Below are 56,872 nucleotides of genomic sequence, written 5' to 3'. Positions count from 1 at the left end.
GCGCCAGCCGTGACCCGGCAACCACACGCGGGTGTCGCGCGGCAGACTGAGGGTACGCACCGTGTTGGACACAGGATCGAGTTGGACCAGCAGCAGACTGTCTGTGTTGCCGCGAAAGTTCTCGGGCGCACGAACACCTGGTGCACGGTAGTCAGGAGCAACACCCGCAATGAGATAGTTGACCGACCTGGTGGGTGGGCGCGGCGCAAGTGCAAAGCGCTGGGTGTGAGGGGACGTGGTCTGACCCGCAACTGTGGCGGGCCGCGTCACTGCGCCCACGCTGGAGAGCAGCGGAGTGAAGGCGAGGAACACGGCGAGGGTAAACACCAGAGAGCGCTGGACGAGAAGGGCGGTGGGCATCTTCATCCTTTCAGCGAGCGTTGTTGTCGGACGCAGGGGGAGGAAACTGTGAATTCAACGGATCACACGTGACGACACGGCGGTGATCTCGCGAATTGCGAGTTTTATAAAGAACTGCTTAAAGCCTATCAGAAGTCAGGCTGCTGTCCTGACAAACAGAGCTAGCCTGACCCCCTTCACCTTCTTGGATCAGAGCCTCGAAGTTGAGGATGCGGGCGGCAAAGCGCAGTCGAAATGCGGCGAAGGCGCTATTCTGCTGGTGGAGGACGTGCCCGCACCCCTACAAGGCAGCCGGTTGAGCACATTCGGTGGTGACCCGCACATACGCGTCCGGCGCCAGGTGGCGCAACCCCTCTCAGCGGCGCAGCTGCATTCCCTGCTCGGTGACCTGGACCCGGATGTGCGCGTGATGGCGCTTCGCCGTCTCCTGGACGGCACACGCGCCCATGAAGTTCCCACGTTCCTGCTCAGGGCGCTGCTCGCTCCGCGGAGCTCCGCCGCCGAGGTATGGCGCTTGACGCTGCCCACCTGCATGTGGATGAGCAGCACCTGTCGGCCGCTGCGCGGCTGAGCGGCCGGCGTGCGAGAACTGAACCTGGTAGACGCACAGACCTGCCTGGAGAGGCTCCTGATCCCTCTGAAGGCCCGCCTCCGCCTGCAGGCGCTGCTCGCCCTGGCTCCGCACGTCACGTCGACCAATTGGAAAGCGCTTTGCTGGGGTCAGGCACTGAGGCCCGGGTGGGAGAAGCCGCCCTGCGAACCGTGAACCTGCTGACCCCCGATCGGCTGGACAGCCTCTGGCTTCAGGCAACGGAGCACCGGCAAAAGCGCCGCCTCGTCCGGATTGCCGCGGGTCGGCCGCGCTTTGAAGCGGCTGTTCTTCTGGCAGGCTGCAACGCCCCTGGACCTCCAGCCGGAACTCGACGAGGCCCTGGAACGGCTGCTGAGCGGGTTCGGCACACGGCACTACACCCGGCCGCCCCTGGATCCGCGGGCGGCCTTTGGGCGGACTCTGCAGGTGGCGGAGAACCCCAGTGGAAGCGCTGCTTCTGCGCAGGGGGCTGAACAGCCGCGACCAGATTGCTTCCTCGTCCTGATGATCCGGGTCGAGGAACAAAACCGAACACATCCAGAGAGGACAAGTATTCTGGTCGTTGAGAACCTGTACCGTTATTTACAGGAGCCGGATGTGCGACTGTCAGATAGGGGCTTGAGGTGATATTCCGCGGAGGATGATAGCGATGGCAGCGCGGAGTTCGTCCTCATCTGTTTGCACCGTCATGGCGTGTCCCAAATGTGGATGACCCGAAGCAATTGCTTCATTCAACCAGTCTGGCAAGGCTGTGGCGGTCATGGTGGAAAGCGCATTGCGAGTGTACGTGGTGACGACGGTATCGACGAGCAGGGCCAGTCGGAGACCATGGATCGTGGGCTCATCGGCGACAGCCGAAAGCAACGCGTCAATCCAGGCAATGGCGTGGGGAAGGCGCGGCATGCTTGTGGGATGGACATTTGCCAGCCAGGGGTGCAGGCGGATTTGAGCTGCGCGCGCCGCTGCCCAGGCACTTACACGCTCCTGCCAGGTTGCACCTGTGAGTTCGGGAGCAGGACCGGCAGCGGCGTCAGCAATGAGTTCAATCAACGTGTCTTTAGAGGACACATACCGGTACAACGCTGTGGTGGTCAAGCCAACGGCCTTGGCCACATTGGCGAGTGAGAGACCTTCGAGGCCCGAGGCGTCGGCGACGGCAACGCCAGCTTGAGCAATGTCATCGATGGTGTATTGGGGTTTTGGCCCTCGTGTTGGGACATGGGAAAGTCCCCACGCGAGGCGAAAAGCAACTTCGTCTTGACTGTGCATGGCGTTCACAGTAACATGGCCTTACTGTGAACGCCATGCACAGTCGGGAGGTTGGTATGAGAACAATTCTGCTCACAGGGGCCTCGTCCGGTATCGGCGCCCACACCGCCATGCTCCTCGCCAAACAGGGACACCGTGTCCTCGCAGCAGCCCGCCGGATCAACCAGATTCCGCACCACCCGCACATCACATCCCTCGCCCTGGATTTAACCGATGGAAGTAGCATCGAACGGCTCGTGCACAGCCTCCAGCCCACCATGAACATCGACGTCTTGATCAACTGCGCGGGATACGGCGAATTCGGGTCCATCGAAGACACGTGCAGTGAGCACGCCCGGCAACAAATGGAGGTGAACGTCGTGGGTCCCATGGCGCTCACTCGGGCCATCCTTCCCCGAATGCGCCGGGCTGGACGAGGCCGTGTCGTGAACGTCTCCTCCCTGGCGGGAGAGTTCGCCGCGCCTCTTGGCGGTTGGTATCACGCCTCAAAGTTTGCGCTCGAAGCCCTCTCCGACAGCCTCCGTGGAGAAGTCGCTCACCACGGAATAAAGGTCGTGATCGTGCAGCCGGGGTATGTGGATACGGACTGGCACGACGACGCCATGCGCCGTCTGGACGTTGCTTCCAGTGGTGGCGCTTACTCGGACATGGCGACCGCCATGCGGCGTTATTTTAAGAGTGCAGCGGTTGGCCGCCAGATGGCGAGCGCTGATCACGTGGCCCGCACCATCGTCAAAGCGGCAACCACCGCGCGTCCAAAGACCCGTTACCGGGTCGGACCGGGAGCAACGTTGGCGGTTGCGCTTCATACGGTGCTGCCTGACCGCACCTTCGATGCTTTAACGCGAGCACAGTTCCGGTATCCCCGAGTTCAGGCATAAGCACGGTGAACCCAGGTGAGCACTTGACGTGCCGCTCAGCAGGGGGCCTGGGCTTGGCGATGTGGGCTGCCACCGGGGCCAGAGGGCTATACCGAATCACGCCCATGCCCTCGGCACGACACCGGGCAGCAGCTCGCGTTCGGTTCATGATTTTGAGCTTGAAAGTCAGGCAGGCTTTCTCCCCCTCTGGAACGTCCACCCCTCAAGTGATGGTGATCTGCGTGTTCTGCACGTCCTGGCTGTCCATCAAGACGCCGCCGCAGGAATTTGAAGTGGTCTCCCTCTCTGTTCCCTACCATCGGTGCTCAGGACAACCTCACTGCGCAGCGGGCGAAAATCACGCTTATACAGCAATGCGCTGACGTCCAGCGTCAGGGAACGCCAGAGTAGTCGGTGCGGATAGAACAAGGTAGTGACTTTAGTGCTTCTGTGGCGAAGCTGGACTCCCCTGAGGTAAAGGGTGGAGTGCTTCAGCTCCGGATGACGCTCAACTTCGTGATTGAGCAGTCTGAACCGAAGTCCTCTCTTGGATGGGACCCTGACGCGAAGGAAATTTGCAAGGATGGCAAATGCATTCCTATTTCGTGAGCAAGTGGAAAAAGTGTGGAAGCAGTCCGGGCTCCCCTGCAGTCACGCCAGATGATCGCCATCGGCGCGGTTGTCAGGATGCGGTGTGGAGCAAGAGAGGTGGAGAAAGGAGCGGCAAGGGTGTGAAGGTGGCCTGGAGTGAACCCAATCGAGCGGACCGCAGGGCAAGTCACATCTGGGCGGTAGTGTAGCGGGCGGCGAACTCGGCGGGTGGAACGTACCCCAGGCTGGAGTGCAGTCGGCGACGGTTGTACAGGTCCGCAATAAAGAACTCGATGTGTCGTCGAGCGTCGTCCAGATCGACGTATTCTTGCAGATCGACCTCCTCAGTCTTCAGGGTCTTGTAGAAGCTCTCCATTTTGGCGTTGTCATAGGGATTGCCTGTCCTGGACATACTTGGCGTGATTCCTGCGGACCGCAAGCGGTCCACGTACACCCGACTGGCGTATTGCACGCCCTGGTCCGAATGGTGCAGCAGACCGGGGGCAGGACAACGCGCTGCAAGCGCGTTGTTGAGCGCTGCCAGCGGTAAATCTGCGTCCAGAAACTTTGACATGGACCAGCCCACCACCTCACGGGTAAAACCGTCCAGCACGCAGGCCAGGTACACAAAGCCTTGGCGGACTCGCACGTAGGTCAGATCGGCTTGCCAGACCTGATCTGGCCGTACTGGGACGACTTCGCGTAGCAGATTTGGGAAGCGCTTCTCGTTGTGGTTGGAATCGGTTGTCGCCCGATAGCGGCGCTTCGGGCGGCAGAGCAACCGGCGTTCCCGCATGACTCTCAACACGCGCTTGTGGTTCACTGGGCGGCCTCGTCGGGCCAACTCGCGGGTGACACGCCGATATCCGTATCCGTCGAACTCCACCACTACGGCCTCAATGTCCTGGGACAACGCCTGATCGGCGTCCATCTCCTCCCGGCCCTGCTGTTCGTAGAACCACGAGCGATTAACCCCGTGCAGCTCACACAGACGACGCACCGACACCTCTTTTGGGCGCGCTCCGCGCATCCTCGATCATTTGGTGCCTTGTTTCGAGCGGTACGTCGCCAACGACTTTTTTAGGATTGTGTTCTCCAACGACAACTGCCCGCAAAACCGTTCCAACTCGGCGATTCGCTGTTCCAACGACTGGTCGGGCTTGGCCTGGTCGGTGAAGGCCATTTCCCCACGCACCTCGACCTCCTTCCGCCAGCGGTGGATCAGACTGGGCGAGAGAGCGTGTTCTCGGCAGAGCTGAGCGGTCGTCTTTTGACCCCCGTCAACTTGATTCACGATGTCGAGCTTGAACTCACGGCTGTGGGTACGTCCGGGCATACGGGCTCCTTCGGTGCCGTCAGCCTACGGGCTGACGGGGACGAAGTGCTTGGTCTCTTGGTCCGCTCCTAAGGGTTCAGTCCAGCCCTTCTACCCGGCCGCCGCTTCAAGCCAGAGGGACTTGACCAGTCACCCCGTGCGGTTCAAAGGATGGAGGCATGAACTCCAGTCACAGTCAGGGTCCGTGATGCAGATGTGCCGCTCATCCACTGCTTGGGCTGAGGGGGAGATGCCGCCTGTTCCAAATGTTTTGAGGGCGAGGGGTGGAGAATGGCGGATGGCTCAGCCGCTGCCTGGTCGGGCGTCGTAATCTCCAAAAGCGTTATGAAGGCACGGGTCGGTAATTTCCAGAGTCCAACCCCAACCAGAGTGGACACTGGGCTAGGTGTTGGGCTGGTCGTCCCGTTCAGCAAAGACTTCCTTGGCCGCAAACATGCCGTTCAGGGCAGCGGGCATCCCCGCGTATACCGCCATCTGCATGATCGTCTCCACCACCTCTTCCCGCGTGCATCCAACATTGAGGGCACCGTGGATATGCACCTTGAGCTGAGGCCGGGCGTTGCCCAGCGCCGTCAGGGCCGCCACCGTAGCGATTTCACGCGACTTCAGGTCCAGGCCAGGCCGTGAGATGACGTCCCCAAAAGCAAACTCAACGACCATACGGCCCAGATCGGGCGAAACGTCGCGCAGGCTCTCGATCACGGCCTCGCCTCCCTCGCCGTCCACAGTCCGCAGCGTGTCCCAACCGCGTTGGAAGCGCGTCTGTTCAGGGAGGTTCAAGGCATCTCCGTGAGGAAAGCTTTCGTTGTTGCGGTCTCGAGTCATGTCCATCTCCTTCGGAAGCAGGCTAGAACTTCGAGTGCGCTCAAAGTCAACCCTTAAGCTGACCGGTATGGACGAGAGCTGGACAGTTCAGGAAGCGGCGGAGCGAACGGGCTTGAGTGCCCATACCCTGCGTTATTACGAACGCATCGGTCTGCTCGACCCACCTCGGCGGGAGCCGAGCGGCCACCGCCGGTATACGGAAGCCGACCTGTCGCGGGTGGTGTTCTTCCTTCGGCTGCGTGCGACGGGCATGTCCATCCAGGGGATGCAGCGTTTTGCAGATCTGGCGCGCCAGGGCGAGGCGACGGTCGGGCGTCGGCGGGCGCTGTTGGAGGACCATCGGCAGGAGGTGCAGCAGAAAATCGCAGCGTTGCAGCAGGAGCTGCGGGCCATTGAGACCAAGATTGACCACTACCGTAAATTGGAAGCCCATCCTCCACGTCATGAGGCGCATAACGGCCGTGACACCTCACACCCCCAGGGCAACGCAAACGGCGGAGTCTCGGCAACTCGGAACCTTTTGAAGCTGGGCAAAGCCTGAGCCTGGGTGGCTGCCGTCACTCGAGTCAGGCGCTTCGCGCTTCAGAATCCGCCTTTCATTCGGGACAAGAGCTATGATCGCTCGATGCCCCAAGTGATCATCTGGCACCCTGATGGGCGAAGGGTGCTGCGCGGAGCGCACGGATGGCCAGCAGTGACCTCCGAGAAACCCGGGCAGCTCAAGGAGACCGCCGAACGCCAATTCAACCTCCAGCTCTGGCCGCTCCATGAAGGGGGATTCACGCCGAACCGGGAGATACTTCCTCAATTCCGGGCCTTGACGGCAGATCCTCCACCAGGACTGACATGGGAGGAGGCCGACTCAACCTCTGTTCTCCATGGGCGTGAGTGGCAGCGCCCCAGCTGGCCGGAGTGGGCCACGCAGCTTCTGGACACAGCGCTTGACCGAGTGGGATGGAAGCGAATAGGGGACCTTTCCCCCATCCACAGCTGGGACCTCGCGACTGTGATCCGAGCAGAAACAAACGCCGGAAGGGTCTACTTCAAGATGGCCGAAACGGGACGGGAGGCAAGCGTTACGGCCCTGTTGTCGCAGACGCTCCCCGGCTTGGTCCCACCACTCCTGTGTACTGACGTCGAGAAAGGTGTCCTGGTAAGCGCCTCCGGGGGCGAGCTGCTGGACGGCGTCGGTCAGGTGGAAGCCTGGGAGGAAGTGGCGCAGAGGCTGGCTCAGTTTCAGCAGAAGGGCGACCCCGTCGCCCTCGCCGCACTTGGATGTCCGACTTACCCGTTGGCTGAGATGGCAGAGCGGATAGACGCCTTTCTCGGTGACCTACCCACGCTACGAGACTGGGGAGTAGAGGAAGAATCCCTTTCTACCCTCACCGAAGCCCGGCCAGCAGTGCGTGCCGCGTTTCGCAACCTCACTGCCTTGGGCCTGCCGGATCTTCCCGCCCACAGAGACGCTCATCCCCGGAATGCCCTGCATGGTGAGCGCGGTGGCGTCTGGTTCGATTGGAGCGAAGCCGCCTCCGCGGCACATCCCTTCATGGACGCCGGGTGGTTTCTCTGGTGGACGCTTGGCAAGCCTAACCTTCCTGTGTCGCAGCCGTATACCGACCTCAGTACCCGACTGGTGTCAACGTACCTGACCGCGCTGGGTTGCCCGGATGCCAGTAAACTTTTCTTGAAGGGAGTGTCCCTGGCCCTGCTCCACCGGGCAGTAATCTATGACTCGCGCTTTCGTCATTGGGAAGGCACAGTCCATGGCTGGCGGCCTTTGTATGTACCCTATTACCTAAGGCAGGCTGTGCGGGAACTCATTCGCCTTTGATCTTGCTCAGGTGGCAGATACAGTGAGCGACATTTCTTCCAAAGTTCATTGAAAGAGGTGCAGGTGCCGCTGAAGAGATAGTGCATTTCTCTGATGCATGGCCATGCATCAGCCTGTCAGGCCCACATGAATACCCTCTGTGCTGCCAAGTTGTGTTTAAGCAGAGATATGCAGCATTTGCACTGTGGCGCTAATGCTTGTGCACCGTACTGATATTTCAGGTTGTCGTTCTCAGCTGGCGCTTTCGGGAATGCCTCCACTTCGTCTACGTGAAAAGCCACTGCCCCCGTCTCCCGAGCCATCCAGTAGGAGTACCAAGACGGGCCCGTTCGCCTGAAAGGGAAGTACGAACGGGACGAGGCGGCTCAGGCCCAATGCCTTGAGGAACTGGCGTAACTCTTCCAGGAGGAAGGCGTCGACACCGCGTTCGTCTGCACCTCTGCATGTTTCTACCTGCCACACCGGGTAGACGGAGGCCCAGACCTGGATCTGGGAAGTTTTGGGATCGTGCGTGTGGCTGACCCATAAGCCATTCGGGCAGGCACTGAGCGCTGGACACCCAAAGCGGGTTACGACGTCTTTAGCCGTGCATACCGTCCAGTCAGGCATTGAGCATTACTGGTACTCCGTTGACTGGCGGGAACCTGATGGATGGCGCCCCTGTTTCTGGGGTCAGCGCGGTACACAAAGAGTGGGAATCCACCGTGTTTTTCGCCAGCAGTTCCAGACCCAACGGAGTACCATTACATATGCCGGCGCCGCGTCGAGCCGCACACCACGCAGGGCGGGGCGAGGGCGAGACGGCCAGTCAGCATGCCGCTTTTGGAGCATGGGTCAGGAGACCAGGCGCAGCGAGCTGCTCACTTCCACTCCCACAGCCCTCACCGCCTGTGACCGGCGATGGCCAGTGCGGATTGCTGCACCACGTGTTGCAGACGCCCACACTCCCCCTCAAGCGCGAGGCCTCGGGGGAGGCGTCAGGGCACAGACATCACCAGCACACGACTCTGTTTGAAGCTTCCTGACGTTCCAGAGCGGCAACCAGCTTGTGACCCGGGGAGTGGCAGGGCGTGAACACGCCTGATACGTCGCCTCAAACCTACACACTCAAGAGATGAGGCTCACGCTAAGCGTATCTTTAGCTTTATCTCTTCATACTCTCGTCATAGCTCAGGAAAGGCTAAAGAGTGCCAGACAAACCCAACTGAAGGGCTTCCTACGATGAGCGGTATTCCCGTTCCATCCTCAGGAGCCCTATGCAAGCCCATATCCTCGTGATCGAAGACAATTCAGATATCGCTCAAGTCATTCAGTACGAACTCCAGGAGGGTGGATGGAGCGTCGCTACTGCTCCCAATGGCATCACCGGTCTGCTCCGAGCCCGTGAGACACCTCCACACCTGGTCATTCTCGACCTGGGCCTTCCTGACTTTGACGGTGCGGAGGTGGCACGCCGCCTGCGCAAAACCACGCATGTTCCCATCATTGTCCTGACAGCAATCGATGCGGTGGACCGCAAGGTAGAGCTGCTAGAGGCTGGGGCCAACGATTACGTCACCAAGCCGTTCCACCCGGAAGAACTGCTCGCCCGGGTCAAAGTCCAGCTTCGGCAGAAGAGCGACGACCTTCTTTCATTCGGGGCCCTGCAGATCCGCCCCGAACGGCGTCAGGTCATCTTTGAGGGCAAGGAAGTCCATCTTTCGCCGAAGGAGTTTGAGTTGCTGCTGCTGCTCTCACGGCAGCCGGGGCGGGTATACTCCCGGGAAGAAATCACCAGTGAAATCTGGAGGGGAGAACTTTCCAGTACCTCCAACGTTGTGGATGTTCACTTCGGCAACTTGCGGCGCAAGCTGCGAAACGTTGCCGGTCGAAGCTCCATCCGTACTGTCCGTGGTAGGGGATACGCCTTGAGATCCCCTGCCTGACGTCCGCTCATAAGGATTCTGGTGAACCCGCTATGAAATGACGGATTCACCACAGCGGAGCGAGCAGGAAAAACGGTGACGAATCAGGAGTGGTATCACCGTAGCGAAGGGGATGTAGTGGATGAACCGGAACCATACCAGATGCGTTCCGGTTCACCGGTTATAGGGAGCACCAGAGGGTGAGGGAGCAAACGCGCTTCCCTCTGGTGCTCCAGACGGCGACACGGCACGGCGAGCAACTAAGGGCTTCGGGGGTTTGGAAGAGTTGATGCTTCAGAAGCGCACCGCTCAAGGACCAGAGGCGTTTGACAGGTTGCAGCGCTGCGAAACAGGGAGGCGGCCAGACGAATGCCCGGCGGGCACTGCAACTGCATGGCGTGCAGGACCAGGACGGTCTCCCGGCTCTTCCCCCTGGAACGCCGCGGTATTGACCGTGGGTCACAGCCCGTCCTGGCGTTTTCCCACCTGCGGGCAGACGCAGGCACAGACGTACAGCCACCCGTAACGGTGTTGGGCGCGCACAGTGGGCGCTTTGCCTCGCTTGGCCCGGCGCCTGCCCACCAGGGGCCTTAACCCCTCACGGTGCTCCTCGATGCCCGCTTCTCGGCGTCGTTCAGTTCCTTCAAGACCTGCCTGGGCTACTTGGATCACGGCGGGGAGGACTTTTTTTGAACGCATCCTGGGTGGCCTGATCGGCCCTGAGCTGTCGAGGCCGGGGCCGTTGAAGGCTACACGCTGAAGGCTGCATCCCGCGGGGTCCAGCCGGCAGCGCAGCGGCTGAGATGCAGCTCTGTGCCCAGTTCCTGCTGCACCCAGGACTGCACGCGTGCGCCATTCCAGACACCGCCAGCGGCGGTGTCTGCCCGAATGGTTTGGGGCAGCAGCAGGAGTTCGGGGTCGCTCAAGGGCATGCGGGCGCCCCTCTTCTGGTGCCGCTGAAGCTTGAGTCCACCCACCCCACGTTCGCGGTAGGCACCGAGAATCCGCTTCCTGCTCGGCATAGCCCGGAAGTCGCAGCGCTTCTGCGTAGCTTACCGCCAGGAAGGCGAGCAGCTGGCTGCGTCGTCGCTCGACCGCACACGTACTCCGGCGGTAGATCTCCCAGAACTCAGCGGATTCGTGGGGCAGGGTAAGCTTTTTGATCTTGTTACTGCTTTCCCGAAGTCCGTCTGTGGAGGTTCCGATGAAGACCTGACCCACCTCGTCTGGCTGGATGTTTGAGTTGGACGCGCACATCACTCTATGCCTCTTGCAGACGCCCGCGCATCCGAGCGCGGCCCGGTTCGACTCCGGGCGGAACCCCCATATGCCACTGCCATTCACCCCTGCCCTTGGTGACGCTCCCAGGCAGCAACCCTGAATCCCAAGGGAAGTCTCTGGAGGGTCAGGACTCGGCCCAGCACCTCCAGTGACCTCCTGGAGGTGCTGGGTTTCTCCAGATAGGGATCAACCCCGACCGCCGCTGCTTCCACCGCAGCCAGGGGGTTATGAGCTGCGCTCCACAGCACCACATTCACCTCCATCAACCGCCCACCCAGTGCCTGGATTACCTCCACTCCGTTCATCCGCGGCAGGTGCATGTCCATCAAGACGATGTCCGGCAGAGGGGGCAACTGCAAGCGTGCGGCGGCGTGAAAACCGTTCACGATGACTTCCAGCTGATACGCAACCGCCAACTCCTCAAGCGCCGCTGCCAAGAGCAGAGCGTGTGCAGCGTTGTCCTCCACCAGGAGCAGTGAAGTGAGAGGGGTTTGAGGGGGCATCGACGGGACTATAGAGGTGCTCTCCGACGCCCGCCCTACTTGGTTCCTTGAGTCAGTGACTTCAGCAGCGTCAGCAACTCGCTGTATAGTGCAGGTTTGCGGAGGTACGCCTCGGCGCCAGCGGCCATGACCGCTGGCTCATCCTGCGCTTTCCAGCCTGAACTCCACAGGACCACGCGCGCGCCCTGCAGAGTGTGTCTGAGCCTGAGCAGCACCTCGAGTCCTGTGAGTATCGGCATATTCATGTCCATCAACACCAGGTCAGGCTTGGGGTCACTCTGTAGGCGTGCCAAGGCCAACACCCCGTTATGCGAGACCTCCACCTTCACCGGCGCATTCAGTTCATCCAAGGCCATCTGCGCCAGAAGAACGTCCGCCGGATCATCGTCAACCAGGAGTAGGGAGAAGGCACTCGGATGGGGATCCACGGACCTGAGATTACAACAAGGCCATTTCAGTACCATCGCTCTCCCAGCCGTGCCTCTTTCCCCTGAAGTTCAAGAGGAAACAGTTGCGTGGCTCCGTTCAGCATCGTTCATTCCCGGCCCCTTCCTGAGGTGTTCAAGGAGCAGCCCCGGTTCCTGCCGTATCACCCGGGCGACCCAGAGCATTCTCCAGCTCAGGGCTTAGAGTTCCTGCGCCGTGGCGCCGGGTCTTCCCGGGTATGTCGTACGGCTGCTCCAGCGCTGGCCAAGAGCGGTGCTGAGCCGGGGACCGCATGACCAATGGCGTGAGGGGGCGCTCACCGCGGCCGTTACGGCTTACGCGACGGCTTTCGGGCGTTAAGGGTCAGGCACTCACCTGGTGGTGGTCGTCAGCCCCCTGGAACTGCCGCCCACCCTGCCGAAGACCCCCAGTCAGAGCCGTAACTCCGAGTCGAGGGCGCCCGCGCACCCGTCCGGAAGCGGAAGAAGGGGAAGTGGGCGAAATTCCACCGGTGACCATGTTCACAACCTTGCTTCCGCTCTTCAGGATGACCCCTGTGACCGTTTCTCAACCTCAAGGCATAACCCTCGGCAACCGGTATTGCGGCGTCCGCATGGGCATGGAGGGCGTTGCCACTGCCAAGCACCTCTACCTGTAGGGCTACGTGCGCATCAGCACCGAATTCCTCAAGGAAGGCTGTCTGGAGAGCGGTACGTTCGGTGAGCAGTGCCTCGCGCCTGTGGATACAGAGGAAGTCGTAGGGCCACAAGTGGCGAGCGGCAGGTCCAGGAATGACCCTGACTTGGCCGCTCATGGCCAGTGGCGCCGGCTTTCCCTCAAGGCACGAACGAGTTCTGGAAGTTAAAACGGTCACTCCTGACCCAGTAATTGACGTAACTGACTCGCCTCTCCCTACTGAACGCTGTTCGGCGGATCAACAGCGTTGCAGTGCCTGGTACGACCTGCAACAGCTCAGCCTCCTCCGGCCAGATGTTGACGGCCTGCAAGTACTGCTCGACCCGAGTGAGGGGAACCCTCGTCTGGCTGGCCAACAGATCGTGCACGCTGACCTTGCTCAAGTCCTGCGAGAGCAGATCTGGGAGGGCCTGCGCGTCCACATAACGCTTCTCGACCACAATGGGCGTTTCCCTATCCCAGCGTAACCGGTGCACGAATATGAACGGGTCTCCCGTGGAGACGTTCAGGACCGCCGCAATCTCCGGTGTGGCGGCGAGCAACTCCGCGCGCAACACCTGGGTGCGTTTGTCCGAATGCGAGGACCAATCGGCGAAAGGGGAGACGGAAAAGCCACCCTGCTGGAAACGTTTGCCTGTTGGGAAGGTCCCCGCCCCCTGAACCCGGTAGAGGTAGCCTTCGCGTTCGAGTTCGTCGATGGCGCGCCGGGCCGTCATTCGTGAGACGTCGAATTCTCGGGCGAGTTGCGGCTCGCTGGGGAGCGCATGACCGTCCGCATAGTCGTTTCCCAGGAGGCGTTCTTTAAGTGCCGCTTTGATGGCGGGATATTTGGGCATGGGGCAGTGTGGCAGAAGTGCCGGATCGAATTCGTTTTGCTCAGAGGTTTACCCGTCCTTCGTTGCCTTCTTCTTGCCCGCCCTCGCATAATTGACACCCAGAAAAAGCCCACCTGGAAACGGTACGGCACACCGGGTTGCCGTTCACCTTGGGTGACCGCGTTTTTCTCCAGGAGGCCTCATCGTCCTGACCAACGCAGATGAGAACGATGATGTCCTCAAACACGCCCACTACGCCCTGACCGGAAGCGCCATAGACCGCTTCCCAACGGCTTTGGTTGTTGCGCATTGCCGAGCGCAGAAGTGGCGAGAGGCATTTGGGGGTGCGCGTCTCTGAATCAACCGCCGGCTGCGTCCTGGCCGCTGGGGAATTCAGGCATCCGCCTCTCAGTCAATGCCTCGCCCTTCAGGCCGGAGAGGAGTTACTCAGCGCGCAGACGGCCGAAAGGTAGCGAGGTCCTGCGCCACAGCTTCCCGCACAGGCGTGTACTGCAGGCCGAGCTCCCGCTCCGCCTTCTCAGAACCAAAGCGAAATCCCGCCGCAAGGTGACGGGCACTGCTGGGGGTAAAGTCCATAACCGGCCGCACCCCCATCCACGCCTCCAGTCTCCCCAGCAACGCCGCATTTAGGTGTGCCAGGCGATCTGGCAGTACAAGGGGGGGCAGCGGACTCCCCGCCAGTTCCGCGACAAGTTCCACGAAAGCGCGGTTGGTCAGAAATTCCCGCCCAATCAGGTACCGCTCACCCACATTGTCCTCCCGCTCGGCGGCAAGCACGATGGCTTCCGCCACGTCGTCAACAGCAACGTACGTGAAGCCGCGGTCCTCAAACGCCCGCACAGGCTGACGTCGCTGAGCCAGCCGCCGAATCCACGCGCCCGTCGCGTTGGGATCGTTCGCCCCCACCACCCCTCCTGGATATACCGCGGTGACAGGCAAGCCCTGGCGGTGAAGGTGCCATACCTCCTCATCCCCCAAGTGCTTGGTACGCCAGTACGCATTCGGGAAGGGACCAACGCGGCTGTCTTCTCGAAGGGGCTGATCGGGTGAAATCCCGTAACTCACCCCTGAACTGACGTGCACCACCTTGCCAACCCCGGCCTCCAGGGCGGCCCGCATGACATTGCGGTTGCCCACCACGTTCACGCGGGTGTATATGCTCTCATCGCGCTCGTGCAGCGAGTAGTGGTTGGCAAGGTGGAGCAGCCAGTCCGCGCCCTGCATACCCTCTGTCAAGCTTTCAGGCTGTGTGACGTCCCCCCGTAGAAGCTGGACGCCCAGCGCGCGGAGATGCCCGGCCTGCTCAGGACGACGCGCAAGGGCGGTGACGTGATGACCGCGCTTAAGGAGACGAGGAACGAGGCGGGAGCCGATAAAGCCGGTCGCGCCGGTTACAAAAACTGATTTGGGTGCAGGCATAGAGGGCTCCTGAAGAACTGAGCGTGTGGGGCAGAGGCCATGTGGAGGTGTCCACCCGAGGGAAATGGGAGACCAGAAGTGATGATCGGAGCGCTTGAGCATAACGCTCCTGCTTGCTCGTCGCAGAGGACGTCTATGATGGGTGTCCCCAGAACAAAAAGGGTGGGAACGCGAATGCGGCAAATCAGGTCGTGGTACTCGGGGTGGGGGAGAGTCAGCACCTCGAAAGTGTCTACGTTGGTCTGCAGCCTCGCTTCGGCGAGAAGTCCGGTGTTTTCAGGCGAACGATGTGGGTGCCGGAGCCGCAGGTCGGCAAGCAGCCCGCCCCTGTCACGGTTGAGGAACTGCTGATGTTGCGCGGCCACGCCACGCAGATTCCTCGGTGGAACGGGTCAGTACGCGAGATGAGCGCCTTTGGCATGTTCGTCGGGATGCGGTGTGGAGCAAGGGAGGTGGAGAAAGGAGGGACAAGGGTAAGGTACGAGACTCATATTGACCCATGGACCTTGATCTCTTCCTTCAGCGTTGGTCCGACTCGGGTGGGGCGGAGCGGGCGAACGACGGGCAGTTTCTAAGCGAGCTGTGCCGCGTCCTGGACGTGCCTGCTGGGTACCATTTCACCCGGCTGCGCTACCTTGCCACAACCCTATCGAACCAGGGCGCGCCTCTTGAAGCGGGGGGAGACTTCGCCCCCACTCGTCTCAGGAAGCTGCAGCAGGGGCCAGCAGTTCGAGCGTGCGGTGCTGGTGCTCTTCGGCAACAGCCAAGTTGACCAAGATAAGCTCATCGGCCTGCACTTCCCTGACCAATGCTTCAAGGCCACTTACCACGTCTGACTGCGTGCCAACAATGGTGCGGTCAAGCATTCCCAGAATCTGCTGCGCCTGAGGGTGTCCCCGCACCGCCCTGAGGTCCTCCGGACTCAGCGACTGTCCACGGCCCAGAAACGCCTGGAGCCAGCCGTCTTCCGCCCGCCTCCGCTGGTCAAGAGCCGTAGTGGTGTCGTCCGCAGCAATGACGTTCGCAGCGGCGATGAAGTGCGGTTTCGCATCCGGCCCTGCGAGAGGCCCACTGGGGTCGAATGTCTCCCGGTAAATCCGGGCCGCATCATTGAGCGCTGTGGGAGCAAAATGTGAGGCGAAAGCGTAGGGCAGGCCGAACTGGGCGGCCAGTTGTGCGCCGAACAGCGACGACCCGAGGATGTACAGCGGCACGTGGGTTCCCGCACCGGGGTAGGCATTCACGCCAGAGATACGCGAGTTGGCACTGAGATAGCCGTGCAGCTCAAGGACGTCTTGGGGAAACCGTTCCGCTTCACGTCCGTCGCGCCGCAGGGCACGCATGGTCGCCCCATCTGTTCCGGGGGCGCGACCAAGGCCCAGATCAATGCGGCCTGGATAGAGCGTTTCCAGCATGCCGAATTGCTCGGCGATCACCAGCGGTGAGTGATTGGGCAGCATGATTCCGCCCGCACCCACCCGCAGATTCTCGGTTTGCGCGACTACATGCTGAATCATCAGGGAAGTGGCGGACGAGGCAATGGTCGGCGCGTTGTGGTGCTCGGCAAACCACAGGCGGTGATACCCGAGCCGGTCGGCTGTGCGGGCCAGCCGCACACTCCGGGCGATACCTTCAGCGGCAGGTTCTTCTGGATGGACCCGGGTGAGGTCAAGCAGCGAGAGTGGAACAGCAAGAGTCATAGGGCGTTCTCCTGAGGGGTGTGCTGGACTGTACAGCGAGCGAAGGTGGGGGTCCATGCCGGAATGGAGGCGGAACTCCGGGGTCCTTCCGCAATGGAGCTCGGGCGTAACCAGTGACCACACTGCGCGTCTGCAAGCTGTGAATGGCCAATTCAGTCGAGGTTATCCAACATCCTGTGCGTATTGGGTCTGGGTGTTGCGGATCCTCCGGATGGAAGGCATTCAGCCGGTTGTATTGCCTGAACTGGCGCCCCGGTCAACCGAGTACGGGGGTGGCCTGAAGTTCAGACCACCCCCGCGATGACCTCGGACCACGTTTGGAACGATTGTTGCCGATTGCGCCGGTTTATCATGGTGGAAACGCTACTGCGGGCGTAATGGAGGAGAGTGGTGCGCCCGGCGGACAAACTCAGAAACTCTTGCGTGTTTCCGTCGTTCGAACCGGTTGTGCTCCAAAACATTCTTCAAGCGGCGTTGCGAACATTCGCTGATGCCGATGTTCACGGTTGACTCTCGGTTGTGGCTGAGCGTTGATACCCATTCTGAATGAGGTGACGTAGACGCTTGAGTGCGCCGTCATCCGTTGACCCTTCTCCGCGGATCCAGGCCACGGCCGCTATGGCCAGGAACAGGTCACGCGACTGCACCTCAGCACGCACCTGACCTGCATGTTGAGCTCCCCTGAGGAACTCATCCGTCATGGCGATCAGCTGATCGCAGGGGTAAGTTAATGGACTGTCTGGTGCACTTGCCCGGGCTGCCGCCATCAGGGGTTCGGGCAGGCCGTTGAAGGCATTGAGGTAGTCTTCCAGGGCGCTTAACCACTGCTGTAGGGCCTCATCTGGGGCTGCGATCTGGATCAGGGTTGCGCGTCGGGCGACCAATTCCTGGGAGTGGAGCTGTAGGACTGAGGCCAGCAGGGCCTCACGGGTCGGGAAATGACGGTAGAGCGTCCCCGGTCCGATTCCTGCTTCCTTGGCGATGGCATCGAGTGAGGTGCCGATGCCGTACCTCTGGAAGTGACGCTGCGCCGTGTCCAGGATGACTGTGCGGTTGCGGATCACGTCTGTGCGGGGTTTGCGTGGGGGGGAAGCTTCCGTAGAGATCAGTCCTCCTTGCTCAGGTGGGGCGAGGTGCCTTGACAATAAGGAGACTATCTCCATATTGTTGAAAAAGCAAACGGAGACCAAATCCGTTTTACTTTGTTTCTGGAGATCCCGTATGACCCCACACCGGACCGACCGACAGTGCTGAATCGCCCTCCAAATTGCCAATGATTGCGGCACCGAGCTCGGGGCTCGTCGGCAACCCGGCGTCAATCCTGCCCGCTCCACAGAGGAGGTGTCTTGGAGTACGCCGGCTCCACCCTGCAGGACCGTTTCAGGGCGCCTGAGCAGTACAGCCCCGATCCCCACCCCGCTGCCGTCGCCGTCAACAGCTGATCCGTGAGCTCAGGCCTCTGCCAATCGTCGGGGGGCCGCTCTTCGACATCCTTTTCCCCTGCCCGCCACCTCCCTCCTTTCCCGAGGCTCCTTTCATGATTACTCAGCCCCTTTCTGCTCCTGCGACCGCAGGCCAAGGCACGCGCAACCGCGCCATCATCCTGGTGCTCCTCATCGCCTCGTTCGTCGTCGTGCTGAACGAAACCATCATGAACGTGGCCCTGCCGACCATGATCACCGAGTTTCGCGTCACCGCGGGCGTTGCGCAGTGGCTGGCCACCGCCTTTATGCTGACCATGGCCGTGGTTATTCCAACGACGGGCTTTCTGATGCAGCGCCTGTCCTCGCGCACTGTGTTCTTTCTGGCGATGGGTACCTTCACGGCAGGCACACTGCTGGCCGCTGCCGCGCCCACCTTTGAGGTGCTCCTGCTGGCTCGGGTCGTGCAGGCGATCGGTACGGCCATCATGCTTCCGCTCCTGTTCACCACGGTCATGACATTGATCCCTGCTGAGCGGCGCGGCGCCGTGATGGGGAGCATCAGTATCGTCATCGCCGTCGCTCCCGCCCTGGGGCCAACCGTCAGCGGACTGATTCTCCAATCCATGTCCTGGCGTTTCATGTTTGTGTTCGTTCTGCCCTTTTCACTGGCTGCCCTGATCTTCGGTGCACGGACGCTCATCAACTTCAGTGAGCCGCGGCGGCTCTCCCTGGACGTGGCCTCGCTGCCCCTGTCCGCGCTGGGCTTCGGCGGTCTGGTGTACGCGCTGAGTCGCCTGGGTGAATCATCAGCGGGCCTTCGTGACCCGCTGGTCAGCGTGCCACTCGTGCTTAGTGTGCTGAGCCTCGCGCTGTTCGTCTGGCGGCAGCAGGTCCTCCAGCGCCGGGACGCGCCACTCCTGGATTTTCGTGCGCTGGGGTATCCCGTGTTCACCTTGGGCGTCGTGCTCATCATGCTGCTGGCGGTGGTCTTTTTCGGCGGCGCCATCCTGCTCCCGCTCTACCTCCAGGAGGTTCGCGGTCTAAGCACCCTTCAAACTGGACTTCTGGTTCTGCCCGGTGGGGTGCTGATGGGCGCGCTTGCTCCCACCATCGGCCGCCTGTATGACCGCCACGGCCCCGCCCTGCTGGCCGTTCCCGGGGGGATCCTCCTGACGCTGTCGCTCTGGAGTTTGAGCCGGATCACCGCCGAAACGGGCGTTCCCGTTCTGGTGGCCCTACACCTCTTCATGAGCCTGGGGCTGGCCATGACCTTTACCCCACTGTTTACTGCGGCGACCAGTCCGCTGCCGGTCCGACTGTACTCGCACGGCAGCGCCATCATGAATACGCTTCAGCAGGTGGCGGGTGCCGCTGGGACCGCGCTGCTCATCACAGTGATGACTGGGCGAACCACACGCGCGGTGGCCGAAGGGGTGGCTTTGCCGCTCGCCCGCGCCGAAGGCGTCCGGGCCGCCTTCAGCGTCGTGACGGGGGTTGCTCTTGTCCTGGCGCTGCTGGCGGTACTCATGCGCCGCGCCTCCCCGCCTGCTGGCGCTGATGCTGACGCAACGCGCGTTCACGCCGGGCACTAAGCGACCGACTGCCTCTGACACCTGCAGGTTCTTTGATTCATGCGGAGTCAAGATGAGTTCCAAATTTGAGAGCTGCCGCCTTGATTCCGCACCATACAACTGAAGAGCTTGACGTGGCATACTGCTCTCCGTAGATGATAACTTCGCTTCTTACCGTCTAGAACGGTAAGAAGCTGTTTTTGTGTGTCCCTGTTCAAGGACGACGGCAGGCGGTGTGTTGAGGTATGCGACGCATATCCTCTCCTCACTCCACCTCTGAATTGACGCCTCACTTCAAAATCTGTATGCCCTTTCTGCGCAGCGACATCCCCCAGGGCGCTACGGATGTGCATGAAGGCCATGGGCACGGCGCAGAGCGTCAACCACCGCGCCCTTGGTCCTCATCTCTCAGGGACCAGTTCCACCGAAGCCAAGAAACGGTGCGTGGAACGCGCCGTCCATGACGAGCAACTCACCGCTCAGGTCTTCCTGGCACTGCTGTTGGCACACCTTCCCCCGGGGAAAATCCTCATGAGTCTGGACCGCACCACCTGCGAACAAGGGGAATCTCCCCTCAACCGCCTGGTGCGGGGAAAAGGGCGTCCATGGATTCACGGTCCCCCTATCCTGGGTGGCCTTGAATCACACCGGCAACAGTGCTACCCGGGGGAGGATGTGGGTGGCCTCCAAGCATGCTGCAGGCCCTTCCAGCGCAACGCTGGAAGGGCCTGGTGGCGGACCGGGAGTTCATCAGTGGGGAGTGGTTCCGCTTTCTGCGTCGCAAAGGCATTCGCCCGGCCGTTCGGCTTCGCAAGGCCACCGTTCTGGACGGGCGTTGCGCAAAGGAATGGCTCCAAAATCTCCAACCGGGTCAATTCCGGCTCATCGCGGAGAAAACGCAGGTTTTCGGGGAATACATGGGAGTCGTGGTCACCAGGGTCATCATTGCGACAGATTTCACCGTGTGGGAGACATGGAAGCCCTACAGGCTCCGCTGGACCACCGAATGTACCTTCAGTTCGCAAAAGGTGCGGGGATTCGATCTGGAGCGCACTGGAGTGACAGACAAGAAGCGGTTGGAACGCTTGTTCGGGCTCGTTACTCTGGCATGGTTGAACTGCCGGCGAGTGGGGGTTTGGCGCCATGAGATCAAACCCATCCCCATTCTGGCTCTTGGACGCCCCGCCATAAGTGTGGTCCGGTACGGCTCAGAGCTCCTGCGCAACGTGTTGCGCTGAGTCCCGCACCAACTCAACGAAATTCTCGAAGTCTTGATACGTCCTTTTCCCTCACTGGGACGATTAAAGGGTGAAGTTGTCAATCACTGAGGTGCGTTCGTTCCGCACCGATAGTTGACAAGACGAGCAGTCGTGGTGGCCGCGCTGCGGCAAGGGCGACGCGTAGGGCATCAACGATGCGGCGCGCCTTAGGGAAACTGGGGCTGGGGGGAAGTTGTCGTCATAACGAAAGCGCCCGCCACGTCAACGCAAGCCATTTCTGAAGCTTGAGGATCGTCCGACGCAGCTTTGACCACCTATGCGCCTTGCTGAATTCACGGCTGCGCTTTGAGGGGGGTCCCGCAGGACCGCGCGAATCGGCTGGTGCTGAGCGAGGAGAGGGCGGGCGGTTGCGCCGCCGGCTTGGCCGGGAATGTCGGTGACTGCATACATGAAAAACCTCCAGAGGTGCCATTGCGCCCCTGCAGGATGAACGGGTAAGCGTTGTACTTGGCGGATACGGCATCTTCCAAAAAGCGTAACTGCTTAACACGGCAGCAATCTCGTGCTAAGCAGTTACAAGAGGTATTGGCGCCGTTCGCTTTAATTCCGCGGCTTTACCTTTAGAGTAAACGGACCACTGATAGGTGTATATCGAACGTTGTTGTTCACACGGTTCTTGGCTCGAAGTTTGATGGTAAAGATATCACCGGTAGCAAAAGGGGTAAAAGCTCCCGAAGCGTCATCTAGTGTGGCGTAATCCAAGATCACGTTCATGGTCATGCTGTTACCCAGCGTGGGCAGCACCAGGGGTACACTGGTGGGAATGGTGACGTACCCTGTAGGAGCGGGCGAGACTGTCGTGCATTGACCGGGCGTGGTTGAGCCTGCTGGATACGCTTGCGGCTCGCAGACCACCTGGCGATATTCGACGAGGGACATTGTGTTGGTTCCTGTGTCGGCCCACTCATCCTCTTTGCGGTCGACGGCTGGAACTTCGCTACGCGGAATCATCTTATAAACCACGTACATGTACACGTTGGCCCCGTACACAGCAGTAGATCCAGCGCGCACTTCTCCCACCAGAGCGGCGAAGCACGGTGCCGTGGTGGAGCTCATCATGCATAGACCCCCATTAATTGTTAGGGAGGGGTCAGTTTGAATTGCCCTGGCACTGCGGATACGGTCAGACAGATAACCACTTGCTTCCTGCAATTCCCGCATCCGGTTGGCCTGCCCTACAAGCGTATTGGAGGCAGCCAGCGTTGTCCCCTGCATCTGGGTGATGGCGAGCAACATGATGCTCAGAATGGCCATGACGACCAGCAGCTCAATCAAGGTGAACCCCATCGAGTGGTGCTTCATTAGGGTCTCCCAATCTCAACGACAAAGACCTGTGCAGTACTGCCCTGAGGCGTGCAGCTTACAGTGAGGCGGCGACGAGCAATAGGTGTGGGTGGGTTCACGGTGGGTAGCGTGCTGGTGCTTAGGGGGTCGCAGGTAAGGCTAGACGGAACCGTAGGTAGATCGCTGGGAAAAGCACCGGATGTAAAATAGGGATATGCATCGGCGGTTCCTGGCGCAGGAGTCACTTTTGTTAACCAGTAATTGCGAGTTTGCTCAATCACTGTCCTGGCGTATAGGCTGGCATCCTGGCTTTTGGCAGTATGGGAGTTTACTTTAAATACAGTGGGTAGGATGCTAAGTACAGTAACCATAATAACTGAAAAGATGCTGATGGCGATCATCACTTCCAGCAAGGTAAGTCCTTGAGTCCGATAAGTGCCGTTCACTTTACGATCACCTTTCCCATAACTCCACTCACTCGAAGAACTTTTCCAATACTGCTGTTGCCCCCACTGGTAATAACGAAAGTGACAGCGGTGCCATCACCCGTTCCATAAGGAGGTCTGAATTTGACCTCAGTCAGCGTTCCGCTGGTGCTTAGAAGGGTACCGTCCAAAACAGAAATTATGCTTTTGGCTGCTTCAGCAGGCGTATCACTACAATTTGGAGTTGAGTAGCGTATCCGCTCATACTGAGTAGATGACTTATAGGCCAGGCCCCAGCAGGTGTTGCTGCGCTGGGCGTTCTCACGCACTTTGTTCACGTCGCGAGCCAGCTGTTCAGCACTTTGTGCCACCCTGAGGCCACTCAGGTAACGCTGATATGCTGGAAGGCCTATAGACATGAGAATTCCCAAAATTGCAATCACTACAATTAGTTCAATAAGGGTAAACCCTGACTGTGGACTCACCTTTCTCCTGAATACCTCTACTGCTGATTCCATGAGCCCGACTCCAGAGTAAAGTTCAAAGGGGAGAGGTTGCGTGCGGCACTGAGAACGGCAAGGGGGCTATAGTTAATCCTCATACCACCGTTAGTGGTGGTTGCTTGTACGTTTACATTCCCCTCTACGATCACAGCTCCCTTGATATTTGGATTACCCTGGCTCTTCAAGTTGCCCATGACATAGAGAATCCCGTTAAAACCGTCAGGTGAGCCGTCGGAAGAACTGCCGCAGGTGTTGCCATTGCGATTGCCCGTTCCACCTAAATCTAGATTGCCATTGACTACCAGGATTCCTTGTCCACACAAATCATTGCTATTCAAGCTATAAGTTGAGTTGCTGACTATAATACTTCCATTGCTCTTTGCTGTACTGCCCAGCCAGTAGATATTCTTGTCGAGGGGACGTGAAACACTTGTCAGAACATTTGACGGAGAGGGAGTGGTTGGCACGAGGCTTAGAAAGTCCGCTTTGGTACGGTTGAAGACTTGTTTGAAGAGGGCCTCATTGACACCGCAATTGACTGCTGTACTTCCGGCAATGGCTGCAGGCGACACACGACTCGCGCCACCAAAGTCGCTTCCAATGGCCAGTCTGTTCGTACCCGAGACGCTGTTGATGCTCCCAGCGCTCATAACTGAGGGGATATATCGTCTCATCGGCGCTCCTACAGGGAGGCTATTAAGGACGCTTACCGTCAGGGGGAGGGGTGTTCTGGAATCTGTACTTGGGAGTTGCTGCCCAAAGTTTGATGTACTTGTGCCGTATGCAAAAGCTCCTGCCCCGCTTGCTCCCAAGGTGACGTCGACATACCCCTGGGTCAGGTCACCGTTAATAAATCCGACCGAAGGTTCAAAGGTAGCGGGGGTCGTCGCTGGGACCACAGCTCTGCCGACAACCGTCATACTGTACGTCCGTCCTCCTGAGTCCACATACAATGTGTCGCCAGCGAAGACACTTGTAGGATCACTGACTGGAATGCGGTAAGTTCCTGTCGGTAAGGACGGTTCAGCGATATATCCATTCCCTCCCTGTGGTCCCCGGAAGGCAATGGGGATCAGGCTGAGTGTTCCGGTCAATGCAGTGCCCGTCGAAGCCGGAGGTATGACTGTCAATTGCGTCCCTACCAGTGGGCTGGCGAGTGGAGTCAATTTGGTGACTCTATAGGTAGCTCCACCAATGCTGATAAAGCTGCCCTGATCCAGTGGGAGGCCATCAGAAAGTTTTGGAGAGATATTCAGAGTTGTTGTTGAGGCGCCTGTGCTCGTCGTATATGCGACAAGCCCTGTGTTCTCTGAACCTACGCCGAAAACTTCAGAAGTTCCGCCGGTATTCAGAGAAGGGCAACTGGTTAATCCTGCCGGCGCGGCAATATTCAGAAATGCAGGTTTGCTGAGCAGAACGTTCTGAGTAATTTTTGCTGTAGCGGCGTTGCTACTAGAGCCAGTTTGGCCCTTGGCCATAATAGTCAGTCGTGAGGCTGCAACATCGACTTTGACTACTTTGACCTCAACTCGCTGACCTGTATTGCTGCTTGTGAGGTTCATTAGTGGAACGTTTTCTGTGGCTGTACTTGCACAAGTGTTGCCACCATCAACCGTCACGTTAGAGCCGTCAGACCACTTAGGGTTATTGCCCTGTACCCAGCAGTCAATCTCATATACGGTTCCAGTAAAACCGCTTTCTTTGACGCGGGGAATGAAGCTACTGATGCCGCTTTCTGCAGAGGCAAACGCTTGATAAGACTCTTTGCCACTCTGAACTCCACCAGAACTTCCAAGAGTAGTAATGGAAAGGGTGGCAATTATCACACCTATAGTTAAAAGAACATAGACTATGACCAGCACGAGTGCAAACCCATCACTCTTCTGCCTCATTGGCTCTGCCGCCTTAGTCCTAAAGCAGGGACAGTCTTCCAGGGAGCTGCGACGAGTGCAACGCCCGCACTATGTTGCAGATGGAGAAAGACGATCAGCTTCATAAGACCTTTACTGTAGAAGGTTCATCTCTCGCGCGAAACACCTACTTGGGGGGCAATATCTCGTGCCCCCATTCGGGTGTGCTACCTCTCGTCTGGAGTTAAGATGAGTCCAGGACATGTTTAATCCAGAGAAGGAGGGGCAGCAACTTTACTCCCTGCGGCCAACTTCTGAGTCTTACGCATTCTCCTACGATCAGAGCTTGGACTTCTTGAACATCTTGAATTGTTTGATTCACCAATGGTGCTTTCGATTTCACGGTCATGGGCTCTGCTGGCGAAAGTTCAGGTATAGAGGCTGGAAATGGGAGAAGATGTTGAGAGGCGCGCTGAGTTTCTTACTCATGTACCATTCCACTTGGTCGAGTAGAAGCACGGTAAGTTGTAGACGCCAGGATCGGCAGCCCGCCTGAAGTCTTTCGGAGCGGTCTCCATCAATGGGATGTTGACCGGAAGAAAGATCGGGAATCCACTTTGCCCCATCTAAAGGTTCGACGGAAATGTATGTGTAGAGCCATTGATCAGGGCAGCATTGAGCAACCACAGGAGGCCAAAACGCCCTTCGTCCTGTACTCAAAGGCAAACTTGCTTCTCAGGATAGGCGGCTTGAGCCACGCTTGGCGCTGCCCTGACTTTTTAGGAACGCCTCCTGTTCTTTGGGAGAAGCGGCCTCTGTATGGGCGGGTTGGGAACGACGTGGGTCAGGGCCGTTTTTCGTGTCCTCGGGCCTGAGCGTGTGGAGATTGCTCCACCTTGCTGTATCTCCATAGGGTTGGTTGGTACTGCGATGGGGTTCTGACCGCGTGGTCTCCAGATGGTTACGCACCCACTGTGTTCTTGCACACCTGTGATACCACGGGAAGCGACCAGGGGAAAACGGCGCCAGGACACTTCTGGGTCTGGTGGCGGGCTTGCTCTACACCCAGGCCGCCTCTGAGGCTGGACGACAATCGGGTGACGGGTTGGCCTGCTCGGGCGCACCTTCAACCGGACGTGCGCGTTTCCCCGCATCCGGCTTTCCAGACTCCGGTACTTGTACCAGCACCCCTTCCTCGTTCCCTTGCGGGATTTTGCGGTCTGTTCAGGAACAAGTCCTGCCTCACGTCTCCACGAACAAGGAAGTCAGGTTACCTTCCATTCCCTTCGTCATGGTGGGCCTTCACCGTGTCCCGTCCATTACCATTACAGACAGCATTTGGCTACTACGCCACCTCCGTCCTCCTGCTCACACGCTGACGTTTTCGCGTCCCTTGCGGGCGAAGGGATGTAGGAATCCCAAATCCCAACGCGATTGACGTATCGAGAGTTCCTTAGCAGCCTGCTGTGCGCCGGGTGATATTGAAGTTCGTCCATCAGGGAAGGATTGCCCTTTTGGTTATCACCGTGCCTTTTGGTTTAGGTGTATCAGTCTGATTTCACCTCTTGCCTTTAACGACGCTTTACACGCAAGTTTCCTTCGTCTGTATAGAACTCACGGCTGGTCTCTTCACCGCCTTAGGCTGACAGCTTGGGAACTTTTGTCAGTGAGCCTCATACCTCTGAGATTGTTAATTGCAGGCGCATGTCACCTAGAGGCTGCGAAGATCACTATTCAACTTGAACGGCCTGATTTTGATATTTGCGTAAGCACTCGACCCAGAGCCTGTTTTCTTGCTGGTCAGCGGAGAGACCTTTGGTCAACTTCGAGTACCCTTCCCAGCTCTCTGCTGCCAGGCTGGATTTGGAATCTCAGAACTGGGAATGCAGCTAACCGGTCATCAATAAACGTCCTACACGTGCTTTTTCAGTCGTTTGTTCGCTCGCTACAGAACCAGACCTTCTATTTTGGATGGGCATCTTTTCACCCTCTAGCTGTACTTCGGGGAAATTCAGGAGGAACTAGGGAGGCCAGCATCGGTGATGCTGGCCTCCTGCTATGCCACGTTCTTTGCCCCCTTGGACCCGACATTTTCCCACCTGGTTCGCACCCTTTCTGACGCACTTTCGCCACCGTGCAGGGCGCACTTGGGCACCGTTGTACGTGCGTGGACTGTGCAGCGGTGCGTCCCGGAAAAGCATGCAACCTCTGGCTGCTGTGGTGGCTCCTGGAAAAGAAGACCACCTCCAGCACTTCATCACCGACAGTCCCTGGCCAACTCGTCCCCTGGAAACGCTGCTGGCCGAGCGGGCCCAGCAAATGCTTGGAGGCAAAGACGCCGTCTTGATCATTGACGATACCTGCCTGACCAAATTTGGGACGAAATCCGTGGGGGTTGCTCGCCAGTATTCGGGACAGGTGGGCAAGATCACGTCCTGTCAGTGTCTGGTCTCCCTGACCTTAGCCCAGCACGAGGTCCCTGTTCCCCCTGGCCCTCCGGCTCTTCCTGCCACAGGACTGGACCAGCGATCCGGCGCGTCTCCAGGCTGCTGGTGTTCCAATGGAACACCAGCAGCCACAGACCAAATGGGCGTTGGCACTCCAGGAACTGGACCGGGTACGCGAACACGTCACCTTCGGCATGGTCTTGGCGGACGCTGGGTATGGCGTGACGGCTCAGTTCCGCCATGCCCTCACCACGCGCGGACTGCTGTGGTCGGTGGGTGTGACTCGCACACAGACGGTCTATCCCAAGGACGTTCGCTTAATCCCTATCCCCAAGTTCTTTCGTGGCAGAAGACCCAAGCACCCCACCCCCTCCGAAGACCGGCAATCGGTGGAGGACGTCCTCAAAGGTGCTGCATGGCAGCACCTGGTGTGGCGACACGGGACCAAGGGTCCCCTCTCAGGACGCTTTGCCGCTGTGTACGTGCGTCTCGCCGATGGAGAGGAAAATGCCCAGGGCCAGCACCTTCCCGGGCAGGCGGCCTGGATCATCGGTGAACAGCGACGGGGAGAGGAACGCAAATACTACGTCTGTAATCTCCCCGAGAACACCTCTCTTTCTCGGCTGGTTGAGGTGACCAAGCGCCGCTGGGCTTGCGAGTTGACCCACCGGGAGCTGAAGGACGAAGTCGGTCTGGACCACTTTGAGGGCCGTTCCTGGCAGGGCCTCCATCACCACGCCGTGCTTTGCATGCTGGCCCTGACCTTCCTTCAATGGTTGCGATTGACCCAGCCCGATGACCTCAAAGGTGACACTGTCCCCGCTATTCGAGCGGAGGTGGCAGGGGACCTGCCCCTGCCACCTCCGTGCCAGCAATGCCGCGCCTGCACAGCTTTATTCAGCGGTCCCTGAATTTCCCCGAAGTACAGCTAGCCCTCGGACCACGAACCCAGTCCAATCTCCTGAGGAGGTAATCAAATCGCGCCGTTGGATGGCGCGCACCCTTGAAAGGGTAGGAGTGTCAAATCGATCCCTCAGGACGGGCCATGATCCGTAAGAACAACTCAACGACCTGGGGATCGAACTGGCGTCCGGCCTGGTTCTGGATTTCTGCCAGGGCGTCGCCATGACTCCAGGCCTGTTTGTAGGGACGCTCGTTGGTCAGGGCGTCGTACACGTCCGCTACGGCCACAATGCGGCCACTGACCGGAATGGCTTCGCCTGCAAGGCCATTCGGGTACCCACTGCCGTCCCAGCGCTCGTGATGCGAGCAGGCGATCTCCTGCGCAAGCTGCAGCATAGGGCTGCTGCCATTGCTCATAATCCGCCCCCCGATCGCCGCATGGCTTTTCATGACTGTGAACTCCTCCTGGGTCAGGCGGCCCGGCTTGAGCAGAATGGCGTCTGGAATTCCTACCTTGCCGACGTCATGCAATCTCGCCGCCTGCTGGAGCAGTTCGACCTGACTGTCCGCCCAACCCAGCTCCCGGGCGAGGCTGGCTGCCACCGCGGCCACCCGCCACGTATGCTCTCCGGTGTCGTCATCTCGGTATTCTGCAGCAGTTGCCAGCCGGGAAAGCACTTCAGCCTGGGTTTCGAGAAGTTCACGGGTGCGCTCCGCCACGCGAACTTCGAGCAGGTCGTTTTGCTGCTTAAGCGCGTTACTGAAAAACCTCATCTGCAGGAGGTTGCGCACACGCAGCAACACCTCCTCGACATCGAAGGGTTTGGTGATGAAGTCCGTGGCCCCAGACGCGAGTGCCCGGCGCTTGGTCGCGCTGGTCGCGTCCGCTGTCAGCACCAGCACAGGAAGAAACACTGTGGAGGGCAGGGCCTCCAGAAGCTGATCCATGACTTGAAACCCGTCCATGTACGGCATCATCAGATCAAGCAGCACGAGGTCCGGCGCAAAGGACTGCGCCGCACCGACCGCGAGGCGGGCGTCATTGATCACGTGCATGCCGCTGTACCCTTCCTCTTCGAGCATCTCGCGCAGCAGCGTGGTGTTCGCTTCCTGATCGTCCACAATCAAAATCCTTGCGGTGGTCACCTGAGGCGGCTTCATGCTGAGACCCCCTGCGCTGCAGAGCCGGGTCCGTCAGCGACGGATTCATTGTTGCCAGGCACCAGAGGAAACTCAAACCAGAAGGTGCTGCCCTGTCCGGGGTCGCTGCGCACGCCAATCTGGCCCTTCATCAGTTCGACCACCCGCTTGCACAACGACAGCCCCAGTCCGGTCCCCTCCTTTTCCGACTGTTTGCCTTCCAGACGCACAAACGGCTGGAACAGCCGTGCCTGTTCGTCCCGGGTCATCCCCGGCCCGGTGTCGCTGACCTCTACCCGGGCCTGGCCTTCCGGCGTAATCCAGCACAAGACGCCGATCTGACCTCCAGGCTCGGTGTATTTCACGGCGTTCCCCAGCAGGTTGAACAGGACCTGACGCAGGCGCTTGCCATCGGCGCTGACGAGGGTGCCGGCCAGCCCTTCCACATCCACACTCAGGGTCAGTTCACCCCGCGCGGCCTGCGGCATCACGACAGCCACACACTCTTCAACCGCGTCTTTCAGACACAGCCTCGTGAGCTGGAGCGACATCTCGCCAGAATCGATCCGTGCCACGTCCATCACGTCATTGACCAGGTCAAGCAGGTGCCGGCCAGCCGTCAGAATCTGCCGGTTGTGCCGCTCCACCTTCTCTGGATGGGTAGGATTGCGGTCGATCAGCTGTCCGAATCCGAGAATGGCGTTGAGCGGAGTGCGCAGCTCGTGACTGACGCGCGACAAGAACATGCTCTTGGCGAGGTTCGCCCGCTCGGCATCCTCACGCGCTTCGATCAGACCTCGCTCGGCGGTCTTGCGACTGGTGATGTCCATCATCACGCCTTCTATCACTCCCTCAGAAGCTGCGCGGCCTTGTTCGTACAGCCAGCGCTCGGTGCCATCAGCGTGCTGGATGCGGTACTCCAGTTCGAATGGCTCCTGGCGTTCCACGGCTTCCTGAACTGCCGCCATGACCTGTGGGCTGTCGTCCGGATGGATGAGGCTGCCCAGAGTTCGGCGGGCGTTGAGGACGAAATCTGCCGCAGGATATCCGGTGATATCGCGAATGCCGTCATTGACGTAATGCATGGTCCACGCTTCATCAAGGATGCAGCGGTACACGGCTCCTGGCATATTGGTCACGAGCGCACGGTAGCGCGCTTCGCTCTCTTTGAGCTGCGCAGCGGCGCGCTGATGTTCCACGGCCGTTCCCAGCACGTTGGCCACAGCCTGTAAAAACTGCAGATCCTCGGCATTGAATGAGCGGTGACGGGTACTCTTTACGCATAGGGCACCGTACGGAGCATCAAGGCCGTGGATGACCACGCTCGCGCCGCACTGCACGCCGTGTGCAGTCGGCAGATCACCCACATCAAAGCGGGTCTCTGTGCGCATGTCAGGGACCACGACCGCCTCCCCGACCTCAATGGCGTATCCAGGCAGTGAGGCACCAGGTACCGTGGTCCCAACCGTTCCGGCAGGCCAGCCGTGACCAGCGCGGATGACCAGGTCCTGACGGGCACCCTGGAGTTCCGTCACGGTAGTGATCTCAACATCGAGGGCCGCCGCGACCTGTTCCGCAGCGCGCTGCAGGATGCTGTGAAGATCCCGGTCTGCGATGGCGTAATACGCCAGGTCAGCCAGAACCGCTTGCTGCTGGGTTTGCCGCTGTACCTTCTCTTCAACCTGCCGGCGCTCCGTGATATCCCGCTGGACGCTGACCCAGTGCGTATACCAGCCTTTCTCGTTGGCGATGGGGACAATGCTCATCTCAACCCAGAAGGGTGTGCCGTTCTTGCGGTAATTCAGCAGTTCGACGCGAATTGGCTTCCACGCCTGAAGAGCCTTGCGAATCCGAGCTTTAACCGCAGGGTCGCTGCCTTCACCTTGCAGCATTCGGGGGCTGTGTCCCCGAACCTCCTCGAGCGTGTGGCCACTCATCCGGGTGAACGCCTCATTGACGTAGAGGATGCGGGGGCCAGGTTCATCGATTGGTTCTGCTTCGGTGATCACCACAGCATCGTTGGCATTGACCACCACGGATTCAAGCAGTTGTAGCCGCTCCTGCGTCTCCTTGCGCGCAGTGATCTCGCTGGCGATACAGAGCATGCCCTCGAAACGGCCACGGTGATCGTGCAGGGCGCGGAGCTGCACGTCCGCCCAGCCGGTGTGTCCGTCTCTCCGCCGGTAGCGGTACTCCAGGCGAACAGGAGTCCGGGCACCATTCTGGAACGCTTGAAAATGTTCCAGAATAGTAGAGCGGTCTTCCGCATGCAGCAGCATCAGCGCCGGCTGGCCCAGGGCGTCTGCTGAGGCGTACCCGGTGTATTCCTCCCAGGCCGGGTTGATCAGTGTGAGCATTCCAGCTGCATCGGTCGTAAATATCAGGTCCGAACTCTGCTCGATCATCTGGCGGTAGTGTTTTTTCAGTGCCAGGCGCTGTTCAGTCGTGGCCCGCATCAGCAGCTGATGTGCGACCAGTCCAGCCATCTGAAACAAGGTTTGAGTTTCTACCTCACTTAATCCCACCCGAGGCTCTGTATCGATCAGACAGAGGGTACCGACGGCGTGCCCGTGCACCACAATTGGTGCCCCCGCATAGAAGCGGATCCTCGGATCACCCGTAACCAGGTCGTTGTCGGCAAACCGCCCATCAAGTTTTGCATCCGGAACCACCAGCATTTCCTGCGACTGGAGTGTATAAGCGCAGAACGACAAGCTCCGGTCGGTTTCCCGTACGTCCAGCCCGTAGCACGACTTGAACCATTGTCGGTCTTGGTCGACCAGCGAAATAAGCACGATTGGCACGCTGAAGATGGTGGCTGCCAGGCTGGTCAGTTGTTCAAAGGTCTCTTCGGGTACAGTGTCCAGGACATTGAGTTGCTCGAGCGTGTTCAGGCGCGCAGCCTCATCAACTGGAAGAGGTGCGTTCGTCATACGTCCAGGTTAACCAGGACCGTCTTTCAAACCTCTTATGCCAGGGCGAGTTACCGAATGTCGCAGCCGCTTGGGCGTAAGTCCATCTTTGACCATGCCTCTGAGCTCCGGGACCAAATCCAGTAGCGTAGGATTGCGCGTCGTCCGAGATGCCCCTTACTCCACCTGCTCCGCAGAATCCAGGCCTCTGCTGGGGAGTGACCGGGCGAGAAGAAGAGAACAGTGCAGTAGCGGGTACCACCATCCCGCTCGATCAAGCCGATAACCATTGGGTCACTGGCCACGGGTTTAGGGCTCCAGCCCCTGAATGATGAGAGAACAGAAACCTGTCCTCGTCGAAATTTTTCTCGATACCCCTGAACTCGGGAAGCCGCTCACCTATGGCAAGTGACCCACCCGTGGTTCGCTCCAGAAAAACGTTGACAGTTGCAGAACAGGCGAAGCCGACTGCTGACACGCGCCTCACCTTGTAAAACTGTCAAAGAACCTTTGAAGCATACCACTGGCGATTCGCTGCTCATAGTTCGACTTCAGGCCAGCTGGTCGGGGAGGGCATGGCCCCGACTTCACGCGCGCTACCAGGGAAAGCCCCCGCTCGAAAGGCGGGGGTGAAGTTTTGGGATGAGGGAGCGAAGTGCAATCAGTTGTTTTTCTCAAGAAGTCAACGGATTGCTATTTTTCGTCTTGGACGCTATAGGGGACTACTTAACGACGCAAGAAGTGTGAATAAGGGAAGAAGTCTTCGCATCAAACCAAGAGAGGACAAAGTATGAGTGATCCTCATCGCCAAGTTCCGCACGGTAGATCATGTTTTTTTTGTCATCCTCCTCAAGGTGGATGACGAGTTGACGCGTTGCAGCGTCCAATTTCTCCCACAGACGTTTCTTGCCGTCTTCCAACTCGGTTCCTGCTTTGGCTGGAGTGGTCTTGATACTGGTCACACTGGAGACCTGCGTGGGGGCACAGCTCACGCCCATCCTCTTTGAATCAGCAATCAAGATGCTACGCAACTGGGCGTCACGTGCCGCTTGTGTTTCTGCCGCTTGAGCGGTGGATAGGATAAGAAGGGCTGCAATCAGCGGTTGCTTCATCACGCGAACCTAGGTCTGCTCTTGTGACAAGAGTCTTACACAGACGGGTTCTGGCAACTTAACCTCAAGGGGGCCGGAGTCGCTCAGCAGGGGGTTTGATTCTCAAACCGCCTGCTGCAATACCTCTTGCCAGAGAAGCAGTGCTGTGGTTTGGTCGCTTCGTCTCAGGGCAGCTGGGGTGGTCGTTCGGGTATGGCGGTGAAGGTTCGAGACGCGGGCGTGCAGGGCGAGGAGTTCCTGCGTTCGCTGTCGTCGTTTGAAGCCGAGCTGAGCACGTTCCTGCTGCCGGGTGGGGCGATGCGACTGTTCCACAATGGTGTTACAGCGGGCGGTGGACACGACCCGAATGTGCTCCACAACGTGGAGCACGGGAAGTTCTCTTAGGACCGCCCCATAGCTCCACAGCTTGTCGGTGTGGATGACCTTCGGCACGTTGTGTTGCCCCAACAGGCGGACAAAAAAAGACTTGGCCGCCTCGGTATCTCGGTGTTCCTGAAGAAGGTGGACGAGCACGTTGCCGTGCTCGTCCACCGCTCGCCACAACCAGTGCTTCACCCCAGCAATCTGGACGCACCTTTCATCCAGATGCCACCGGGAACCCCATCGGGGTTCCCGGTGGCGCAGTTCCTCCGTGAGGAGGGGAGCGAATTTAATGTTCCTCTGGCGCAGAGTCTCGTGGCTAACCCGAATACCGCGTTCGTGGAGCAGTTCCTGAACGTCACGCTGACTGAGGAGGAAGCGGTGGTAGAGCCACAGGGCGTAACCGATGACGCTCAGGGGAAAACGGTGGCGGTAGGGCTTCCGGTCAGTCACAGCCCACCAGCCTACCGGCATTAAGTTGCCAGAACGACGCTCGGTGAGGTCTCTCCTACGCGTTCCAGCCGCCTTTTCCATGACGTGCAGGGAGGTCAAAAACCACCGCCGTCGTCCTGGGTTGAGGTTGGCGGCGACGGCGCGATCCCCGTTTTGCCAAACCCCTGCCGCTCCGCCGCACGTCGCCGTGTTCATCTTCACAGGTTCTGAACATCTTGTACCCGGTGTCTAAACGGGCGCTCCGCATACTTCGCTCCATGAACGGGCACAGGACCACGAGAAGGTCCGAAGCTCCTTCTCCTCCACCCCCCTGGTGCGCCACGCACCCCGAAAGGAAGTTCAAGATGCCTCACCTCAAAGCCCTGATGCTGTCCGCCCTCATCGCTACCACAGCTCTCTTCACCAGCGCTTCGGCGACGCCCGTGTACTTCAGCAACGACTCCGGCCAAAGCGGCGTGGTGGACGTGTACGTGGACGGCCAACTCGTCTTCGACAACGTCTTCGCTGACGACAGCATGATGTTCCCCAGGGAACTGAGCGCGGGGCAGCACAACGTGGTGGTCACTCCCAACTACCTCCCCCTCGGGGAGCAGGACATTCTCCGCACCACCCTCACCGTTCCTGAGGAAACAGCTGGAAACACCGCCTACACCATCAACCTGGCCACCGAAACCGATGACCTCGGTGTTGAAGGACTTACCTTGACCTGGAACACCAGTCAGATCGATTGAAGCCGAGGCGTATCCGAGAGAAGGAGTCCAGAGATACAGGCTGGACGTGCCTTCCCCTGATAGACGGCAAGTCGCCCTCTTATCCTTATCGGTTTTCCTGTTTTTCTACGGGCTCCAACAACGCCATTTGCCTGGCCTCAAGGACCAGGAGCGAGCTAAATGTTCCCCATCCTCCACCCCAACTCAAGAACGAAAGTAGGCTCACCGTGCTCAAAATGAAGTTACTTTCCGGCTTTCTGGCCGTTGCCCTCGGCGGCGTCTCGCTCTACACCCATTCCGTGGCCTCCGCCGCAACGACCGCCACACCCTCCACAGCCACCGTCAAGGCTGGGGTTGCCGACGCACAAAGCACCAAGGTGGTCAACGCCGCCAACGCCTTTCTGTCCACCCTGACCGCTGCCCAGAAGAAGGCGGTGCTGTTCGCGTGGACGGATCAGGCGCAGCGCACCCGCTGGTCGAACTTCCCCACGGGGATCTTCCAACGTGCAGGCCTCCGCTGGGGAGACCTCACGGCCAAACAACGTACGGCCCTGATGACCCTGCTCAGCGCCACGCTGAGCCCGGACGGTCTGAAGATGGTCAAGGAACAGATGAATGCCGACGAGGTCCTCAAGACCACCGACACAGGTGGTGCGCCCGGCGGAGCCGCAGGTGCCCGGAGAACACCCCCTGCCGGCGCTCCAGCGGGCGGTCCCGGAGGCAACAGCGGTCCAGGCGGACTCATCTTCGGGAGTGACGAGTACTACGTGTCGTTCCTGGGCACTCCGTCCACCACGTCCCCCTGGACCTTACAGTTCGGCGGTCACCACCTGGCCATCAACGCCACCATGGTCGGCACCAACATCACCCTGTCGCCCAGCCTCACGGGCGGCCAACCCATCACAGCCACCCAGAACGGCAAGACGGTCGTCGTCGTCGAGAAGGTGCCGCAAGAGGCGAAAGACGGTTTCGCTCTACTCAGCAGCCTGAACGCCACCCAGCGCAGCAAGGCCATCATCAGCACCCAGAGCATCGACCTCGTCCTCGGCCCGGGTCAGGACGGCAAAACCCTTCAACCCGAGGGACTTGCAGGCAGCGCGATGACCGCGGCGCAGAAGGCGCAACTCCTGACGCTGATCAAGGACCGCCTGGGCATCTTGAACGCCAACGACGCTGCTTCAAAGTTGGCCACCATACAGAAGAACCTGGATCAGACGTACTTCGCCTGGTACGGCCCGACGACTTCCGGCGCCGCTGCCTACTACCGGATTACCGGCCCCTCGGTGCTGATCGAGTTCTCCCCACAACAAATGGGCGGCGATTCGAGCAACCACCTGCACAACATGTACCGCGAGCCCGGCAACGATTACGGCGCGGCCTGGGCGAAGTGAGGCCCTGAGATGAAGAGGCTCGCGCCGCTGCTTCTGTCCCTGATCTGGGGCTCTGCCCTTGCCCATCCCGTGGATGAGGTGGTTCAGGGGGCGTACTTGACCCTCCTGCCCGGAAAGGTGCAGCTGGAACTGGACATCACCCCCGGGGAAAAGGTGGCGGGGACCGTGCTGCGGTCCCTGGACACCAACGCGGACGGACACGTCACAGAAGTGGAAGCGCGGGCGTACGCCAAGCGGGTGCTGGATCAGTCCACCTTGAAGGTTGGTGCCCAGCAGGTGCGCTGGACACTGCAGAAGGTGGACGTGCCCCCCGTGGACCTCCTCAAGGTAGGAGGCGGCATCCTCAAGATCTACGCGTCCGCTTCACGTACAGATCAAGTAGGCGCGCAGACCCTGAGCTACCAGAACCGTTATCAACCCGCGAAAAGTCAGTGGACAGCCAACGTCTTCCTGCAGCCTGCCGCTGGATGGCAGTACCGGGTCACGGGGCAGGCCCGCAGCAATGACGGACGCACCTTGACGGCCAAGTATCAGGTGGCCCGTTCATGAAGGCCTTCAGAACCCTGCTGGTGTGCCTGCTGGCCCTGACGGGTTGGGCTGGCGCACATGAGATCACCTTCAGTCGCGTGGATGTTCAGTTGGAAGCCCAGGCGACGGGCGTGAACGTGCAGCTTCCACTCAAAGCGCTGCTGCACGAGCAACCCTCGCTTTTCCCCCTGGGAACGACCGCGCAGACGCTGGAAACCCAACCGCTTCCGGAGAAGGTTCGGGCATCACTCAAGGCCCTGATCACGGTCCGGCTTCGCCTGGCCTCGGGGAAGACGGACTTGCCGATCACGGTGCAGACCATTCAGGCCGCAGGTGAGGACGTCACTTTGAAACTCACCGCGCCTCCAGTGGGCGGAAGTCTGGGTATTCGGGCGAATCTCTTCCCTCACGACACGCTGCACAAGGTGTTTGTGACCGTGTACCGAGGGGAGAGCCTCGCCGGACAGTACGCCCTGGACCGTCAGAATGCCTCATTTACCCTGGCTGCTCCGGAACGTCCCTTCTGGGACGTCATCATCACCTTTGTCCGCGAGGGCATCCACCACATTTTCATTGGCGTGGACCACATTCTCTTCGTGCTGGCACTGATTCTCTTGGGAGGGAGATTGTGGTCGCAGGTGAAGATCATTACCGCCTTCACGGTCGCGCACAGCATTACGTTGGCTCTGGCGGCGCTGAACATCGTGGTGCTTCCCTCACGGCTCGTGGAGAGCACGATCGCCCTGAGCATCGTCATCGTAGGCTTGCACGACCTGCAGCAGTTGCGGCGGGTAGATGCCGCCGAGAGGGGCTGGGATCCCCGGGTGCTGTTTGCCTTTGCATTCGGTCTTATTCACGGATTTGGATTTGCGAGCGTTCTATCAGAGCTCGACTTGCCGCGGCAAGCCCTGGCGTGGTCCCTGGCCGCTTTCAATGTGGGGGTGGAATTGGGCCAGGTCTCGATCGTGCTGCTGGCTGCGCCCCTGCTGTTTGCGTTACAGCGTTCCGCTCCCCCACGCCTCACCCAAGTGCTGCTGACGGCCGCAGCAGGTCTGGTTGTGCTGACGGGCGGCTTCTGGTTCTGTCAGCGCGTTCTGGGCACTGCCTGAGAATTCGGCCAGAATCAGGAGAGAAGAGACTGCAATTTCCAATTTGGGAAAACAGCGTCCAACACAACTTCTTACGCCGTTTAGGGCTGAGCGAGGTTATGGGCGAGGACGGCCAGGACGACGCGGAGCCGGAGAGAGGGAAGTGTTTTGGTTTGAACGGAGCGAATTTGAGCTTCGACCAATTGTGAAAAGACGGTTTCAATGCGTTTGCGGAGCTTTGGGTGGCGGTCTTGCCGCCACCCGTTGTCATAGCGGGTGTTTTTCTTGGGTGGGAACAGGTCGCCCAGGCAGCAATAGCCCTTGTCCCCAATGATCTTTGGCCCGCCGAACTCAGGCCACCTCCGGTTCAACTCATAGCTGACGGTAGTGTCGTGAAGATTGGCGGGTTTGAGGAGGTACTGGACGATCTCCCCTGCGGGTGTCACCCAGGCATGCAGCTTGTACCCGTACACGTCGCCCTGGGTCCCAAACCCCCATTTCGCTCCCGGGAACTTGCACCGCTTGCCTCGTTTCGGGCGACACACTGGGAGCGGCATGGAGTCAATGATCACTTCTGCACAGCGTTTGGCGGGGCTGACCAAGGCTTCGAGGCGTTCCAGCAGACGCACGCTTCGCATGTACGCCTGGGTGTAGGAGGGAAGACCGACGCGGTCTTCCCTCAACATGTTCCACCAGATCGAGGGATACGGCTGCTTGAACACGAAGCGAGCGAGCAAGAGGGCCACGAGCAGGGCATCCGTCAGCTTCTGATGCTTGAATCGCTTCAGATCGCTGAAGTGCCGCTTCGCCCAACGGTGGAGCTGACGAATCACCGCACGACGACCTAAACTATGATGGAGACGGTATCTGCACATACCGTCTCCATTTTTCCTCGTCTCCGTCCTACTCGGCTACCCCAGCCTCAAGCCCTAAACGGCGTTTCTTATCTCATTCTGAGAGAGTGAAAAGCAGGTTGACCGTGCTGGACAACTTTATCTTGGCGTACTCACCTCCTGTTACCGCAAGCAACCTCGGTCCAATCTGCAGGTTGTCCGACAGACGGCTGAGGGATGGCGAAGATCGGTCGTGATTGGCCTCGCACACCCCTCTTCCTTCTTACTTTGCTACACGGTATTGCAAATACTGTGTTACTCATCTGCTCAGTACGAAGTGGATTGTAGCGCTGAGCAGGTTACGATATCGCTACCCTCAATGCTGAATGCTTCCCTATGTAGAGGGCCGAAAGCAACGCTTCTGGCTCGCCATCTGTTCTGGTTTAGTTCTACACATTTTCTGCACAAACTTTGAACAGCCTGACGCCATGCTACTGATATGTCAACGTCCTCTTCGCCTGCAACCCTGATCCTTTACCTTGCCCACCCTTTGAATCACGTGACCCAAATCCATGATGTCCTCACGGCCTGTGGAGATCAAGTAATCCTGGCCGCTCCTCACGCAATATCCCTCACGGATCACCCAGACGTGGTCCTGCTGGACTTTATCAATCCGAATGCCCCTTATGAGGAAGTGCTCCGCACTGCACAAGCGGCACGCGTTCCTGTGATTGCGCTGGTCGAGTGCCCTGAAGACAAACTTCACGCGTTAGAGAAAGGTGCGGACGATGCTGTAGCTGCGCCTTGGTCAGCATTGGAATTGCGTGCTCGGTGTCAGGCCGTGACGCGGCATCGCAGAGCAACACGATGCAGGGCAACTTCCGTGTGAGGGAGCGAATAGGAGATGATTTTGATAGCTCCCTGTCCACGTACAGGGCAAGCAGGAACGTTCAAGGTTGGGGTCAACTGCTCTGCACTTTTGGCCCTCCGCCGTTCAATACAACCGAGGAGAGCTCACAAACGCCTGGGAAGTGCTGAAGACCATGACTCCAGCCGACTACATCCAGTTCCGGGATGCCTTCGGGCAGGCTCGGGCTTCCAATCGGCGGGGTAGCGCATGGTCGAGGTACTGCTGGGTAACCGCAACCCGGCCCTGCTGTGCCCGCACACACACCGCCCGGACCTACATGATCCGCTTCTGGCTGCCCTGCACGCCCCCAGTGTGTACGACCTGTCACTCCGCCTGCTCGCCGCACGGGGACTGTCCGTGCCCCAGGCCATGCTGGCGCATGATCTCTCGCAGCCTCCGCACTTCCATGAGGAAGTGCTGGAATCCTGGCTGACGGTGTACCGCGACCCAGGCACCTACTGGGACCTGGACGAACTCGCCGAGAAGCTGTTGGATGTCGAGGACAATTTTCGGCGTTGGCGCTTCAATCACCTGACCACCGTTGAGCGCACCATTGGCTTTAAGGCTGGTTCGGGCGGAACGAGCGGGGCGGGTTACCTGCGCCGGGCGTTGGAGGTTGTGCTGTTTCCCGAACTATGGGCGGTGCGCACGCATCTCTGAATAAGGTGCCCTCCTGCCAACCCCCTGATGCACCGACCTTAAACTGAAGCGGAGTGGACCAGGATTCCGCTTTATTTCAAGTCTCCTGGCACGGCAGTTCACTGTGGGTGAGACGCAGATCAAGCGGGAAGCGCCGCTGACCGAGGCGGCGTTCTGCTGGGCACGGATCGAAAACCAGATGGCTGGGGAGAAGCTCAACGAAGGCATCTGGCTCTCCCACCTCGACACCTGCAAACTCCGACACATGAAGATCAACAGATGGCGGTCCGGGTAAACCAACCCGCCTAACTCGTCAGGCACAGGGGCGCTCTGCCCTTGAACAAACCAGACGGGGAACGTTTATGCGTTCCCCGTCTGGTTTGATGGGTCTCACAGTTCGCCTGAACTTGCCACCACCGTGGTGGGTGGGTGTAGACATGCCGTTCAGGGAACTGCTGAGCAGAAGTGCGGTTATGTGTTGAGCAGTTTCCACCGTTTCGCAATTCCTGTCGTCGGTAAAGGTGAGAGGATCAGTCGGCTTTTTTCTCGTCATTGCGGAGGATGCAGAGCGTGCGTTCATAGAGGGCAGAAAGGCTTTCTCGGCCCGGCGTCTTGTGCAGGAAGAGGGCTGCGGGAAGTTGGTCTGGGGCAGGTTTGAGGCCTTCTGCTTCGAGGGCAGCGGCGGTCGCAAGGTCCGGCGGGTGGGTTTGCTCGTACTTCGGGATATCTCGCTTTTTACTCATGGGTGGCACTCCGGCACGCATGTTAGGGCGAGTGAACACCGTCGTTTGGGAATATGGACCCGTACCAGGTCACCGAATCTTGTCACTCGCTCCCCAATATCCGTGCATGGGTCGGCCGCACCTTCACGAAGGCTGAAAGGAAATCAATTGAATGTCCCACCCATTCCGATTGGGTTTCAGCCCGAATACAGGGGCTCTCGGCGCTCCGAGGAGACCAAATTTTCTTCCTCCGGTGCCCCCTGCGGCAAGGTAAACGTAACGGTTGTGCCCCGGCCGAGTGCGCTGGACAGCTGAATCTCGCCTCCATGGGCCTCGACAATGGACTTGCAGATACTCAGTCCGAGTCCACTCCCACTGGTGCTCCGGGAGGCGTCCGCCCGGTACAGCCGTTCGAAGACGCGGGGTAAATCTTCGGGAGAAATCCCGCTTCCAGTGTCCTGTACGCTGACGCGCACGAGGCGTGCTTCCCTGACTGCCCTTATCCTCACTTCGCCCCCTGACTGCGTATAAGCCAAAGCGTTATTCAGGAGGTTTTGAACGACTTGCGTGATGCGCACCTGGTCGGCGAAGGCGGTGAGATCCTCACCGGGTAGGTCAGCGTGGAGTGTGATTCCCTGCTGTTCGCTCATCTCCCGGAAGTTACTCGCGACGTCCGTCAGCAATGCCGCTACGTCCGTGGGCTTGGGATGAATGTGCAGTTCACCTGCGTCGGCCAGAGAGAGGAAGCGCAGGTCATTCACGAGTTGTGCGACGTGGCCCGTTTCCCGGTGGATGCGTTGCAGGCGTTGAGGAGTGGGTTTGAAGGTGCCGTCGAGGATGCCTTCCAGAGTTCCGGAGATCACAGAGAGGGGCGTATTGAGGTCGTGAGCGATGTTGGCAGTCAGTTGTCTCCGGGCCTGCTGATTGCGGACGACTTCCTGGTGCATCTCGCCAAAAGCGCTCAGCACCTCGCCGAACTCATCCCTGCGGGTGGTCCCGACGGCACTTGGGGCTTCACCCCGCTGAAGGGCCTGAATCCCCACCTGCAGTTGCCTGAGCGGTTTGAGGAGGGTACGTGACAGCAGCAGGCCCATCAATACTGCCAGGGCCGTCGCACCCATCATGGACCATGCGATCGCCCTGTACGTGTTGGCGAGAAACTCCGCGCTCCGTCGGTCTGGGCGCGCCTGCATCCCCGAGGGCACCAGATATCCCACCACCGTGTTGTTCACCGTGATGGGTGTTTCTGGTCGCCCAGCCACTTGATTCCCCTGCGGCACGTCACGCGTGGAGAACACGGCACGGCGCTGTAGGTCCAGGACCAACCAGGGACTACGAAATCCGCGGTCCATGCCGGTAGACCCCGTGGGGGGAGGCCCATTGAACCCTCCCTTGTTGTCCGGTGACGTAGGAACGAACCCCATCAGGGTGCCGCTCTTCTCCACGTACGTTTGCACCTGACCTGCGATGTTCTCACGTGCCTGTTCGCCCAGCAGCGCGCTGAACTGCGAACGGGTGGAGGCCGCAGAGATGAACCCCACCGTTCCCAGCGTAACCGCGCTGACGAGCACGAACGCCAGCATGAACCGCCAGGCGAGGGTCTGCCAGAACGGCCGCTTCACGGGCTCAACTCTGTATTCAACCGGTAGCCCACACCGAACACCGTCTCAATCAGTCGGGGCTTCCCGGGCTCAACTTCAATCTTGGCGCGGAGATTCCGTACATGCACGTCGATGGTACGCTCCGAACCCAGGGTCTCTTCCTGCAGCTGCTCGAGGAGTTCCAGCCGCGAGTAGACCCGCCCGGGCGAGCGCAGAAAGGCCGACATCAGCTCAAACTCTGAGCGGGTCAGATCCACCCGTTGCCCCCGGACGCTGAAGGTCCGGGAGGCCGGATCGAGTTCCAGTTCTCCACCCCGCAGCACCGCAACGGGGGCGGCCTCTACGCCTCGCCGAAGGTGAGCCCGGACGCGGGCGAGGAGCTCCGCCATCGAGAAGGGCTTGGTCATGTAGTCGTCGGCGCCCAGTTCCAGGCCCAACACCTTGTCGAGTTCCGTATCCTTGGCAGTCAGGAAGATGACGGGGGCATGCTCGGTCGTGCGAAAGCGCCGCAGGAATTCCAGGCCGTCCATCCCAGGCATCATCACGTCGAGCAGCACGAGGTCCGGGCGGTGGTGGCGCGCTTCGAGGAGGCCTTCCTGCCCATTGGACGCCACCCGCACCTGATAGCCGTGCTCTTCGAGGTATTCGCGGACCATGTCCCGCACCCCACGGTTGTCTTCCACAATCAGGATGCTTTTCATGCCTCGCTCCGAGGGGAAGGACGCAGGGGGAGAAAGAGATCAGTCATCATAAGGCAACTCTGGCATACAGGTGCTTCACTTCGTTGTGGTGTGAGGTTTGAACGCTAAGGCTCAAAACACAGGCCGTGTTCTCCTCATCTTGGCCGCCTCTAGGGACATGACTGGCGCCCCCTATGTTTAGAAATGGGGTCGGGAGTAGAACGTTTGCCTTCGTGGTTCAGTCAACGTGGCCAGAGGTAAGGTCCAGGGTCAGGAGTTCATTGGTGTCGGGCGTCAGCGTGACCGTGTAAGCGCCGTCCTCCCCGTCCGTTTCCGGCACGGTGATGCTCGCGTGCAGGATGCCCGCTTCACCGAGCGCCAGGTAGTTGGGCGTGATCACCACGTCGTGCTTCCCGGCCGTGATCTCCTTCGGGAACATCATCGAAGAATCCGCGAAGACGTCGTCGAACACCAGCTGGCCGTCCACGTACACGTCCACCACACCGCTGGCACCAGCGTCATTGCTGAAATACACGGGCGTCGCGGAAGCGCTGGTGGTGAGGGCGGTGGTGGCGATGAAAGCGGACAGGAGCAGGGCTTTGAGGGTACGCATGTTGGTCTTCCTTTCGGGGTGCGTGGAGCACCAGGGGGGAGGGGGCGGAGGAGTGGGGGAGAAGGAGCGGCGGACCTTTTCTCTTGGTCCTGCGCCCGTTCATGAAGCGAAGTATGCGGGGCACCCGTTCAGACCTCGCGTACAACTTGTTAGGAACTTGTGAATGCCAGGAACCGCGGATGTTCTTCCGTTCTGACCAAAGGGTCGCTTCGCCCGTCAATCAGGAGGTCATCAGTGCGAACGCTTAGAAACAAAGCCCAATGACACGCTTTCCTGCAAGCCAGGTTCTCCTGTTCCTCTCCCTCACCGAGCAGCGGGCCTGCGATATTGAAGCCCGGTTGAGCAGGGCCGGAATTCCGGCTGCTCCGGAGAGATTGCAGCGGGTGCTTGACCAATTGGTGAAACAAGACCTGGTGCGGATACGGAAGCACGGCGATGAATGCTCCTACCGACTTGGCGAAGGCTCCGAAGTGGAAGCCGCCCTCGAAGCCGCCTGGGCACGTCAGCCACGGGCAGGACAGGGCGCGGCTGTAGCAGGGCTCCCTTCGTTCCTGGAGGTGAGGTCCACGTGATTCTCGCGCCTAGAATACGGGGGATGAGACACCTGGGAGTGCTCTTGGCGTTCATGGCGTTCTCGCTGGCGGGAGCCCTGAAGGTGATCGTGTGGACGCCCGACCTCTCGCAGGTCGTCGCGTACGGAGAGGTGCGCGGAGGCGTGATGCAGCTTCGAGCGGCCAGCACGTACGTTGGGTCCGTCTCCGTTGTGGTGAGCTTCGAACCCGGTGAGGCGAAGCAGTATCCGGGGCTGGCGAGCGGATACTCGGGCCTGCTGGAAAAAGAGAAACTGTCGCTGAACGCGGCTTCTGGACGGGTGATCCTCAGTACCCTGTTGCAGCGCTGGAACATCCCTGTGCAGTGGCTGAAGTAGCCATTCATTGCGGGGACCTGAACGAACAGGGCCGCGGTTGGCGGAACTGAACCCGCGCGTGCAGCACAGAGCTACCCAAGTTCTACACACGCTCTACACCGGGTTTGAACGGGAGGGCTCCAGACTCACGGCGTGGTGATCAACCCACCACCAAGGAGCCCACCATGCGAATGAACCACAGAACGCTGACCGCCCTGTTCGCCGCCACGCTGCTCACCAGCAGTGTCCTCGCCGCGCCCACCGCCGCAAAAACTGCAGCCAGCACCGCTCAGGGTCAGCTGCAGGACCGCGGTCCGCAAGCGCAAGCCATGCAGGTGACTTACTACGCTGGCCATCCCCTTCAGGGAGGCAAGCGGCTCAGCAGCGCCACCGTCACGCCTCAACGCGGCAGCACGCCGTTTGCGAACGCTCCGAAGGGTGCGACGTACGCGGTCATGACTACGCCCTTTGGCAAGCGCATCGTGAACCTCAAGAACGCTCAAGCGCAGCAGCCCCGCGATGACCGTGGTGGCCCTCCTGGCCCTGACGGCGCACCTCCTCAAAGCGGTCAGAACGGGCGTGAGAGGAACGGCGGTGGAGCTCCCACCGGTCAGGCTCCAGCGGATCGACCCGCACCTGGGCAGGACCGTGGTCCTCGAGGAGGCCCGGACGGCATGTACCGCGGCGCAACAAGCGTTACGTACTACAACGCCGATCCCCTGAATGGCGGGAAGGTCCTCAAGACGGTCAAGCTCACCAATACGACAACCGCCCCCCAAGCGCCGAGCGGCGCGAAGTACGCTGTAATTGACCGTGGCGGTGACCAGGAAGTCGTCAACCTCACTGCTCTTCCCAGCGCCCCTCAGGGCTAACGTGCACCACTCTCCAAGTGGGCCGGGAGCAAAGCTCCCGGCCCACTTCCTGTTCTACCTCACTTCTGCATATCTCCTACATCTGGGTTGAACAGCCAGGCGAGACCCTGTTCGCATGTCAACGTCCTGCCCACCCCCACTGCTGATCCTTTACTTGGCGCATCCTTCCCATCGCGTGACCCTGATTCGTGAGGCGCTCATGGCGTACGGACATCAGGTCATCCTGGCACCGCCGCATGCCATGGCCGGGACACAACACCCGGACTTGATCCTGCTCGACTTCACCACCCCGAATATCCCTTTTGAAGAAGTGACGCGCACTGCACGAGGGACTCAAATTCCCGTAATCGCGCTGGTCAACCGCAGCACGGATAAAGTTCAAGCCCTGAATCTCGGTGCGGACGATGCCCTGAGTGTCCCCTGGTCGACGTTGGAGCTGCGCGCTCGGTGCCAGGCCTTAACGCGGCACCTTCAAGCAACGGGACCATCGGCCGCCCCTCTGCCAATAGTCGAACAGAAGGCGCCTTTGTTGATTCCTCCCCCTTCCCCACTTACACCCACTTCTCGTAGGGCCGTTCAGCGCGCCTTCCAGTCCGGCGCAGCGCTGCTCCTGGCGCTCACGCTCGTGGCCTGCAGCTCTAGCACAACAACACACACCTCTTCGGCCGAAGGGGAGGCTGCCAAGCCTGAGTCTGCTCCGACTTGGCCAGGACACCACCTCTTTGCTCTCAATGTATTCACTGCGGAGAGCGGCGCGACTCGCACACCTGTGCAGGGCCAGAACCAGCGTGCTGATCGAGTACCAACATGAATCTCGAAGGAAAGGGGAACGCTGGACACGCATTGACGTGCACGTCCCGGATTGCATTGCTGTATACCACCGGTGGTTTCCCACTTTTTGATGCGGACGCCACGACTCGGGGATTCAACCATGACGCGCACCATATTGCTCGTTGAACGTGACCCGCTGGAAGTGCTACTCGTTCGCACGGCCATGGACGAACTCAAACTGGACGTCACGGTAGAGGTGGTGCGGGATGGGGTACAGCAGCCTGGCAACGTCTTCAGATGGGGCCAATGCCGGATCTCGTCCTGATGAGCCTGACGCTGCCAGGTCAATCCGGCTTGGAGGTGCTCGAAAGCTTGACCCGTCTCCTCACAATGACTCAGATCATCGTATGGAGCTCCAGCTGGTCACCGGGAGACGCTGCTCGCGCCCACACCCTGGGTTTAGAGCCGCAGCGCAAACCCACGACGTACGGGGCACTGATTCAATTGTTAAGGCAGTGGCTCACACCATGATGAAGAGACACTCCAGATGCAAATGCTCGGCCCACGCGTAGAGAATCACGTGGGCCTCAGCTCCTTGACCTACTTCACGGCTTCATTTCTTCTGCAGCACGGCAATGTACTTCTTCAGCTCATCGGCCCCACGCCCTTGCGTGAAAGGATTGAACTGTCCTGGCTGTCCAGGCTGAGCGCCCTGGGCATTCTGTCCGCCCTGAGGCTGCCCATTTTGTCCTGGTAGAAAACCGCCGGGCAGGCCAGGAATTCGGGCTCCATTGCCCTGGCCGCTCTGCTGGCGCTTGGCACGCTGTGCTTCGCGCTCCTTTTCGGCCTTCAGCATCAGGGCGTCCAGCGCCGTGAGCTGCTTGTCGGTGAGAATTTTGTCCTCGATCTGCGCCAGGTATTTCTTGGCATTGTTCGGCTGCACTGCCGTCGCCTTTTGAAGGGTGGTCAGGATGCTGAGGAGCGTCTTGGCCTGCGACTTCGTGACCACCGTTGCCTTGTTCTTCTCCAGCTCCGGCAAAAGGCGGATCGTCTGAGCGAGGTCTTGAACGGGCCGCATCTGCTCCATTCGGGCGCGCATCTCCGCTGTCATCTGGGGCTGGCCGGTTTGCTGGGCACCGGCGAGAGCGAGGGCGAATGGCAAGGCCAGGAAGGCGGGGTTGATCTTGGGAAAACGCATCTTGAACTCCTTGAGGGGGATGGAAGAGGGGGCGAACGGCGGGCTTCACTCGTAACGGAGGCTGTCCACTGGGTCGAGCCGGGCAGCACGGGCGGCGGGGTAGTACCCGAAAAACACGCCGACCAGGGCGCTGAACGCGAAGGCAATGAGCATGGGCGTGAGGCTGAAGACAGGGGCAATTCCGAAGGCTTTCCCGGCATACGCGGCCGCCACGCCCAACAGGAGGCCGATCACTCCACCACCGACCGAAAGCAGGCTGGCCTCCACCAAAAACTGCGTGAGGATGTCCCGCGGCTTGGCTCCCAGCGCCTTACGTACACCGATTTCGCGGGTGCGCTCGGTCACCGAAACGAGCATGATGTTCATGATTCCAATGCCCCCGACCAGAAGGCTGATTCCGGCAATGGCCCCCACGAGTAGGGTGAGCGTCTGGGTCACGCTGCTCAGGCTCGACAGGGCATCGGCCTGGTTCTGTACCTGAAAGTCGAGGTTGTCGGGGTCTGTCTGCTCGTGCCGCACGGTGAGCAGATCGGTGATGTCAGCCTGGAGCTGCGTGAGGTCCTTCGCGTCGGCGGCCTGAAGGTAGACGTTGTTGACCGTGGGTTGACCACTCGCGCTGTTGGTACGCGCGAAGCGCTGGAGGTAGGTGCTCAGCGGAATGAGCACTTGGCTGTTGGCATTTCCGAAGCCGCTGTTGCCCTTATCGGGTAACACGCCCACCACCGTGAAATTGACGCTGCCCAACCGTAGTTTCTGCCCTACTGGATCGGCACCCTCGCCAAACAGGTCCGTGACCACCTGGGCGCCGATCACAGCCACCCGCTTTTTGCCGTCTACATCGGCCTGGGTGAAGTAGTCCCCGGAGGCGACAGGACTGTTGCGGACGGTCTCGTAGGCGGGCCAGGTGCCCACCACCGAGACCTGGGTGTTGTTGCTGCCCAGCTTGGCCTGCACGCTGCTCTGGGCAGAGGGAGCCACTCCAGCGACGCGGCTGCCGAAGGTGGCCGCGAGCGCTTCCGCGTCCTTGATCGTGATGGTTTGCCGGGGACCAGAGCGGACCAGGCTGCCACCCGGCGTCCCTCGCGCACTCTGGACCGTCAATAGGTTGGTTCCCAGGGACTGGAGGTTGCGCGTGACGCCCGCGGTACTGCCCTGCCCGATGGCGGTGAGGGCCACGACGGCGGCCACACCGATGATCACGCCGAGGGCTGTAAGGACCGACCGCATGGGTGTTCCGACGATGGCCCTCCAGGCGATGGTTATGGCTCCACTCAGGCCGATGCCGCCTCCCCGGCGTACAGGCGCAGCAGGTTGGGTTTCGGCCATTGGAGGGGATGAATGGGTCACAGTCATGCGGACACTCCCAACCGTGGTGTTTGCCGGGTGTCACTTTCGATCAGCCCGTCACGCACGCGGACCACCCGTTCTGCGTAGGCTCCAATTTCAGGTTCGTGCGTCACAAGCACGACGGTGGTGCCTTCCGCGTGCAGTTCGCCGAACAGGGCCATGACCTCCTCGCTGGTGCGGGTATCGAGGTTCCCAGTGGGCTCGTCGGCCAGCAGCAGGCGGGGACTGCCGGCCAGCGCGCGCGCCACCGCCACCCGCTGCTTCTGCCCACCGCTGATCTGAGAAGGAAGGTTCCCGGCCTTCTCGGCCAATCCCACGCGCTCCAGCATCCCCAGTGCCCGTTCCCGACGTTCCCGTGGAAGCACACCCGCATAGGTCAGAGGCACCTCTACGTTTTCCAGCAGGTTCAGCCGGGGCAGCAGATGAAACGCCTGGAAGACAAAGCCGATCTCGATGTTGCGGGCTTCGGCGCGCTCGTTCTCACTGAGGGCGGTTACGTCTTGCCCCCCCAGGAGGTACGTGCCGTGACTGGGCCGGTCGAGTAGGCCGATAATCTGCATCAAGGTGGTCTTACCGCTGCCCGACGGTCCCATGAGGGCCACCATCTCGCCCTGGTTGATCTGCACGTTGACGCCCTTCAAGGCCTCGAACACCACGTCGCCCTGCTCATAGACGCGGCGAACATCGCGAATCTCCACGACAGGAACGGTCATGGGGGTCCCCCAAACCCTCCAGCAGGAGGTCCACCCGCTCCACCGAAACCGCTGTTCTGAGTATTAGAAGTCCTGGCTGCTCCTGAAGTGCTGCTCCTCGTGCTTCCTGGAACGATGACTTCCTGCCCGGCTTCCAGGCCCTCGGTCACAACAGTATTGGTACCGTCGGTGGCACCGATCTGCACGCGGACGCGCTCAGGCTCCGCTCCTTCACCCTGGCCAGGGACCTGCACGTACGTGCGCGTCCGCACCGTCTCGATGGCCTTACTGGGGACCAGCAGGCCGCGGTCCTCGCTCTGAACGATCTCCGCCTCGGCGGTCATCCCGCTGCGCAGTTTGCCATCCTCGTTTTTCAGGCTGACGGTGGCCGTAAAGACGCTGATCCCGTTAGACTGGGTGGCCCCAGGCGAGACGCGGACGACTTCACCCCTGAACGTCTCTCCGTCGTAGGCATCCAGGGTGACTTCTGCCTCCTGCCCCACCTTTACACCGGCTATCTCCGTTTCGTCCACCTGAACGGGCAGGTTGAGGGTGGTGTCGTCGATGATCGTCAGCAGCGTCGCGCCGCTCAGGACCACGGTGCCCTCGGTCGCGTTCACGGCGCTCACCACCCCGCCAATGGGGGCGTACACCTTAAGGTCCGTTCGGGCCTTCTGTGCCGTCTCCAGGGTGGCCTGCGCCTGCTGCACGGCAATCTGCGCACTCCTGAGATTCTCAGCGTCGCTGCCGCTCCCGGTCTCGGCCTGCGTCAGCGCGGCCGCCAGGCTGGACTGGGCGCTCTGAAGGGTGAGCCTCGCTTTGCTGGCGGTGGTGCGCGCGTCATTCAAGGTCTGCCCACTCACCGCACCGACCGCGTAAAGCTGCTCCTGCGCGTTCAGGGTGCGCTCGGCCTCCGTCAGCGTCTGGCGAGCATCCGTGACGTTGCCCTGAGCCTGAGTCACGCTGCTCTCCCGCCCAGCCCGGCTGGAGGCCTGACTCGCGCGGGTGGCGTCCAGGCTGGCCTGCGCCTTGCGGAGGTTGAGTTCCGCTGTCTGGACGTTCTCTTCCACGTCGTCGCTGCTGAGGGTGGTCAGGAGCTGCCCTTTCGTCACGCGCTCTCCCACCGCTGGAACCCGCCCTACGGTGGCCGTCAAATCTGCTCCAACCGTTCGGGTGGCGTTCGCTTCGAGCGTGCCGGGGCCGCTCACGCTGACGCGGACGGTGCCGGACTGCACGGCCTGGGTGGTCACGGTCTGCGTTTCGGTCGTGGTTTGGGTGGTGTGCGTGCGGGTGTAGTACACCCCGCCGCCAACACCACCCAACAGCAGCAGGCCGGTCACCACCCAGGGCCAGCGTTTGCGCCGCCGGGCCTGCATGGGCCGAGCGACCACGGCAGGGGTGGTCATAGGCTGCCGCCGATCCCCGTCAAGTTCTGCCCAGCGGCCACGGAGAGGGCCGCGAGGGCTTCAAGGACGTTGTCCTGGGCCTGCAGGCGGGCGTACTGGGCTTTCTTCAGGGTAAGCTGGCTGTTCTGCAGCTCGATGGCGCTGATGGTGCCGCTTTTCAGACGCGCGGCATCCTGGGTGTAGGTCTTCTGGGCAGCTGTTTCGCGGCTCTGGGTGACGTCCAGGAGCTCGGAGCTGTTCTGCGCACTCTGATATGCGCTGGCGAGCGTTTGGGAAGCACTTTTCTGCGCGCTGTCCAGGCTGCGCTGCGCGTTGGCCAGGGCAGTGCGGGCATCACTTAGGGTGCGGGCAGGTGTGAAGTCGTTGTCGGCGAGCTTCACCGCGAGCTGCTGAGCGGCCACATCGTTCGTGGACGAGATCACGCTGCTGAGCTCCGGCAGACCCTGCTGCAACTTCGTCAGCGTGGCCGAGAGTTTGGGCCCCGCTGTAATCCCTGACGCCCGCGCTCCGCTGCCCAGCCCAGTCAAGGTACTCAGCCTGGCGCTGGCGAGATTGACCTGGGCCTTCGCGTCGGCGAGGTTCTGCTGACTGCCGGAGAGGGTGTTCTGGGCGTTTTGCACGTCCAAGGCAGTCGCGTTCTGAACCTTGAGCTTGACCTGCGCGACCTGCACCGCCTTCTGGTCCACCTGAACCTGCAGGGTCTGAAGTTCTACGTTCTCCTGCGCTTCGAGCAGGGCGGTGTAGGCGGCAATGGTGTTCTGAAGGGTGCTGAGCCGCGCACCGTGCAGCTGCGCTTCCGCCTGAGCTTCACTGCTGCGGGCAGAAAGCTTGGCCGCAGCCAAGGTGCTGGGATCGGCCTGCGCAGCCTTACTCGCAGCCTGCGCTTTTTGCAGGTTGGCCTGGGCCGTCTTGACATCGCTGTTGTTCGTCAGTGCTGCGGTAACGCCCTGCGTGAGACTGACGGCACTTTGTGCAGAGGCGGTCGACAGAATCAAGACGGTGGTGAAGGAAGTGAGGGAACGGACGTTCATGTGGCGCCTCCAGCGGCGTTTTGCAGTTGGATGAGGGTGGTTTGAGCGGTGGCGCGGGCGCTCAGGAGATCGCGCTGCGCCTCCAGGAGATTGAGCTCGGCCACTGTCACGTCGTCGGCAGTACCCGTCCCAGCCTCCAGTCGCGTGCGGGCGGCCTCCAGGCTGGCTTGCGCCACCTTCACCTGCGTCTCGCGACTCTGCAGGGCAATGAGGCTGGCCTGCAGGGTGCTGTGGCGTGTCCGCACATCGAGTTCCACGGTCTGCTGAGCAACACTGAGCGAAAGCTGCGCCTGGGTCACTGTGGCCTGGGCGGCCGACAGCTCAGCCTTCACGCTGGGCGAATAGATGACGTAGGTGCCCGTGAGGCTGGCGGTCAGACGGTTGGAGGTGGTGCTGGAAGTTCCGACGGGCAGGGTGTACCCAGCCCCCACGGTGCCCTGCTTCAGGTTGAGGTTGGCGCTGAGACCACCCGTGCCCGGTCCGTAACGCACACTTGCCGTCACGTCAGGGAGGGTCGCGTCACGCTGCTGCGTTTCAAGCGCTTCTTGCGCTGAAGCGAGGGTGTTTTGCGCCTCCAGCACTTCACGGCGTGCGGTCCGGGCTTGAGTCGTGAGGGCGGCCACATCCGGCAGGGCAAAGGCCGTCTCGGGGGGACTCCCGAACGTCACGCTGCTCAAGTCTGTGCCGAGGGCCGCCCCCAGGCTGCGCCGCGCGGCATCAAGGTTGGCGGCAGCCTGCAGCTGTGCGCCCTGGGCGGCTTGCACGTTTGCTTGCGCGCTCAAGACACTTTCAGCAGTGGCATTGCCGTTTTCGCGCTGGGCTTGCTGCACAGCCAGTTGACGCTGCCGCAGGGCCAGGGTCCGGTCGGCCAGGATGACGTCCTGGGTTGCCACGACGCCAGCGAGGTATTGCTGAACCACATTCAGGCGAGCGGCGCCCTGCGTTTCAGCCATTCGGGCACGGGCCAGCGCCAGGTTCCGCTCTGCACTTCTCAACCCTGCCTGACCGCTGGACCAGGGCAGCAGTCCCAGGGACACGTTCACACCTGCACTCCCGGCCACGCTTGCTGCGGTCGTGGTGGTGTCGTCCGTCGCCGTCGTGGTGGTGGCGCCCGCGTAACTCGCATTGCCCGTCACGCTGACGGTGAGCCCCAGGGCACCCCGGGCCGCATTCAGGTTTTCCTGAGCAGTCACGACGCTGAGCTGCGCTTGGGTGACGGAGGGTGCCTGAGCAAGTTGAGCCAGGGCGGCTTCCAGCTTCAGTTCTCCCGCCGGCGAGGAAGTCTGAGCCAATCCTGTGCTGCCCAGGGTGAGGCTTAAACTCAACGCCACGGCCTGACGCCACCGGACTGCGGAAGAAGAGGCCGTCTGTACCGTGGTTGGAGCGTCACTGTTTTGCGGCTCGTGGTTTTGGGTGAGGTGTTCGTTCATTGCGGCCTCCAAAGCCTTACAGGGAAGTCCTCCCGTAAAAATTCAGGTGCTGGCGAAGGCCATTGACCTGTCAAGTCGTCTTTTCGGGTTCTGATTCAGCAGGGCTCAGCTCCAGGTCACGCTGAATCTCACGCGCACTGCTCTTGAATTCGCGGAGACCTTGACCCAGTCCCTTCCCCAGTTCGGGAAGCTTTTTCGGTCCAAAGATCACCAGGGCAATCAGCAAAATCAGGCCAACTTCCATAGGTCCCAAGCTCATCGTGACTCCAGGGCGAAGAGGCCCTCACTTTAAAAAACGCGCAGGTGGTTTGTTTTCCTGCCCATACAAGGCAGAAATGAGGGCGAAAGCATAGCTTTCACCCCTTACGTTTAGTCGATGTGTCCGGCGTCGATGCTCAGGCCGAGTTCTGGCACATCCAGGTCATCGGTTCCGGTGGTCAGCGTGACCGTGTACGCCCCCGTGTCCGGGTCCGTCTCGGGAATATCGATGCTGGTGTTCAGGATGTCCGCTTCACCCAGTGCCAGGTAGTTGGGGGTGATCACCACGTCGTGCTTCCCTGCGGTGATGTCGGTGGGAAACATCATCGAGGAATCCGCGAAGACATTGTCGAACACCAGCTTGCCGTCCACGTACACGTCCACCACACCGCTCTGACCCGAGTCGTTGTCGAAGTACACGGGCGAGGCTGAAGCGCTGGTGGTAAGGGCAGTGGTGGCGATGAAGGCGGACAGGAGCAGGGCTTTGAAGTTACGCATGGAGGTCTTCCTTTCGGGGTGCGTGGAGCACCAGGGGGGAGGGGGCGGAGGGGCGGGAGAAGGAGCGGCGGACCTTTTCTCTTGGTCCTGCGCTCGTTCATGGGGCGAAGTATGCGGGGCACCCGTTTAGATGCCGCGTACAACTTGTTAGGAACTTGTAAGGATGCGAGAGGCTCAACCACCACTTCAACCTGGAGGACTTCAGCCGTTCTGCCTTCACCGGGTTTTCAATGTTGGACAGCAGAATCAGCGGATGCCGATTCCCAGGTGGTCTCTCACGCAACTCGCGCGCCGCCTGCGTCCAGCGCATCGCCTTCACCACGTGTATGAACGGGTACTGGGGACTGAATTGGAGGTGCAGATTGTCGCTGACACTCGCCTCCAAGCAGAAGGGGCGGAACGTGCAGCTTTGACGGAGATTGATCGCCTCACAGCCATCTTGAACCGCTTCGACCATGACAGTGAGTTGCGGCGCTGGCAGGCCAATCCAGGAGTTCGGACGCCACTAAGCGATGACCTGAAGGCCGTGCTCCGCGCCGCGGATCATTGGCGAGAGGTGACTGGCGGGGCGTTCCACCCGGGCGCTGACGCGCTCGGGATGTGCTGGAAGCAGGCGGAGGAACGGGGGCGACTGCCAGAGGATCAGGACTTGACGGCGCTTGCCGCACAGCTGCGCCTTCCACCCTGGACCCTGGATTCAGATGGTACGGGCACCTTCCAGGCGATGTATCCGGTCGGCCTGAACGCTCTGGCCAAGGGGTATGTCGTGGACCGTGCGGCTGAAGCGGCGTTCGGAGAGCCGGGCGTGAGGACCGTTCTGATCAACGTTGGGGGCGACCTGCGGACCCTGGGGGAAGTGGGACTGGGCGTTGCCGTCGCCGACCCCTTCAGTCCGCGGGATGACCTCCCGCCCCTGTGCCACGTCCAGGTGCGCAATGGAGCGCTGGCGACGAGCGGGCAATCTCACCGCGGGTACCAGGTGGGGGAGACGTGGTACTCGCATGTGCTGGACCCGCGCACGGGTCATCCCATCACCGAAGTGCCGGGCGTCACGGTCACGGCGTCAGACTGCCTGACTGCCGATGCACTCGCGACTGCTCTGAGTGTGCTTGATGTGCAACGTGGTCTGGCTCTCGTGGATGGAACACCAGGGGCGGCCGCCCTGATTGTGACTCGGGACGGAGCGCAACACCTCAGCCGGTTCTGGACCGCCCAACCTCATCCCCGTCCAACACCTCCTTAACACCATCCAAACATCCTCGTGGCATCGTCATACCCACGGCGAAGCACAGCCCGTTTGATGATCCGGGATGGCCGACAACGTCCAGGTCTGGCCTGGAGCCAAACAATTCAGTCCTCTTCCCACTGACTTCAACCCCTTGCCGTTCAGGAGCCTTGACCATGACCCATGACACCCGCCGTTCCGTCCTCCGCAAACTCGCCCTCGGCACCGCCACCCTCATCCTGTCCCGCGTCGTCCCCGCTGAGGCGGCCGCGGCGACTCCGTCCGGCGCAAAGAAGTGGGCGGCTGGTCAAGCGCTGACCATCACCTTCAAGGTGGCCACCCAAGCGGGCGGCCGCGTGAAGCGCCCCTACGTTGCTGTCTGGATTGAGGACGCTCAGGGAAACCCGGTCCGTACCCTCAGCGTTTGGGCCGAGACGACAGGGCGCGGGCCCCGTTGGATTCCGGATCTGCGCCGGTGGTACCGCGAGAACAGCGCATTGCTGGACACGGTCAGTAGCGCCACCCGCAACCCAGGGTCATACGCGCTGGCCTGGGACGGCAAGACAGACAAGGGCACGCTCGTTTCCCAAGGTGACTACTACGTCTGCATCGAAGCGGCCCGGGAGCACGGCCCGTACAGCCTGGTGCGCGAGAAGGTAACGGTGGGCAGCGCCACCTTCAAGAAGACCTTGAGCGCCAACAACGACATCGAGGCGGCCAGTGTCGGCTTCGGCAAGGCCTGAGGCTCCGGTCAGGCCCACCCCGCGTCCCCGCTCCTTGAAGGTCAGGACGCACGTCTGGTTGCGTTCGCTCCACACCTACACGAGCATGGTTTGCCTGCTCATCGTGCTCTTCTTCTCGCTGACGGGAATCACCCTCAATCACCCCGACTGGGCCTTTGGCAATGCGGAGACCCGCCGGGAAGTCAAAGGGACGCTGCCTGCCGGGTGGACCCAGAACGGGCAGGTGAACTGGTTGACCGTGGCCGAGGAGCTGCGGGCGAAGCAGGGACTGAAGGGGCGCGCTGGGGATACGCGGGTGGACAGCACAGAGGCGAGCCTGAGTTTCAAGGCCCCGGGGTACAGCGCAGACGCTTTCATCGATATGAAGACGGGGACGTACACGGTGGATGTGGATGCCCAGGGGGCTGTGGCGGTGCTCAACGACCTGCACCGTGGACGTGACGCGGGGAGTGCCTGGGCATGGTTGATTGACCTGACGGGCGTCTTCCTGACGGTCATTTCTCTGACAGGTCTGGGAATCTTGTTCTACTTGAAAAAGACGCGGATCAAGGCTCTGGCGGTGATGCTCGGCGCTGGCTTCCTGGTCGTCTGGCTCGGCCACCTCGCGACGGGCTGATGGAACCGAAGACATAGGACATCCGTAGAACTTCTCCTATGTCAATGACAGGGGCGTCCAGGTTATA

General features: G+C 60.5%; 53 protein-coding genes and 2 pseudogenes (1 of these 55 only partly in view). 21 read left to right on the top strand and 34 right to left on the bottom strand.

What is annotated here, in order from left to right; genetic code table 11:
• Positions 1–360 carry the 5' portion of an LCP family protein gene (locus B9A95_RS01755; RefSeq protein WP_170928376.1) on the bottom strand. Its footprint begins 897 nt before the window's first position, so 360 of the gene's 1,257 nt are visible here — the first part of the coding sequence; the start codon lies at positions 358–360; the stop codon falls past the left edge of the window.
• A gap of 184 nt (positions 361–544) precedes the next feature.
• On the opposite strand from B9A95_RS01755, the gene B9A95_RS01750 reads away from it, so the two are divergent.
• Positions 545–931, top strand: coding sequence for a hypothetical protein (locus B9A95_RS01750; RefSeq protein ID WP_084045243.1), 387 nt, complete (start codon positions 545–547; stop codon positions 929–931).
• A 627-nt stretch (positions 932–1,558) separates the two neighbouring features.
• Here the strand turns inward: B9A95_RS01750 and B9A95_RS01735 are convergent.
• On the bottom strand, positions 1,559–2,221 hold the full coding sequence (locus tag B9A95_RS01735; RefSeq protein WP_084045240.1) for a TetR/AcrR family transcriptional regulator: 663 nt from the start codon (positions 2,219–2,221) through the stop codon (positions 1,559–1,561).
• Positions 2,222–2,277: 56 nt separating this feature from the next.
• Here B9A95_RS01735 and B9A95_RS01730 point away from each other — a divergent pair, with 56 nt between their 5' ends.
• A complete protein-coding gene (locus B9A95_RS01730; protein ID WP_170928375.1) occupies positions 2,278–3,102 on the top strand; it encodes an SDR family NAD(P)-dependent oxidoreductase in 825 nt (274 codons plus the stop codon).
• 757 nt (positions 3,103–3,859) lie between these two features.
• On the opposite strand, the gene B9A95_RS01725 is transcribed toward B9A95_RS01730, so the two are convergent.
• The 3 genes from B9A95_RS01725 to B9A95_RS01715 all read right to left on the bottom strand — a co-directional run bounded on the left by B9A95_RS01725 (position 3,860) and on the right by B9A95_RS01715 (position 5,833).
• Positions 3,860–4,702 carry an IS3 family transposase gene (locus tag B9A95_RS01725; protein WP_084044985.1) on the bottom strand — a complete coding sequence of 281 codons (843 nt, stop codon included), beginning with the start codon at positions 4,700–4,702 and terminating at the stop codon, positions 3,860–3,862.
• A 6-nt stretch (positions 4,703–4,708) separates the two neighbouring features.
• Positions 4,709–5,008 (bottom strand): transposase, encoded by a 300-nt coding sequence (locus B9A95_RS01720; RefSeq protein WP_084044986.1) that lies wholly within the window; start codon positions 5,006–5,008, stop codon positions 4,709–4,711.
• Positions 5,009–5,389: 381 nt separating this feature from the next.
• Positions 5,390–5,833 carry a carboxymuconolactone decarboxylase family protein gene (locus B9A95_RS01715; RefSeq protein WP_084045238.1) on the bottom strand — a complete coding sequence of 148 codons (444 nt, stop codon included), beginning with the start codon at positions 5,831–5,833 and terminating at the stop codon, positions 5,390–5,392.
• 67 nt (positions 5,834–5,900) lie between these two features.
• Between B9A95_RS01715 and B9A95_RS01710 the strand changes: the two genes are divergently transcribed.
• The 3 genes from B9A95_RS01710 (at position 5,901) to B9A95_RS01700 (ending at position 9,592) form a co-directional block, all read left to right on the top strand.
• Positions 5,901–6,374, top strand: coding sequence for a MerR family transcriptional regulator (locus B9A95_RS01710; RefSeq protein ID WP_084045273.1), 474 nt, complete (start codon positions 5,901–5,903; stop codon positions 6,372–6,374).
• Positions 6,375–6,458: 84 nt separating this feature from the next.
• Entirely contained in the window at positions 6,459–7,667 is a 1,209-nt protein-coding gene (locus tag B9A95_RS01705) for a phosphotransferase (RefSeq protein WP_139806373.1), read from the top strand.
• Between the two features lie 1,256 nt (positions 7,668–8,923).
• Complete coding sequence (locus tag B9A95_RS01700; RefSeq protein WP_084045236.1) at positions 8,924–9,592, top strand: response regulator transcription factor; 669 nt, start codon at positions 8,924–8,926, stop codon at positions 9,590–9,592.
• A gap of 728 nt (positions 9,593–10,320) precedes the next feature.
• Here the strand turns inward: B9A95_RS01700 and B9A95_RS01695 are convergent.
• The 8 genes from B9A95_RS01695 to B9A95_RS01660 form a co-directional block, all read right to left on the bottom strand.
• A complete protein-coding gene (locus tag B9A95_RS01695; RefSeq protein ID WP_139806372.1) occupies positions 10,321–10,503 on the bottom strand; it encodes a hypothetical protein in 183 nt (60 codons plus the stop codon).
• Positions 10,504–10,911: 408 nt separating this feature from the next.
• Complete coding sequence (locus tag B9A95_RS01690) at positions 10,912–11,355, bottom strand: response regulator (protein WP_084045234.1); 444 nt, start codon at positions 11,353–11,355, stop codon at positions 10,912–10,914.
• 35 nt (positions 11,356–11,390) lie between these two features.
• A complete protein-coding gene (locus B9A95_RS01685) occupies positions 11,391–11,783 on the bottom strand; it encodes a response regulator (RefSeq protein WP_170928373.1) in 393 nt (130 codons plus the stop codon).
• Between the two features lie 834 nt (positions 11,784–12,617).
• Positions 12,618–13,313, bottom strand: coding sequence for a GntR family transcriptional regulator (locus B9A95_RS01680; RefSeq protein WP_084045232.1), 696 nt, complete (start codon positions 13,311–13,313; stop codon positions 12,618–12,620).
• 40 nt (positions 13,314–13,353) lie between these two features.
• Positions 13,354–13,602, bottom strand: coding sequence for a hypothetical protein (locus tag B9A95_RS31385; RefSeq protein WP_139806371.1), 249 nt, complete (start codon positions 13,600–13,602; stop codon positions 13,354–13,356).
• A gap of 137 nt (positions 13,603–13,739) precedes the next feature.
• The gene (locus B9A95_RS01675; RefSeq protein ID WP_170928372.1) at positions 13,740–14,732 is read right to left on the bottom strand and encodes an NAD-dependent epimerase/dehydratase family protein; all 993 of its coding nucleotides are present in this window, start codon (positions 14,730–14,732) and stop codon (positions 13,740–13,742) included.
• 701 nt (positions 14,733–15,433) lie between these two features.
• A complete protein-coding gene (locus tag B9A95_RS01665; protein WP_084045229.1) occupies positions 15,434–16,432 on the bottom strand; it encodes an LLM class flavin-dependent oxidoreductase in 999 nt (332 codons plus the stop codon).
• A 500-nt stretch (positions 16,433–16,932) separates the two neighbouring features.
• Positions 16,933–17,496: a TetR/AcrR family transcriptional regulator gene (locus B9A95_RS01660; RefSeq protein WP_245808087.1), complete on the bottom strand. Its 564-nt coding sequence runs from the start codon at positions 17,494–17,496 to the stop codon at positions 16,933–16,935.
• A 473-nt stretch (positions 17,497–17,969) separates the two neighbouring features.
• Between B9A95_RS01660 and B9A95_RS01655 the strand changes: the two genes are divergently transcribed.
• The gene (locus B9A95_RS01655) at positions 17,970–19,448 is read left to right on the top strand and encodes a DHA2 family efflux MFS transporter permease subunit (protein WP_084045227.1); all 1,479 of its coding nucleotides are present in this window, start codon (positions 17,970–17,972) and stop codon (positions 19,446–19,448) included.
• Between the two features lie 339 nt (positions 19,449–19,787).
• Positions 19,788–20,755, top strand: a pseudogene (locus B9A95_RS01650) (transposase).
• Between the two features lie 492 nt (positions 20,756–21,247).
• On the opposite strand, the gene B9A95_RS01645 reads toward B9A95_RS01650, so the two are convergent.
• Genes B9A95_RS01645 through B9A95_RS31375 form a run of 4 tightly spaced genes read right to left on the bottom strand, consistent with a single transcriptional unit; the run spans position 21,248 to position 24,745 of the window.
• Positions 21,248–22,009 (bottom strand): PulJ/GspJ family protein, encoded by a 762-nt coding sequence (locus tag B9A95_RS01645; protein WP_084045226.1) that lies wholly within the window; start codon positions 22,007–22,009, stop codon positions 21,248–21,250.
• Entirely contained in the window at positions 22,009–22,437 is a 429-nt protein-coding gene (locus B9A95_RS36680; RefSeq protein ID WP_139806370.1) for a PulJ/GspJ family protein, read from the bottom strand. The genes B9A95_RS01645 and B9A95_RS36680 overlap by 1 nt, the downstream gene beginning before the upstream one ends.
• A complete protein-coding gene (locus tag B9A95_RS36505) occupies positions 22,434–22,934 on the bottom strand; it encodes a pilus assembly FimT family protein (RefSeq protein WP_084045224.1) in 501 nt (166 codons plus the stop codon). Before B9A95_RS36505 ends, B9A95_RS36680 begins: the two co-directional genes overlap by 4 nt.
• Positions 22,919–24,745, bottom strand: a complete 1,827-nt coding sequence (locus B9A95_RS31375) for a hypothetical protein (protein ID WP_139806368.1) — start codon at positions 24,743–24,745, stop codon at positions 22,919–22,921. Before B9A95_RS31375 ends, B9A95_RS36505 begins: the two co-directional genes overlap by 16 nt.
• A gap of 2,082 nt (positions 24,746–26,827) precedes the next feature.
• Between B9A95_RS31375 and B9A95_RS34940 the strand changes: the two are divergent.
• A pseudogene (locus tag B9A95_RS34940) lies at positions 26,828–28,127 on the top strand (IS701 family transposase).
• Between the two features lie 109 nt (positions 28,128–28,236).
• On the opposite strand, the gene B9A95_RS01625 reads toward B9A95_RS34940, so the two are convergent.
• From B9A95_RS01625 to B9A95_RS01610, 4 genes are all read right to left on the bottom strand, one after another.
• Positions 28,237–29,280: a response regulator gene (locus B9A95_RS01625; protein ID WP_084045223.1), complete on the bottom strand. Its 1,044-nt coding sequence runs from the start codon at positions 29,278–29,280 to the stop codon at positions 28,237–28,239.
• Positions 29,277–32,192, bottom strand: a complete 2,916-nt coding sequence (locus B9A95_RS01620) for a PAS domain S-box protein (RefSeq protein ID WP_084045222.1) — start codon at positions 32,190–32,192, stop codon at positions 29,277–29,279. The genes B9A95_RS01625 and B9A95_RS01620 overlap by 4 nt, the downstream gene beginning before the upstream one ends.
• Positions 32,193–32,893: 701 nt before the next feature.
• Complete coding sequence (locus B9A95_RS01615; protein WP_084045221.1) at positions 32,894–33,283, bottom strand: hypothetical protein; 390 nt, start codon at positions 33,281–33,283, stop codon at positions 32,894–32,896.
• Positions 33,284–33,385: 102 nt separating this feature from the next.
• Positions 33,386–34,096, bottom strand: a complete 711-nt coding sequence (locus tag B9A95_RS01610) for an IS6 family transposase (RefSeq protein WP_084045272.1) — start codon at positions 34,094–34,096, stop codon at positions 33,386–33,388.
• Positions 34,097–34,440: 344 nt separating this feature from the next.
• Between B9A95_RS01610 and B9A95_RS01605 the strand changes: the two genes are divergently transcribed.
• The 4 genes from B9A95_RS01605 (at position 34,441) to B9A95_RS01590 (ending at position 37,834) form a co-directional block, all read left to right on the top strand.
• A complete protein-coding gene (locus B9A95_RS01605; protein ID WP_084045220.1) occupies positions 34,441–34,827 on the top strand; it encodes a DUF4397 domain-containing protein in 387 nt (128 codons plus the stop codon).
• A 215-nt stretch (positions 34,828–35,042) separates the two neighbouring features.
• Complete coding sequence (locus B9A95_RS01600; protein ID WP_084045219.1) at positions 35,043–36,197, top strand: DUF3500 domain-containing protein; 1,155 nt, start codon at positions 35,043–35,045, stop codon at positions 36,195–36,197.
• A 9-nt stretch (positions 36,198–36,206) separates the two neighbouring features.
• A complete protein-coding gene (locus B9A95_RS01595; RefSeq protein ID WP_084045218.1) occupies positions 36,207–36,746 on the top strand; it encodes a hypothetical protein in 540 nt (179 codons plus the stop codon).
• Complete coding sequence (locus B9A95_RS01590; RefSeq protein ID WP_084045217.1) at positions 36,743–37,834, top strand: HupE/UreJ family protein; 1,092 nt, start codon at positions 36,743–36,745, stop codon at positions 37,832–37,834. The genes B9A95_RS01595 and B9A95_RS01590 overlap by 4 nt, the downstream gene beginning before the upstream one ends.
• An 80-nt stretch (positions 37,835–37,914) precedes the next feature.
• On the opposite strand, the gene B9A95_RS01585 is transcribed toward B9A95_RS01590, so the two are convergent.
• Complete coding sequence (locus tag B9A95_RS01585; RefSeq protein ID WP_084045216.1) at positions 37,915–38,688, bottom strand: transposase; 774 nt, start codon at positions 38,686–38,688, stop codon at positions 37,915–37,917.
• 1,075 nt (positions 38,689–39,763) lie between these two features.
• Between B9A95_RS01585 and B9A95_RS01575 the strand changes: the two genes are divergently transcribed.
• Together B9A95_RS01575 and B9A95_RS33100 are read left to right on the top strand one after the other, a co-directional pair.
• Complete coding sequence (locus tag B9A95_RS01575; protein ID WP_245808086.1) at positions 39,764–40,216, top strand: tryptophan 2,3-dioxygenase family protein; 453 nt, start codon at positions 39,764–39,766, stop codon at positions 40,214–40,216.
• 103 nt (positions 40,217–40,319) lie between these two features.
• Positions 40,320–40,490, top strand: a complete 171-nt coding sequence (locus B9A95_RS33100) for a hypothetical protein (RefSeq protein ID WP_170928353.1) — start codon at positions 40,320–40,322, stop codon at positions 40,488–40,490.
• A gap of 235 nt (positions 40,491–40,725) precedes the next feature.
• On the opposite strand, the gene B9A95_RS01570 is transcribed toward B9A95_RS33100, so the two are convergent.
• The 4 genes from B9A95_RS01570 to B9A95_RS01555 form a co-directional block, all read right to left on the bottom strand.
• Positions 40,726–40,938: a hypothetical protein gene (locus tag B9A95_RS01570; protein WP_084045214.1), complete on the bottom strand. Its 213-nt coding sequence runs from the start codon at positions 40,936–40,938 to the stop codon at positions 40,726–40,728.
• Positions 40,939–41,114: 176 nt separating this feature from the next.
• Entirely contained in the window at positions 41,115–42,539 is a 1,425-nt protein-coding gene (locus B9A95_RS01565) for a sensor histidine kinase (protein WP_084045213.1), read from the bottom strand.
• The gene (locus tag B9A95_RS01560) at positions 42,536–43,219 is read right to left on the bottom strand and encodes a response regulator transcription factor (RefSeq protein WP_084045212.1); all 684 of its coding nucleotides are present in this window, start codon (positions 43,217–43,219) and stop codon (positions 42,536–42,538) included. Before B9A95_RS01560 ends, B9A95_RS01565 begins: the two co-directional genes overlap by 4 nt.
• Before the next feature lie 217 nt (positions 43,220–43,436).
• Positions 43,437–43,811: a hypothetical protein gene (locus B9A95_RS01555; RefSeq protein ID WP_084045211.1), complete on the bottom strand. Its 375-nt coding sequence runs from the start codon at positions 43,809–43,811 to the stop codon at positions 43,437–43,439.
• Between the two features lie 595 nt (positions 43,812–44,406).
• Between B9A95_RS01555 and B9A95_RS01545 the strand changes: the two genes are divergently transcribed.
• The 4 genes from B9A95_RS01545 (at position 44,407) to B9A95_RS33095 (ending at position 46,686) form a co-directional block, all read left to right on the top strand.
• Positions 44,407–44,739 carry a hypothetical protein gene (locus B9A95_RS01545; RefSeq protein ID WP_139806365.1) on the top strand — a complete coding sequence of 111 codons (333 nt, stop codon included), beginning with the start codon at positions 44,407–44,409 and terminating at the stop codon, positions 44,737–44,739.
• Between the two features lie 164 nt (positions 44,740–44,903).
• The gene (locus tag B9A95_RS01540) at positions 44,904–45,590 is read left to right on the top strand and encodes a hypothetical protein (RefSeq protein WP_139806364.1); all 687 of its coding nucleotides are present in this window, start codon (positions 44,904–44,906) and stop codon (positions 45,588–45,590) included.
• 175 nt (positions 45,591–45,765) lie between these two features.
• Entirely contained in the window at positions 45,766–46,401 is a 636-nt protein-coding gene (locus tag B9A95_RS31360) for a response regulator transcription factor (RefSeq protein WP_139806363.1), read from the top strand.
• A 120-nt stretch (positions 46,402–46,521) separates the two neighbouring features.
• Positions 46,522–46,686, top strand: coding sequence for a response regulator (locus B9A95_RS33095; RefSeq protein WP_170928369.1), 165 nt, complete (start codon positions 46,522–46,524; stop codon positions 46,684–46,686).
• A 288-nt stretch (positions 46,687–46,974) separates the two neighbouring features.
• Here the strand turns inward: B9A95_RS33095 and B9A95_RS01530 are convergent, their stop codons facing one another.
• From B9A95_RS01530 to B9A95_RS01495, 8 genes are all read right to left on the bottom strand, one after another.
• Complete coding sequence (locus B9A95_RS01530; protein WP_084045206.1) at positions 46,975–47,559, bottom strand: hypothetical protein; 585 nt, start codon at positions 47,557–47,559, stop codon at positions 46,975–46,977.
• A gap of 45 nt (positions 47,560–47,604) precedes the next feature.
• Positions 47,605–48,912, bottom strand: coding sequence for an ABC transporter permease (locus B9A95_RS01525; protein WP_139806362.1), 1,308 nt, complete (start codon positions 48,910–48,912; stop codon positions 47,605–47,607).
• Positions 48,909–49,619 (bottom strand): ABC transporter ATP-binding protein, encoded by a 711-nt coding sequence (locus B9A95_RS01520; RefSeq protein ID WP_084045204.1) that lies wholly within the window; start codon positions 49,617–49,619, stop codon positions 48,909–48,911. The genes B9A95_RS01525 and B9A95_RS01520 overlap by 4 nt, the downstream gene beginning before the upstream one ends.
• The gene (locus B9A95_RS01515; protein WP_084045203.1) at positions 49,616–51,004 is read right to left on the bottom strand and encodes an efflux RND transporter periplasmic adaptor subunit; all 1,389 of its coding nucleotides are present in this window, start codon (positions 51,002–51,004) and stop codon (positions 49,616–49,618) included. Before B9A95_RS01515 ends, B9A95_RS01520 begins: the two co-directional genes overlap by 4 nt.
• On the bottom strand, positions 51,001–52,035 hold the full coding sequence (locus B9A95_RS01510) for a TolC family protein (protein ID WP_084045202.1): 1,035 nt from the start codon (positions 52,033–52,035) through the stop codon (positions 51,001–51,003). The genes B9A95_RS01515 and B9A95_RS01510 overlap by 4 nt, the downstream gene beginning before the upstream one ends.
• Positions 52,032–53,465, bottom strand: coding sequence for a TolC family protein (locus B9A95_RS01505; RefSeq protein WP_084045201.1), 1,434 nt, complete (start codon positions 53,463–53,465; stop codon positions 52,032–52,034). Before B9A95_RS01505 ends, B9A95_RS01510 begins: the two co-directional genes overlap by 4 nt.
• Positions 53,466–53,535: 70 nt before the next feature.
• Complete coding sequence (locus tag B9A95_RS01500) at positions 53,536–53,724, bottom strand: Sec-independent protein translocase subunit TatA/TatB (protein WP_084045200.1); 189 nt, start codon at positions 53,722–53,724, stop codon at positions 53,536–53,538.
• Between the two features lie 110 nt (positions 53,725–53,834).
• A complete protein-coding gene (locus B9A95_RS01495; RefSeq protein WP_084045199.1) occupies positions 53,835–54,221 on the bottom strand; it encodes a hypothetical protein in 387 nt (128 codons plus the stop codon).
• A gap of 253 nt (positions 54,222–54,474) precedes the next feature.
• Between B9A95_RS01495 and B9A95_RS01490 the strand changes: the two genes are divergently transcribed.
• The 3 genes from B9A95_RS01490 to B9A95_RS01480 all read left to right on the top strand — a co-directional run bounded on the left by B9A95_RS01490 (position 54,475) and on the right by B9A95_RS01480 (position 56,805).
• Entirely contained in the window at positions 54,475–55,464 is a 990-nt protein-coding gene (locus B9A95_RS01490) for an FAD:protein FMN transferase (protein ID WP_084045198.1), read from the top strand.
• 158 nt (positions 55,465–55,622) lie between these two features.
• Positions 55,623–56,189, top strand: coding sequence for a DUF2271 domain-containing protein (locus B9A95_RS01485; RefSeq protein ID WP_084045197.1), 567 nt, complete (start codon positions 55,623–55,625; stop codon positions 56,187–56,189).
• Positions 56,190–56,247: 58 nt separating this feature from the next.
• Entirely contained in the window at positions 56,248–56,805 is a 558-nt protein-coding gene (locus tag B9A95_RS01480; RefSeq protein WP_084045271.1) for a PepSY-associated TM helix domain-containing protein, read from the top strand.
• The last annotated feature ends 67 nt before the right edge of the window (positions 56,806–56,872 follow it).

Origin of the sequence: Deinococcus hopiensis KR-140 (assembly GCF_900176165.1) — a bacterium.
GTDB classification, from domain to species: Bacteria; Deinococcota; Deinococci; order Deinococcales; family Deinococcaceae; genus Deinococcus; species Deinococcus hopiensis.
The sequence above is the reverse complement of the archived record's forward strand: the minus strand, read 5'-3'. Positions and strand labels throughout refer to the sequence as shown.

Coding starts and splice junctions, on each gene's coding strand:
- B9A95_RS01735 (WP_084045240.1), bottom strand. CDS start 2,221: ATGCACAGTCAAGACGAAGTTGCTTTTCGCCTCGCGTGGGGACTTTCC.
- B9A95_RS01730 (WP_170928375.1), top strand. CDS start 2,278: ATGAGAACAATTCTGCTCACAGGGGCCTCGTCCGGTATCGGCGCCCAC.
- B9A95_RS01725 (WP_084044985.1), bottom strand. CDS start 4,702: ATGCGCGGAGCGCGCCCAAAAGAGGTGTCGGTGCGTCGTCTGTGTGAG.
- B9A95_RS01720 (WP_084044986.1), bottom strand. CDS start 5,008: ATGCCCGGACGTACCCACAGCCGTGAGTTCAAGCTCGACATCGTGAAT.
- B9A95_RS01715 (WP_084045238.1), bottom strand. CDS start 5,833: ATGACTCGAGACCGCAACAACGAAAGCTTTCCTCACGGAGATGCCTTG.
- B9A95_RS01710 (WP_084045273.1), top strand. CDS start 5,901: ATGGACGAGAGCTGGACAGTTCAGGAAGCGGCGGAGCGAACGGGCTTG.
- B9A95_RS01705 (WP_139806373.1), top strand. CDS start 6,459: ATGCCCCAAGTGATCATCTGGCACCCTGATGGGCGAAGGGTGCTGCGC.
- B9A95_RS01700 (WP_084045236.1), top strand. CDS start 8,924: ATGCAAGCCCATATCCTCGTGATCGAAGACAATTCAGATATCGCTCAA.
- B9A95_RS01695 (WP_139806372.1), bottom strand. CDS start 10,503: ATGCCCTTGAGCGACCCCGAACTCCTGCTGCTGCCCCAAACCATTCGG.
- B9A95_RS01690 (WP_084045234.1), bottom strand. CDS start 11,355: ATGCCCCCTCAAACCCCTCTCACTTCACTGCTCCTGGTGGAGGACAAC.
- B9A95_RS01680 (WP_084045232.1), bottom strand. CDS start 13,313: ATGCCCAAATATCCCGCCATCAAAGCGGCACTTAAAGAACGCCTCCTG.
- B9A95_RS31385 (WP_139806371.1), bottom strand. CDS start 13,602: ATGCGCAACAACCAAAGCCGTTGGGAAGCGGTCTATGGCGCTTCCGGT.
- B9A95_RS01675 (WP_170928372.1), bottom strand. CDS start 14,732: ATGCCTGCACCCAAATCAGTTTTTGTAACCGGCGCGACCGGCTTTATC.
- B9A95_RS01665 (WP_084045229.1), bottom strand. CDS start 16,432: ATGACTCTTGCTGTTCCACTCTCGCTGCTTGACCTCACCCGGGTCCAT.
- B9A95_RS01655 (WP_084045227.1), top strand. CDS start 17,970: ATGATTACTCAGCCCCTTTCTGCTCCTGCGACCGCAGGCCAAGGCACG.
- B9A95_RS01645 (WP_084045226.1), bottom strand. CDS start 22,009: ATGAAGCACCACTCGATGGGGTTCACCTTGATTGAGCTGCTGGTCGTC.
- B9A95_RS36505 (WP_084045224.1), bottom strand. CDS start 22,934: ATGGAATCAGCAGTAGAGGTATTCAGGAGAAAGGTGAGTCCACAGTCA.
- B9A95_RS01625 (WP_084045223.1), bottom strand. CDS start 29,280: ATGAAGCCGCCTCAGGTGACCACCGCAAGGATTTTGATTGTGGACGAT.
- B9A95_RS01620 (WP_084045222.1), bottom strand. CDS start 32,192: ATGACGAACGCACCTCTTCCAGTTGATGAGGCTGCGCGCCTGAACACG.
- B9A95_RS01615 (WP_084045221.1), bottom strand. CDS start 33,283: ATGAAGCAACCGCTGATTGCAGCCCTTCTTATCCTATCCACCGCTCAA.
- B9A95_RS01605 (WP_084045220.1), top strand. CDS start 34,441: ATGCCTCACCTCAAAGCCCTGATGCTGTCCGCCCTCATCGCTACCACA.
- B9A95_RS01600 (WP_084045219.1), top strand. CDS start 35,043: ATGAAGTTACTTTCCGGCTTTCTGGCCGTTGCCCTCGGCGGCGTCTCG.
- B9A95_RS01595 (WP_084045218.1), top strand. CDS start 36,207: ATGAAGAGGCTCGCGCCGCTGCTTCTGTCCCTGATCTGGGGCTCTGCC.
- B9A95_RS01590 (WP_084045217.1), top strand. CDS start 36,743: ATGAAGGCCTTCAGAACCCTGCTGGTGTGCCTGCTGGCCCTGACGGGT.
- B9A95_RS01585 (WP_084045216.1), bottom strand. CDS start 38,688: ATGTGCAGATACCGTCTCCATCATAGTTTAGGTCGTCGTGCGGTGATT.
- B9A95_RS01575 (WP_245808086.1), top strand. CDS start 39,764: ATGGTCGAGGTACTGCTGGGTAACCGCAACCCGGCCCTGCTGTGCCCG.
- B9A95_RS01570 (WP_084045214.1), bottom strand. CDS start 40,938: ATGAGTAAAAAGCGAGATATCCCGAAGTACGAGCAAACCCACCCGCCG.
- B9A95_RS01560 (WP_084045212.1), bottom strand. CDS start 43,219: ATGAAAAGCATCCTGATTGTGGAAGACAACCGTGGGGTGCGGGACATG.
- B9A95_RS01555 (WP_084045211.1), bottom strand. CDS start 43,811: ATGCGTACCCTCAAAGCCCTGCTCCTGTCCGCTTTCATCGCCACCACC.
- B9A95_RS01545 (WP_139806365.1), top strand. CDS start 44,407: ATGAGACACCTGGGAGTGCTCTTGGCGTTCATGGCGTTCTCGCTGGCG.
- B9A95_RS01540 (WP_139806364.1), top strand. CDS start 44,904: ATGCGAATGAACCACAGAACGCTGACCGCCCTGTTCGCCGCCACGCTG.
- B9A95_RS33095 (WP_170928369.1), top strand. CDS start 46,522: ATGACGCGCACCATATTGCTCGTTGAACGTGACCCGCTGGAAGTGCTA.
- B9A95_RS01530 (WP_084045206.1), bottom strand. CDS start 47,559: ATGCGTTTTCCCAAGATCAACCCCGCCTTCCTGGCCTTGCCATTCGCC.
- B9A95_RS01525 (WP_139806362.1), bottom strand. CDS start 48,912: ATGACTGTGACCCATTCATCCCCTCCAATGGCCGAAACCCAACCTGCT.
- B9A95_RS01520 (WP_084045204.1), bottom strand. CDS start 49,619: ATGACCGTTCCTGTCGTGGAGATTCGCGATGTTCGCCGCGTCTATGAG.
- B9A95_RS01515 (WP_084045203.1), bottom strand. CDS start 51,004: ATGACCACCCCTGCCGTGGTCGCTCGGCCCATGCAGGCCCGGCGGCGC.
- B9A95_RS01510 (WP_084045202.1), bottom strand. CDS start 52,035: ATGAACGTCCGTTCCCTCACTTCCTTCACCACCGTCTTGATTCTGTCG.
- B9A95_RS01505 (WP_084045201.1), bottom strand. CDS start 53,465: ATGAACGAACACCTCACCCAAAACCACGAGCCGCAAAACAGTGACGCT.
- B9A95_RS01500 (WP_084045200.1), bottom strand. CDS start 53,724: ATGAGCTTGGGACCTATGGAAGTTGGCCTGATTTTGCTGATTGCCCTG.
- B9A95_RS01495 (WP_084045199.1), bottom strand. CDS start 54,221: ATGCGTAACTTCAAAGCCCTGCTCCTGTCCGCCTTCATCGCCACCACT.
- B9A95_RS01490 (WP_084045198.1), top strand. CDS start 54,475: ATGCCGATTCCCAGGTGGTCTCTCACGCAACTCGCGCGCCGCCTGCGT.
- B9A95_RS01485 (WP_084045197.1), top strand. CDS start 55,623: ATGACCCATGACACCCGCCGTTCCGTCCTCCGCAAACTCGCCCTCGGC.